This is a genomic window from Salinicola salarius (genome assembly GCF_003206135.1).
Lineage (GTDB): Bacteria > Pseudomonadota > Gammaproteobacteria > Pseudomonadales > Halomonadaceae > Salinicola > Salinicola salarius.
In genome coordinates this window covers 440,061-497,731 of sequence record NZ_PZJT01000006.1, presented here as the reverse complement: position 1 = coordinate 497,731, position 57,671 = coordinate 440,061, and the positions used below count along the sequence as shown (strand labels likewise).

The following is a 57,671-nucleotide window of genomic DNA, read 5'->3' as shown; positions in this document are numbered from 1 at the left end:
GGACGATTTCCATCACCGTATCGCCGGAGCGAATGACGGCGCCCTGGGTGTGGACCTGGAGGCCGACGACGGTTCCCGAGACCGGCGCGACGATAGCGGTACGCTGAACCTGATCGCGCAGCGCGGTGACCCGCTCCTCGGCGTCCGTCACCTGGGACTGGACATCCTTGAGATGTTCGCCAACTTCCTGGTGATACTCCTGTCGACGAATTTCCTTCTGGAACCCGTTCTCGCTGATCTGCGAACGTAGCTGCGCCACTTCCGCGCTATGCTGGGCGTTTTCCCCCTGATACTCGAGCACCTGGCGTTCGAGCTCGCGCAGGCGCTGGTTGTCTCCAAGCCCCTCCTTGAACAGCGTGCGATAGTCGCCGGCTTCTCCGGAAAGCGAGTTGATCTTGGACCGATTGACCTGCTGCAACCGTTCGAGACCGGCGATCTGCTCCTGCATCTGGCGAGCCTTCTCGTCCAGTGCGGACAGTGCATCCTTCAACGACTGCCGGCGGACCTGGAACAGACGCTGCTGCACGTCGACCACGGCCTGCACCCGCGGCGACACGTCATCGAGCAGGATATCGGGAAACGTCAGCGTGTCGCGGTCGCTCTGCTCGGCCAGCAGGCGGACCTCGCTCGCCAAGGCAATACGGTATTCCGACTCGGCAATCGAGAGCTTGGCCAGCGGCTGGGTGTCGTCGAGCACGATCAGCGAATCTCCGGCGCTGACCTGATCGCCATCCTCGACCAGGATGCGTTTGACGATGCCGCCCTCGAAGTGTTGAACCTTCTTGGTCGAGGTCTCGACGGCCACCGATCCCGGCGCCACCACCGCGACCGCGAGATCGGCCGTGACCGACCAGAGCACGAAACCGCCCAGGGCGAATACCAGAATGGCCAGACCCCAGCGTCGGCTGGTGCGATCGCTGGTGGGCAACTGAGGGGCAGGAGCCCCGAGCGCTATCGGCGCGGCAGATGAAATCGTCATGACGTCGGCGGTTCCGGGGGGAGAGGAAGAGATGATCGCGAGTCGTCCGGCTTGCCGCGGGCACGCATCCGGATGGAGTGAACGGGTGTGCCGCTCTCCCGCGAGGATTGCGCCATCTTCGGCGCAGGCTGGCGGGCGGGAGCGCAGGACACCATACGTCCTTCCTGCAGTGTCAGGACACGGTCGACATGCTCGAGGATGGTCGATGAATGGCTGATGATGAACACCGTGGTGCCTTGAGTCTTGAGCTGGCGCAGGCAGTGCAGCAGCGCGCGTTCGCCGCTGGCATCGAGATTGGCGTCCGGCTCGTCGAGCACCACCAGGACCGGGTTGCCGTAAAGCGCCCGGGCCAGGCCGAGTCGCTGGCGCTGCCCGCCGGAAAGGATGCCGCCGGCCCCGCTGATCTGGGTGTCGTAACCCGAGGGTTGCCGCAGAATGATGTCGTGCACGCCCGCCTTCTGGGCGGCCTCGATGACCCGCGCCGGGTCCAGATCACCGAAACGGGCGATATTTTCGCTGATGCTGCCGTCGAACAACTCGACATCCTGAGGCAGATAGCCGATGAAAGGCCCCAGCCGTTCCCGCGGCCACTGGCCGATATCGGTGCCCCCTATCCGGACACAGCCACTTTGCACCGGCCAGACGCCCAGCATGACGCGAGCGAGCGTCGATTTGCCCGCGGCACTGGGGCCGACGATAGCGATGTGCTCGCCGGGATTGCACAGCAGGTCGAGTTCCCACAGGGTCGGCCGGCTTTCGCCGGGAGGGCCCGCGGTCACCGATTCGAGTGCCAGGCGCCCGGTCGGCGGCGGCAGAGGCATGCGCTGAGGCTCGGCAGGTACCGCCGACAGCAGGGCGTTGAGCCGTCCGTGCGCGGTACGTGCGGCGATGAAACCCTTCCAGCCGCCGATCATCTGGTCGATCGGCGCCAGTGCGCGGCCCATCAGGATGGAGCCGGCGATCATCATGCCGCCGGTCAGGCTACCTTCGATGACCAGAAAGGCACCCAGCCCCAGGATCAACGACTGGAACAGGATTCGCAGGGTTTTCGACACGTTGCTGAGGGTACCGGCCCGATCGCTGGCATGGGATTGATGCAGCAAATAGTCGTGATGCTTTCCTCGCCAGCGGGCGAGCAGATTCGGCAGCATCCCCATGGCCTGGAGCACTTCGGCATTGCGCAGGTTGCTCTGGGCCAGTTCCTGGGACTGGATGTGCTCCCGGTTGGCTTCGCTCAGCAGCGACTGGGTGCTCTTTTCGTTGATCCATGCCAGCGCCAGCAGCACGCTGGCGGCGACGGCGGCGAAGATCCCGAACCAGGGATGGAACAGCGTCAATATGGCGATGTAGACCGGAATCCAGGGCGCATCGAAGAAGGCGAACAACCCATTGCCGCTGAGAAACTGACGTAGCGTGGTCAGATCATTGAATGGCTGGGCCGACGGCCTGCCTGGCACCAGCAGCGCACGCTTGAACGTGGCCTGGTAGAGCCGTTCGTTGATCTGCATGTCGAGTCGGTTGCCGACGCGAACCAGAATGCGCGAACGCACCAGATCCAGGGCGCCCATCACGACAAACAGGAACACCACTACCAGCGTCAGCATGAGCAAGGTTTCAGGGCTACGGGTGGTGATTACACGGTCGTATACCTGCAACATGTAAATCGACGGCGCCAGCATGAGCAAGTTGATGAACAGGCTGAACAACAAGATAAACAGGAAAGCCTGACGACTGGCCGATATAGCCTGTTGCAGGTCGGTTTTGTCCTGGGGGTTTGCCACAGCATTTTCTCTTCTGAGGTTGTTGTGGAAAGTGGCGTTGATGCATCGCTGTTCCCATCAGGATGCGTAAATTGTGAACAAGTTTACAAGCGGGGTTTTAAGGGCGGATTCCTGGTCGAGAGAGGAGTATGGTTCTTGGGTTGTTGTTTTAACCTTTTTAAATCAATGATTTGTTGTGTTTTTGTCGCGATTGATTCGATATGTGGCAAAAGTCGTGCGAATAAAAACAAAGGATTTCATGGTGATAAGGTTACGAATTTGTACTGAAATGCCAGACCGATTTTTGGTACTTGAGTTTGATATTTATCATCCTTGAAATTTTATGTAAACGCGCTTTTTATAAGGGGGCGAGAAAGAAGCTAAATCAATGATTATGCGTTGGAAGTGAGGCGTTCGAGTGCTACATTCCATGCGCTTCTCGTTAAACTCGTTTTGATGGTTTTAGAAGTTTCAACTTTGCGCTGGCAGTGAGAAGCGCTAGGTTGCCATCGGTAAGACTCCATCGATAAGACTTTAGTCATGAGTCAGTCCGAGTCTTTGGCCCATAAACGATCAGCGATAGGGAACTTCCGTCAGTCAATGCTCGGGAGCTCGGCATCGTGTCGGTTAGCGCCGAACGGGCGACGGTCATTCTCGCTCGTTTCATAACCACCATATAACGCGTAGGGGCTCTATTCATGTTCACGCTATCCATCATCGATGCTCAGACCGGGGACACCGTCGAGACATTGACGCAGGGCGCTGCCATCACTCGTGACTTTCTTGGTGAGGACTACTGGCTGGAAGTCGCGCCCATCGACAGCAGCGGCTTTTCCGCCAGCGACGTTGCCGCTGTCACCCTGACGGTAACCGACTCCGCGGGCAACCCGAGCGAGCAGGTGGCTTCGGAAAGCCCTTATCGGTTCACCTTGTCCGCGGATCTGGATCGAGGTCTGACCAATCTGATGCTGGATGCGCTGAATGCAAACGGTCAGCTGTTGACGGGTAGCGAGCAGTCGGTCGATATCGAAGTCGTCAACGTCGAAGGCTGGTCGGGCGATGTCTTCACTCTCCAGGGAGAATCACTGACGACCGATGACGGTAGCTCGGCTGCCGATACGGTCGTTCGCGATGCCGATAACCCGGAGACCAGCGCCGCCGCGGGTAGCGATGGCTTGTGGAACGGATCGAGCGGTACCGGGTACGTGGACATGGGGGGGCAGATCGGGGACGCGGCCTATTTCGAGGTGGATGTCGCAGCCGCCGGCACCTATCAGCTCGATGTGCGATATGCCGGCAGCAGCGCGAGTGGCGCCTCCCGCCCGATGGCCGTACTGGTCGATGGCAACGATCAGGGCACCCTGACATTTCCCTCGACCGGTACCGGGACGGCGGGGTGGGAGACCTGGCAGCACGCGACACTGACCCTGACGCTCGACAGCGGCACCAATGTCATCCGGCTGGAGAATATCGTGGGAGGCGGCCCGAACATCGACAGCCTGACGCTGACCGCGATCGCTGTGGATGACGTGCCGGCGCCGCTGGTCATTCAGGCCGAAGACTCAGCGCTGGTTTCCATCGCCGACAGCGGGGCGACGAGCAGCGCTGGCCTGACGCGAGTCGTCGACAGCGAACATCCCGACGCGCAGGGCGTCGTCCGAGCGGGCGCGATCGACGGTGGCTACGTCGATTTCGGCACGGATGCCGGCGATGCGGTCACCTTCCAGGTCTCTCCCGAGGAGACCGGGGTCTATACCGCGACGATTCGCTACGTCAATGGCGGGACCGGCGATCGCCCGCTGCTGCTCTCCGTCAACGGCGCGGAGCCCACCCTGGTTTCGTTTCCGCCGACCGGATCCTGGACCAACTGGAGCGAGATCAGCGTTTCGGTACCGCTCTCCGAAAACGACAACAGCTTGACGTTGACTCTGCCGTCGACGGCGCAGGGCGGCGTACCCAACGGTCCCAATATCGACCAGATCTCCTTCGATTATGTCGAGGCATTGCCGGCGGATCCCACGCTGGTATTCTCGATCGAGGGGGAAGCGCTGGCGATCGACGACGGCTCCTCCGCCGCCGATACCGTGGTTCGCGATGCCAGCAACCCGGAGCCGAGCGGTGGCGGCGCTGATGGTTTGTGGGGCGATTTCAGCGGTACGGGATATCTGGATATGGGATCCCAGACCGGGGATGCGGGAGCTTTCACGGTCAATGTCGCGGAAGCGGGAACCTACCTGCTGACGATTCGCTACGCCGCCAGCGGCACGAACGATCGCCCGATGGCGCTTTCGGTAGACGGTGATACGCAGGGCACGATCGATTTCCCATCAACAGGGGTGAGCAGCGCGGGCTGGGAGAACTGGACGGAAACCACCGTCGAGATCGAGCTCGGTGCCGGCGACAACGTGGTTCGGCTCGCCAACATCGGCAATATCGGCCCCAACATCGACAGCCTGTCGATCCACACGCTGCCTGACGACGGCGGCGATCCCGTCGTCGAGCCCGGTGATCGCTTCGAGGTCAAGATCAACTTCCAGCCGAACGGCGCGACCACGCCGGATGGCTATGTTGCCGATACCGGCCTGGCGTTCGGGCAGCAGTCGCTGCAGGTGGATGGCCAGACTTACCAGTATGGATGGGTGACGGAGGGTTCGATCGCCGACGGCACCGCCAACGGCACGACGCCGATGGCGATCGCCGGCCAGGATGCCAACGCGCTCGGTGACCGCAGCAGTGCGTTGCCCGATGTCGATCCGTTGCAGGCGACCTATGCCGGCTTCGACAAGCCGGGCTATAGCCAAAGCGCCGGCTGGGAAATCGAGCTGGAGGATGGCTATTACGAAGTCACGATCTCCATCGGCGACAGCGGCGGCGCGTATGACAGTGTCAACGTCATCAATGCCGAAGGGGAGGCTTTCAATACGCCGTTTGTCTCGGCGCGACCGGACGACTTCCCGGCGGACGGCAATCCGGCCGATGACAGCGATGGCTACCGTTCGACACTGGTGACGCGAATCGTCCAGGTGACCGACGGCCGACTGACGCTCGACTCGATCGGTGTCGACAGCGCCAACACCGAAATCCAGTACATCGAGATCCAGTCGCTGCCGGACCTGACGCCCAACGATGACCGCGAGGCGCCTGCGGATTACGCCTATTTCACCGATCCGCGGGCCGTGGCCGGCGTCGGCGAGCAGCAGGTGGAGGTCCATCTCCAGTCGGACGACGGTACGCTACCGGTGGGTATCGATCCCACGTCCGATATCTTCATCGGTATCTCCGTGGTCGATGGCCGCGGCGGTGCGTTGCTGGAGAGTCTCAACGACGGGTCGGTCAAGCTCTTCAACACCGTTACCGGTGAAGAGGTCGCGTTCAACATCAATACCACCGGCGGGTTCGATTCGCTGACCATATCGCCGGTGGGTGAGCTGGATGAGTACACCAGTTACACGCTGGTGATCGACGGCTTCCAGGACCGCGGCGACAACGACGATCCCAGCGCGCCCACCCGCGAGTTTCAGAAATTCACCACTACCTTCGTGACCGGCGCCGAACCGGAAGTCCAGGACAGCGAAGTGGCCTTCGACACGACGGTGGAGCTGAACGGTGCCGAAGATGGAGCGTACCTGTTTACTTCCATCACCATGTCGCCGGACTACAGCAAGATCTACGTCTCGACCATGAACGGCGAGATCAAGCGCTTCGATGTCGATCCGGTCACCGGGGCGCTGTCCAACGAGCAGACGCTGGCGCTGGACTACTTCCAGAGCGAGGAGGGCGCTCGGGGCATCATGGGGCTCGCTTTCGATCCGACCGACCCCAACGTGCTATGGGTGACCGACAACTATCCGGTTCCGCTGACCGGACGCGACAACGGCGTACCCGAATTCAGCGGACGCGTCAGCAAGGTCACGATCGACGATAGCGACGCCACGTTCTCCGGGTTGGCGGAAACCTATATCACGGGGCTGCCGCGTTCCAACGGCGACCATGTCACCAACAGCCTGGTGTTCCACGCCAACCCCGAATACGACGCCGAGACCAACCCTGACGTGCCGCCTTATCTGCTGTATGTCTCGCAGGGGGCCAACACCGCGATGGGTGGAGACGACAGTGCCTGGGGTAACCGTCCCGAGCGACTGCTGAACGCCGCGGTACTCGAAATCGATCCGTATCGGGATGCGCCGGCGGGGGGCTTCGACGTCTCGACCGAACCGTTGCCGACCGATGGTTCCAACACTCGCTACGAAGACGATGACGGCGACCTCAAGAACGGCCCCATCGACATGGGTGGCGGCCAGTACCTGGTCTTCGCGGAAGATGGCACCGCGACGATGCAGGATGCCGACGGCAACGTATTGATCGAATACTACGATCCATTTGCGGCCGATGCCGTCCTCAAGGTCTACGCCACCGGCATTCGCAACGCCTATGATCTGGTATGGCACTCCAACGGCAGCCTGTACGCGCCCACCAACGGCTCGGCTGCCGGCGGTGTCACGCCGGACGATCCTTCGACGGCCTACAACGAAGGGCTGATCAACGTGGGCATCGAGGACGACTGGCTATTCAAGGTCGAGGAAGGGGGCTACTACGGCCACCCCAACCCGATGCACGACGAATATATCCTCAACGGCGGGAATCCGACCGCCGGCGAGGATACCAACGAGACCGACGAGTACGCGGTAGGTACCAACCCCGACAGCAATTACGCGATCGACGATGTGTATTCCCTGGGTACCAACCGTTCACCCAACGGCGCCATCGAATATACCAGCAACGTTTTCGGCGCGACGCTGGACGGCAGCTTGCTGTTCGTCGAGTACTCCGGCGGTGACGATATCCGTTGGATCACGCTGGACGAGGAGGGCAACGTCTCGAACGATAACGTGCTGCGTGACGTCGACGGTAATGTCATCTCCTATGTCGATCCCCTGGATATCATCGAGAATCCGCTGACCGGCCAGCTCTATCTGATAACGCTCAATCGCAGCACGGGCGAGAGCCAGGTCGTCCGGCTGGATCCGGTGCCTGGCGATATCATTGACCCCGGAGAAGGAGATGCCGACTTGACTACTATTGCCACTATCCAGGCCGAAGACGAGTCCCAGGCGATCATCGCTTCCGGGGCCGGCGCTCAGATCGTGATCCGAGACGGCGACAACCCCGAGCCCACCGATGTCGGATCGGAGTACGGCGTGCGTCCCGGCGCCTACGGGCTCGACGGCAACACCAACGACAGCGATGGTGTGATTGGCGGCTACGCCGACTTTGGCGCGACCACGGCGGATTTCATCACTTTCAACGTCGACATGAGTGCGGCCGACGCTGGCGATGCCGTACTTCGGATTCGCTACGCCAACGGGGGCACGGCCAACCGGCCGCTGGAAGTCTTCGTCAACGATGTCAGCATCGGCGTCTATGGTTTCGCGCCGCCGGTCGGTGTCAGTGGCAATGCCGCATGGAATACGTGGCAGACACTGGATATTCCGGCCGAGCTGATCGCCGGCGCCAATACGATCCGACTGCAGTCGACCAGCAACACGGGGCCGAATATCGATCAGTTGCAGGTACTGGTCGAGGACACGACGCCGGGTTATGCCGTCTACGAAGCAGAGGCTGCGGTCATCGAGGGCGGCGCCGTCGTCATTCCTTCCTCTCAGACCGATCGTGACGCCTCGGGCGAAGGCTTCGTCGATTTCGTCGGCAGCGGCGACCAGAGCCTTAGCTGGGATGTGGACGTCGATCAGAGCGGTGTCTATGAAATCGCATTCCGCTACTCGTTGACCAGTGGCAAGGCCGACCGCCCCATGGCGCTGACGATCAACGGGGTCAGTTATCCGACGGTCAACTTCCCTGCCCAGAGCCAGACGGTGAGCGACTGGGTCTACCAGACGGTGGAAGTGACGCTGGCGGCGGGCAGTAACACCGTCACGGTCATCGCGCCCAATGGTGTCGGGCCCGATATCGACTCGCTGGAAGTGTCGGACGAGCCCGTCACGGTCGTCTCCGACGGCAACATCAGCGTTGTCAGTACCGATCCGGCCTACTTCAGCGACCGCATCGCTTTCAATTATCTCGAAGACAACGATGCGACCAGCTCTTCCCCGGTGCCGCGCGAGTACAAGGACAGCGGGTCGGTCGTCATCACCAATAACGGCACGGGTGATCTGTCGGTCAGCAGCGTGACGTTGAGCGGCCCGTTCATGCTGGCGGACGCGGATGCCCTCGATGACCTGAGGCTGGCGCCCGGCGAATCCATCGAGGTTGGCGTACTGTTCAACCGGGACGCCTATACACCGCCGACCAGTAACGCAGCCAGTGGCGTCTTCGAAGGCACCATGACGATCGTCTCCAACGATGCCGATCAGCCGGTGACGGAGATCCAGTTGGCCGGCTTCTGGCAGGCGCGGGACGAAGGGGGCTGGGAGCCTAACCTCAACGAGATCTGGCAAGTGTTCGGCTTCGGCAATCACATCGATGGCCTGTCGACGCTGGACGGTGGTGGCAGCTCCGTGCTGCAGGATTTCGATCTCTACCGAGCGGCCAACGACCAGGAAGTGCTGTCGCGCTACTGGCAGATCGCCGACGGCGTCGAGTCGGCCACAGTCACCCAACTGGCGGCCTTGCACGGGTACAGTGGCGCGCTGCTGGCGCTGCATGCCCCGGGCGACAAGGCGGCGCGCGCATCGCTGAGCAATCACGACAGCCTCTATAGCCAGTCGTTCCTGCCGCAAGTCGCCAACGGCGACTATGCAACGGCGTCCTTCACTCGTGGGCGGATACCCGACAGCTGGGCCGGCGACGACATCTTCGGCATCTCGATCGCCAATCTCTCCACCGATCCGTCGCTGAATCCTTCCGGCGGCAGTACGCCCCCGGCCGAGGATGCGGGTATCGAGCGCGGCCATACCGTGCGTGTCTTCCAGGCTTACGACACCGCCGGAAACGCCATCGCCAACACCTACTTCGTGGTCATGGATTACACCGGCATCAACTACGACTACAACGACAACGTTTTCCTGGTCGAAGGTATCGAGCCGGCGGCACGCACCCCGTTCAACGATTCGGCAACGCCGTGGGTCGTGGATAACGATGGCCTGACGCTGGATGCGGCGCTGTTCGACGAGGGCGCGCCCTATCTGACCTACGAGGACTCCAGCGAAACCCAGCTGGGCACCAGCTTCCGCGAGGGCGGAGTGGACATTCGCGGCAATGGTGACGCCATCGGCTGGATCGAGGACGGGGAATGGGTCGAATACACGCTCGAGGTCGATCAGGCCGGCGTCTACGATCTCTCGTTCCTGTCCGCGCTGGGTGCGCAGACGGGTAGTGCCCGTTCGATCACGGCCACGTTCGATAACGGCGCCGGCGTCTACGAAGTCGTGACCATCGGCGTCGACTATACCGGCGGCTGGAATACCTTCGAGGCAACCGACAGCCAGCACGTGGCCCTGGAGGCGGGGACGCAGACCTTGCGGCTGACCTTCAACGGTGGCTCGCAGAATCTGGAGTCCTTCAGTCTGGCACCTGCCGCTCAATCGGCATTCAACGCTTCCAGCACGCCCTGGGCGGTGGACGGTGGGCTGACGCTGAATGCCGGGCTCTACGACGAGGGTGGGGCGGAAGTCGCCTACCATGACAGCAGCGAGGAACAGCTGGGCGTCAACACGAGGAACGAAGGCGTCGATCTACGCGACAACGGCAACTCGATCGGCTCGATCGCCGACGGCGAATGGGTGGAGTACACCATCGATGTCGCCCAGGCGGGCACCTATCAGCTGTCGTTCGCCGCTGCCGCGATGTCCAACGGTCGCACCGTCACGGCCAGCGTTGAGCAGGATGGCGCCACCTACACCAGCGCTGCGCCGCAATCCGTCACCAATACCGGTGGCTGGAACAACTACCAGGTCAACGAGGGTATCGAACTCGATCTGGCGGCGGGCGAGCAGACGCTGCGGCTGACGTTCAACGGCGGGGCAATGAACCTGCAGTCGTTCACGCTGACACCGGAAGCCAGTGCGACGGCGACGCCCATGACATCGCTGTTCTCGATGATCGCCTCGATCGACGAGAACGCCAGCCTGATGCAGGCCTTCGAGGATCTCTTCGTGGACAGTGACGAGGTTGCCGTGGCCGGGGTCGACGATAACCCGGACACCGCCAGCGTCGCCTAGGTTTCCTTCCGCCTAGACATCCCTTCAGCTTGTCCATCGTTAAGCCGGGCGGCGTCGCCCGGCTTTTTTACGTCCTGCCGCAGGCGTGATGTTCACGGCTGTTCAGGTCGGTTCAGCGAGCCCGGTGTGGACGCAGTGCGCCGACGATGACACCCATGCAGACGAGCGAGCAGAGAAACATCGAGGCGATGACCCAGCCCAACGTTTCCGGCAGCAGGGTCGATAGCGCACTCAGCGTGCCGGCAACCCCGAACTGGCAGGCACCGAGCAGAGAGGCCGCAGTGCCGCCATGGCGTTCGAAGTATTCCATGAAGCAGGCCTGGTTGTTGGGCACGACGGCGCCCTGGGCGCCAATGGTCAACATCATGGCCGGCAGGAACAGCCAGACGGAAACCTCCAGCCAGGTCATCAGTGATAGCAGCAGGACACCGGTGAACTGCACGCATAGGCAGGTAATCAGAATCTGTCGCGACGTGAACCGGTGGAGAACGGCGCGGTTGGTCAGGTTGACCAGCAGCATGACCAGGATATTGGCGCCGAACATCAGCGAGAAGGCGCTCTCCGACTGACCGAAATGGGCCTGATAGATGAAGGATGCGTGAGTGATGAACAGCATCATGACCGAGAAGGCAAAGGCCTGCAGGGCAATGAAAGGAAGCGCGGCCCGGGTCGCCAGAACGAAACGGTAACGGGTCAGCAGCGAGTCTTCATGATGGGCCTTGGCGGTGGGCCTGGCGTGGCGCAGCACCACGCGAGCCTGCAACGGAATCACGCCGAGCGCGTAGATGGCGAGGAACCAGAAAATCGCGTGCCAGCCGCCAAGCGCCAGTAGGGCGCTACCGATGCTGGGCGCGACACCGGGAGCTACCACCATGATCAGCCCGATCATGCTGAACAGTTTGGCCGCTTCGCGCCCCCTGACCTGGTCTCGCACCAGCGCCGGCACCAGCACCATGATCCAGCCAGCACCGAAGGCCTGCAGGCCACGCAGCATCAGCAGCAGGTTCAGGTCATCGACCTGGGTAATGCCCAGGGCGGCCGCGATGAAAATAGCCAGCCCCGCATACATGACGCGGGATCGCCCCACGCGATCCGATAGCGGACCACCGACCAGTTGCCCGATGGCGAGACCGAAGATATAGACCGAGAGGCTCCTCGACACGTCACCAATGCCGACCCCCATCGCATCGGCCATGGCCGGGAAAGCGGGGAGGTAGGCATCGATCGACAACGGCCCGAGCGCCATGGTGATGGCTAACACGAGCGGCAAGGCAAAGGAGTAAGGGCGGGACATGGAGCCTGTGACGTACATTGCTGGATAGTTGAGATAGTCAACTATATGGATGTGCCGTGGGGAGGTCAAATTCGGCTTCGTTTCACGCTGGCTGAGAAGGCCGGCAGAGACGCCGGCAAAGACGTCCGGTAAAAGACGTCAAGCGGTACGGTAGGCGTAAGGCATTTCCGCCAGCAAACCGCGACCGCCGGCCAGCGTGAGGGCGAGATCCTGCAGGCAATCCCACACCGGCAGGGCGACGGCACCCTTGATGGCCAGATCGATGCGCTGTGCGAACAGCAGCAGCTTGTGCAGACGACGCTGGGGGAGTCGCTTGAGTGCCTGCTGATAACCGGGACGGCGCTTTTCCGGAATCATCGGCCGCTGCGCCTTGCAGGCGTGTTCCAGACTCTGACCCTGGTCGAGATGCTGGAAGATCGACAGCAGCGTACGCAGCTCGCGGGTCAGTGCCCACAGAATGACCGGCGCTTCGACACCTTCCTGACGCAAGCCGCGCACGATCCGCGCGACTCGATCACGGTCGCCTTTCAGGCAGGCATCCGTGAGCGTGAAGACATCGTAACGCGCACTACTTTCGACCCCGTTGGCGATGGCGCTGACATCGAGGCGGGCGTTGGGCGGCATCAGCAGCGCCAGTTTCTGCAGCTCCTGGTCGGCTGCCAGCAGGTTGCCCTCGGTGCGCTCGCCGAGAAGTCGGGCCGCGTCCATGTCCATGGTGAAGCCATAGCGATTGGCCCGGTCACGCATCCAGAAGCCCAGGCGCTGGTGATCCACTGGCCACACCGGGACGAACACGCCCAGCTTGTCCAGCGTCTTGAACCATTTGCTCGACTGCGCCTTGCGGTCCAGGCGCTGGCTGGACAGCAGCAGCACGTTGTCGCTGTCGCCGGCCTGTTCGGCATAAGCCTCGAGAGCCTTGCCGCCATCCTGGCCGGGCGATTGCCCGCCCAGCCGGACTTCGATCAGCTTGCTCGACGCGAACAGCGACAGGCTGGACGCCGATTCCAGCAGTTGAGTCCACTGAAAGCCGGACTCCACATGCATGACCTCGCGCTCCTCGATGCCACGCTCGCGGGCAACCCGACGCACGGCATCGCAAGCCTCGAGATGAATCAGCGGCTCGTCGCCTGCCACCATCACCACCGGCGGCAGACGTTTCTTGAGCGCGTCTTCCAGCTTGTCGGGAAATACCTTCATGGCGTCTCGAGCGCATCCAGTCGATCGATCAGTTGGGTCGCCGCGTCTCGACGCAACTGCCGGATGGCCTCCGTGCGCACTTCTTCACCGGAATAGATGTCGTCCGTCGACAGCAGTACCGTCGTCGACGCTTCCAGCTGTTGCTGATTCAGCAGATAGGCATCGTCCGACTCGCGCTGGACGGAGAACGGGGCCGTCAGCGTGACTTCGGTTTCGCGGCTGCCGGAATCGGAACGCGTCAGCCGATTCTCGCTGATCCGCTCGTCGCCGAGATTGACGCGGATGTCCGCCGTTTCGCTGATACGGGTGCCGGCATTCTCCAGCGCGCGACGAACCTCCTCGCTGAACGGCGAGACGTTGGCGTTGAGATTCAGCTCCGGGATAGCCAGGGTCGGCTGATTCAGGCCACGGAGCTGGAAGCCGCAGCCGGCCAAGGCAGTCAATGACACGGCCATCAGGCCGGCCAGAACGGTGCGACGCATCATGAGAAGCTCCTTTTTACATGACGGCACCGCTTTCGCAGTGCCGGATGGGTCCGATATCGAACGTTGCCGCTTGGCAAGGTTCCAGGTGGCAACGTTTCAGATGGCAACGGCTCAGTTGGCGACGATATTGACCAGCTTGCCGGGAACGACGATGACCTTGCGCACGCTCTTGCCTTCGATATGGCGCTGCACGTTCTCCTCCGCCAGGGCGAGGGACTCTACCGCGGCCTTGTCGGCCTCTGCGGGTACGTCCAGGCGGGCACGCAGCTTGCCGTTGACCTGCACCACCATCTCGATGCTGGCCTTGACTAGTGCGTCTTTGTCCACCGTCGGCCAGGCCGCGTCGATGACCGGCTCCTGATGGCCCAGTGCCTGCCACAGCGCATGGCAAGCGTGCGGGGTGATCGGCGCCAGCAGCAGGACGCAGGCTTCGATGGCTTCGCGACTGACGGCGAGACCCTGCGGCGAGGTATCGTCGAAACGGCCCAGCGCGTTGGTCAGCTCCATCACCGCGGCAATAGCGGTATTGAACGTGGTACGACGTCCGATGTCGTCGCCGGCCTTGGCAATGGTCTCGTGTGTCTTGCGGCGCAGATCCTTTTGCGTATCGTCGAGCGCGTTCACATCGAGCGACGCCGGCGTTCCCGCCGCGACATGATCGGCAACCAGCTTCCAGAGCCGCTTGAGGAAGCGATGCGAGCCCTCGACGCCGGAATCCGACCATTCCAGGGATTGTTCCGGCGGCGCGGCGAACATCATGAACAGGCGCACGGTATCGGCGCCGAAGCGATCGATCATCGCCTGCGGGTCGACGCCGTTGTTCTTCGACTTGGACATCTTCTCGATGCCGCCCATCTCGACCGGCTGCCCGTCGCTGATCAGTTTGGCACTGGTCGGGCGCCCCTTGTCGTCGCGCTCGACTTCCACGTCGGCCGGGTTGAACCACTCCTTGCCGCCGTTTTCCGTTTCGCGATAGAAGGTCTCGGCGATGACCATGCCCTGGGTGAGCAGGCGCTGGAACGGCTCGTCGCCGTTCACCAGGCCTTCGTCACGCATCAGCTTGTGGAAGAAGCGGGCGTAGAGCAGGTGCAGAATGGCGTGCTCGATACCGCCGATGTAGAGATCCACCGGCAGCCAGTAGTTGGCGCGATCGTCGAGCATCGCCTCCGGGTTGTCGGCGCAGCAGAAACGGGCGTAGTACCAGGAGGACTCCATGAAGGTGTCGAAGGTATCGGTTTCACGGGTCCAGCCGTCGCCCAGGTCGTAGAACGCCGGCATCTTCTTGAGCGGTGAACCCGAGGCGTCGACCTCGACTTCCTGCGGCAGGGCGACCGGCAGTTCATCGTCGGTGAGCGGAACGGTCTGGCCTTCCGGGCCATACTTGATCGGGATCGGCGCGCCCCAGTAGCGCTGGCGAGCGACACCCCAGTCGCGCAGACGATAGTTGATCTTGATCTTGCCGCGACCCTGGGATTCGAGCCTGGCGGCGATCGCATCGAACGCGGCTTCGAACTCGAGGCCATCGAATTCGCCGGAGTGAATCAGCTTGCCGTGCTCGACGTAGGCGCCGCCGGAGAGATCCGGCGCGTTGCCTTCGGCATCGGCGATCACGGGCTGGATCGGCAGTTCGTACTTGGTGGCGAACTCCCAGTCGCGCTGATCGTGGGCAGGTACGGCCATCACGGCGCCGGTGCCGTACTCCATCAGCACGAAGTTGGCGACGAAGATCGGCACTTCCTGACCGGTCAGCGGATGAATGGCGCGATAGCCAGTGTCGCGGCCGCGTTTCTCCATGGTCGCCAGCTCGGCTTCGGAATTGCCGCCTTGCTGGCATTCGATCAGGAATTCGGCCATGGCCGGATCCTGTTCGGCGGCCTGCTTGGCCAGCGGATGACCGGCTGCCACCGCGACGTAGGTGACCCCGAACAGGGTATCCGGGCGCGTGGTGTAGACGTCGAGGCGCTCGGCATGATCCTTGACGTCGAAGCTCAGCTCGACGCCGCGGGACTTGCCGATCCAGTTGCGCTGCATGGTCTTGACCTGCTCGGGCCACTCGACCTTGTCGAGATCGGCCAGCAGCTCATCGGCGTAGTCGGTGATCTTGAGGAACCACAGCGGGATCTCCTTGCGCTCGACCCGCGCGCCGGAACGCCAGCCGCGGCCATCGATGACCTGTTCGTTGGCGAGCACGGTCTGGTCGACAGGATCCCAGTTGACCGTCGACATCTTCTTGTAGACGACGCCTTTCTCGACCAGCTTGGCGAAGAACCACTGCTCCCAGCGGTAGTAATCGACATCGCAGGTGGCGAATTCACGATTCCAGTCGTAGGCGAACCCTAGCGCCTTGAGCTGGCCGCGCATGTAGTCGATGTTCTCGTAGGTCCACTTGCCGGGCGCCACCCGATTCTTGATGGCGGCGTTCTCGGCCGGCATCCCGAAGGCGTCCCAGCCCATCGGCTGCAGCACGTTCTTGCCCTGCATGCGCTGGAAACGTGTGACCACGTCACCGATGGTGTAGTTGCGCACATGGCCCATATGCAGCTTGCCGCTGGGATAGGGGAACATCGACAGGCAGTAGAACTTCTCGCGCGTCGCATCCTCGACGGCCTTGAAGCTCTGGTGCTGGTTCCAGTATTGCTGGGCGGCGTTTTCAATCGCTTGCGGGTTGTACTGTGCGTCCATCGGTTTGGTCAGGCACCTTGCGTTCAGCGTATGGGAGCGCCAGAGTCCCCGCAAAAAGCTATACTCATCACAGACGAAAAGCGCGGGGTCGGCTTGATTTTTCAGGCCCACAAGCATACCCCAGACCCATCGTCGCAAGTAAGAGCCTGGCGCTGGCGGGGTGGATTTTGGGCGAATAGGGCGCCTGACAGACAAGGCACGGTGCGCAGGGTTCGTCGGGAAGGGCCGGGCAATGAAAGCCAGGCAAATCGACCAGCAGCAACTCGATCGGCAACGACTCGATCAGTAACGACAAGGGGAATAGCCATGGATGAGCAACAGTCACGACCCGAGGCGCGTTCCCGTCTCAGCGAAGCGTACGAGCGCATTCTGACCCGATTGAAGGACGGCGGCGGGGAGCTCTCCTGGGAGAGTTTTCAGAAGGAACTCGACGAGGCGGTGGCATTCGAAGCCGAATTCGAGGAGTTCACCAAGGACGAGGTGGCGCTGCTGCGAGCCTGGGTCGAGCGGGACATGCGCGATTTTCGTCAGTTTCTGGCCAAGGGCGGCGAAGGCGTCGCGACCTGGCTGGGGATCGATCTCGACGTACTCTCGCGACGAGTCAGCGAAGCGCTGTTCTCGATCGCCGATCGCACCACCATCGACCGCGAACGCTTCGACGACGATCTCGAAGCGGCCCGGGCCGACTATACCGCCGGGGAAGTGGCCCTGCCCGGGCGCATGAGCTGTGTTCACTGCGGGGCTGGCGTGATGCTCGATCAGGTGGCCCGTCTGGACGCCTGTCACGCTTGCGGGCATCGCTACTTCCAGCGCGATTCCGGCGTGCCGCCCTCCGATTCCCAAGCGTAAACGGGCATCGCCGCCTGAGGAACATTTGGCAGCGAGGTCAGTCGTAACGGCATTCCGTGCCAAAACCGACGAGGGCCCAAGCGTGCCGAAGCCAACTCCCACCTGGCGGCAAGGATTGCTGGTCATCGGCCTGCTGGCGGGATATTGCCATCCGCTACAGGCCGACGAGCTTTCCCGGGATGCCGATTCAATGAACCAGGCCGATTGTCCCGACTGGCTGCCGACCGCCACCCGATGTTTCACCGGCCAGGATACTCACGGCGCCTACTACTGGATCGCGATTCCCGACGACTGGAATCACAAACTGGTTCTGCACAGTCATGGCGGGCCGCGCCCCAATGCCCCGCAACCCGACGATCCTCTCGATATCGACCTGCGTCAGTATGACGTCATGGTTCGCGAGGGTTACGCCTGGGCAGGCTCCAGTTATCGGCGTGGCGGATATGGTGTGCGCATGGCGGCCGAAGACACCGACTATCTGCGACGGCTGTTCGTCGAGCGTTTCGGCCAGCCCGAACGCATCTACCTGCACGGGCAGTCCTGGGGCGGTAACGTGGCCGCCAAGGCGATGGAGCTCTACGGAACGGACGACAATGGCCACCATCGCTACGATGGGGCGCTGCTCACCAGCGGCGTGCTCGGGGGCGGTACCCAGGCCTATCAGTTTCGCGCCGATCTCCGCGCCGTCTACCAGTACTACTGCGCCAATCACCCCTATCCTGACGAAACGCAATACCCGCTCTGGGAAGGGCTGCCCAAAGGCGCCGAGATGACGCCGGAGGAACTCAATGCCCGGGTCGACGCCTGTACCGGCGCCGGCCTGCCGGCGGAGCAGCGCACGCTCATCCAGCAGCAGACGCTGAACAATATCGTCGATGTCGTGCGGATTCCGCCCGGCACGTTGAAGGCGCACATGCGCTGGTCGACGTTTCTGTTTCAGGACATGGTCGAGCAGCGTCTCGGTGGCGCGAGCCCGTTCTCCAACCGCAACGTACGCTACCGGGGCTCGAGCAACGACGAGGCGCTCAACAAGGGGATCTCCCGCTTCGACGAGGATGCCCGGGCGGTCGAGAAGCTTGGCGCGGATGCGGGGCTGAGCGGGAATACCGACATCCCCACCGTGACCATGCACGCCATCGACGACCCGATCATCTTCGTCGAGAACGAATGGCTATACCGGCGCGCACGCCAGGATAGCGGCACGGCCGACTCGCTGGTCCAGATCTATACCGACGAAGCTCGACACAGCAAGCTTTCCACGCCGCAATATGCCGCTGCGCTGGAATCCCTCGACCGCTGGGTCGAGCGCGGTCACAAGCCTACACCGGAGGCGGTTGCCCAGTACTGCGAAACGCGGGAAGCCGCTGTCTACGATGGCGGTTGCCATTTCGACACGGATTACGAAGTCGCCGACTGGCGGGCCAGAGTCTATGCCCGCCAGCCATGAGCGGCTTGTCGATGGATCAGCCAGCCGTGAGCGGCTTGCCGATGTATTAGAGAGCCGGCTGGGCGGCGGATTTCGGCGCGCGCTGCCATTCGGATTCGTCGGCGTTCAAGGCACGATGGGCGGATTCCGGCAGGCGCAGACCACCCCACATCGCCAGCAGCGTGATTGCGATCAGGTAGATCGCCGGCGACAGGTTGTTGCCGGTACGCTCGATCAACCACGTCGCGACCAGCGGTGCCGTGCCGCCGAAGATCGTGTAGGAGACGTTGTAGCAGAGCGCCGAGGCGGTGTAGCGCACGCGTGTCGGGAACTGCTCCGACAGCAGGACCGCCGTGACTACGCCGCAGATCACCGCGCCCACCGCCATCAGCATCGCGCCGATCAGCGATGCCCACCATTCTCCGCTGCCGGCCAGCGTATAGGCGGGAAATACAGCAGCGATCAGACAGATCCCCGCCGTCAGTATCGTTCGGCGCCGTCCGACACGGTCGGCATAACGGCCGACGAACGGGCACAACGCCGCCGCGAAGATCAGCGCGCCGAGGCTGGCCAGAAGGGCGGTGGTCCGCGAGGCGCTCCCGACAACCTGCATGTAGGTCGTGAAGTAGGTGGTGAACATATAGAACGATAGCGCCGTGACCGAGATGAACGCGCTCAGGCTGACGATGGTCGTGCCATGCGTGCGCACGGTTTCCTTCAATGGTGCCTGCGGAACGGCGTGTTGCGCTTTCAGGGCCTGGAAGGCGGGAGATTCGTCCAGACGCAAACGCATGTAGAGCCCGACCAGTCCCAGTGGTGCGGCGATCAGAAACGGTACGCGCCAGCCCCAGGCATTCAGAGCTTCCTCTGACAGCAGGGCACTGATGACGAAGGTCAATGCCGCGGCCGTAGCGAAGGCCAGAAAGGTCGAAACCGGGACGAAACTGCCATAGCGCGCCTTGCGATGGGTGGGCGCGTGTTCCATCACGAAGGCGCAGGCACCGGCATACTCACCGCCGGCGGAGAAGCCTTGAACGCAGCGAGCCAGCGCCAGTGCCAGCGGGGCGAACAGGCCGACGCTTGCATAGGTCGGCAGGATGCCGATCAGCGTCGTGGCTCCGGCCATCAGCAGGACGGTCACCGCCAGAATGCGCTTGCGTCCGATCCTGTCGCCGAGCATGCCGAAGAAGATGCCGCCCAGCGGGCGCAGGGCGAACGAGACCGCGAATACGGCGAATGTCTGCAGTAGCGCCAGGGAATCGTCCCCCGGCGGGAAGAAATGCTGCGATATGACCACGGCCAGAAAGCCGTAGACGGCAAAATCGAACCACTCGACGAAATTGCCGATCGCCGAAGCCGCGATTACCTTGCGTAGCGTGGAGAGATCGACGTCGGTCGAAGCGGATGAGATGTCATGATCATTGTTATTGGATGAATGCACTGTCCGAGCCTCACACGGCTGAAGAAGGAACTTCAGCCTAGGCTGACTGACCGGAACGCGATTCACTCTCCACGACAAGAGCATGTGTCCATACGACCTTCATGCCTGTCCGATGCTAGAGCCCGCCGGTTACCTCGATCACCGAGCCCGTGATATAGCTCGTCTCCGTCGAAAGCAGCCATGCGATGGCGTTGGCGATTTCGTCGGGTTGACCGGCGCGGCCGAGCGGTATCTTCTCGGCGATGCGCTTGGCCCGATCCGGCTCACCCGAGCGGGCATGAAGCGTGGTATCGGTCGTACCGGGCGAAACCGCATTGACGAGAATGTTCGCTCCCGCCAGCTCTTTGGCCAGACCCCGTGTGAGTGCTTCCAGACCCGCCTTGGTTGCCGCGTAGACGACATACTCGTTGGGCGATCCTGTCCGGGCGGCGACCGACGATACGTTGACGATGGATTTGCGGCTGGCGTGATTCTGCCAGCGTCGCGCTGCCTCACGGCATAGCCTGGCTGGCGCCGCGAGATTGACCGCGATGACCCGGTCCAGTTCGTTGTCTCCGAGTTCGGCCAGAGGTCCCAGGCCGCCCGTGATACCCGCGTTGTTGACCAGTGCCACGGGATCGCCGAGCGCTTCGGCCGCATCGAAAATACATGTTGATGCGTCGGGGTTCGCAACGTCGCACTGCAAGCCGCGGACCACCGGGCCGTCATCAGAGAAAGTTTGCTCCAGGGTTTCCGCTTCCTGTGGGGATTGGGCGTGGGTGAAGAGCACGCCAAAGCCCTCGCGATGCAGGCGATCGACCAGGCTGGCGCCGATGCCGCGAGAACCGCCGGTAACAATGACGATGGGGGTCGTCTTGTCGTTGTCTTGTCGCTCCGTTTGCGGCATTCCACTTCCCTCTCTGAAATACTCTGGCGCCCGGGCATATCTGCTTGCGGCGCGATTGGGGCTCGAACTCCGTGTCTAGATACCCAACTGCTGCCGCACGCGAGCCAGAGAGTCCTCCTGCAACCGGCCGTAGAGTTCGAACTCGTCGTGAACCGGCCGGCCGAGGGCGAGCTCGAAGGCGCCCTGATTGGATTCATTGGCATACGCCTGGTGTCGGGCATCGCCGAGATTCGACTGGAAGATGCCGGCGGCGCTGACCGGCAGAAAATCCTCGTAGGTGATCGGCGTGGCGTCGATCCAGTCTGCTGCCAGGGCCTCGTCCAGCGAGGCCGGGGCTGGCTCGCCGTCGGCCAGGCGTTGGCGGCCGCTCTCGCTGATCGCGTAATGGAAGTAGGCCAGCGCGTCACGCTGCAGCGCGTCCAGGTCATCCGGGAATGCCGTGAAGTACTCGCTCAATTGGCGCTGGTGGGCGAGATTGTCGGCGGCGGGCGGCGCCTGGCGGGAGTTGGCCAGCAATTCATCGTACAGCGCGCGCCCCTTGGGCGTCAGCGCCATGCCGCGCTGCTCGATCTCGCCAAAGCGAGCGGTATGGGTGCCGCCATCGCTGCCGGCGAAGCGCACCGGCTCTTCCAGTGCCTTGAAGCTGGTCTGGCGTAGCAGAATGGGCCACTCGCGCTTGGGTGGGCCTTCGATGACGGCCTTGGGCGTGATTCCGTAGTCGGGCATGGCAGCCTGGGCGGCATCGATATCCAGCGTGCGCGGGGTGAGATGATTGATATGCGGGCCGCGAAAGCAGACCACGTCGGCGATCAGGCGATGGGCGTCGTGCAGCGCCTGGTAAGTCTCGTGATCGACGGTCGCGTCGCGGTGCCAGCGGAAGGTTTCGAGGATCTCGGTCACGAAGCGCTCGGCCTGGTCGCGGTCGAAGCCGCCCTGGCGCTCGCCGAGTTCGATCAGCTCGCGGGCCGCCGGCGTGAAGATGTCGCGTTCGGCAAGGATCGAGGCGGCCTGGCGGCGCAGGTCGTCGTTCTCGATCAGCTCCAGGCGCAACAGCGACGTGAAGACGCGGAAAGGATTGCGCCGGAGCGAATCCTCGTCGATGGGGCGGAAGGCGGTGGAGTGAACCGGCACGCCCGCTTCCGACAGGTCGTAATAGCTCACCGGGAACATGCCCATCAACGCGAAGACCCGCCTCAGCGTCGACAGCTCCTCGGCGGTGCCGACGCGAATCGCCCCGTGGCGTTCGACATCCAGGCGCGACGTTTCGTTCTGAGCATCGAGCCGGGCGGCCAGTGCCGGGTCCGCTGTCAGCGTCTCGCGGTTGATGTTGGCGACCAGTTCCAGTAGATCGCCGTATTGCGGCACTTCCTGGCGGTACATGTCGGACATGGCTTGCGAGAAGGCGCTGCGGATATCGTCGGGAGAGACCAGGGACATTGTCATGGCGAACTCGATGACTGGAAATGAAGACTTCCATCCAACGCTATCGTCACTCGCGAGGCAAGTGTCTTCCTGCGAGCGGGAACCAATCGATAAACCGGCGTCGCATATTGAAAAAGCGGAGGTGGGAAGAGAGAAGAGAGAAGAGGGTGGATCGAGATGTGTTGGAGGATGGGATCGTTCCGGAAACGGCGCCGTCACCCTCGCTGGATTCGAAGGCGAATCCTGACAGAGTGGCGGTGCCGTCGATGTATCTTTCTGCGTTCTATCTTCCTACGTCGGCTGGCGGGCTTTCCACACCAGTGCCGGGGCCAGCAACAGCAACGACAATATCCAGGTCGGCCAACTACCGGTGCGCGTGAACGGTGTCAGCCCGGTCATCGGGACGACATCGCCGACCACGCTGGCAGTTTCGAACTGCGGCGCCTGCTCCCGCAACTGGCCCTGGTCGTCGATGATCGCGGTCACCCCGTTGCTGGTGGCCCGGATGACGTAGCGGCCGTTCTCCAGCGCGCGCAGTTGGGCCATCTGCAAATGTTGAAGGGGGCCGATCGAGCGACCGAACCAGGTATCGTTGGAGACCGTCAGCAGCACGTTGGCATCGCGCGCGCGCTCCGCGACCAGGTCGGGATAGACGATCTCGTAGCAGATGGCGCTGCCGATGGCGACGCGATGAGTGAGGATCGGCGGCTGGGAATCGGCGCCGGCAGCGAAGTCGGACATCGGCAGATTGAAGAAGTCGATGATGCCGCGCAGCAGGAAATCCAGCGGCAGGAATTCGCCGAACGGCACCAGATGGCTCTTGCGGTACTCGCCGCGGACATCTCCCACCCCCGTGATGGCGTTGTAGTAACGCCCGGCCTCGTCGCGCTGAACGATGCCGGTCAGCAGCGACGTCTCCGGGGGAAGTGTCGACTGCAGTCGAGCCATGAACGGGCGCGCCTGCTGCTCGAACATGGGCAGTGCCGTTTCCGGCCACACGATGATGTCGACATCGTCGGGTTGCTGGCGCGTCATGCGGGTGTAGGTGTTGACGGCGTTGCGCTGGCCCTCGGCGCTCCACTTGGAAAGCTGGGGCAGGTTGCCCTGCAGCAGCGCGACCCGCAGCGGATCGGCGGCCTGCGATGTCCAGTGGGTGGGCAGGGCCAGCGGCACCAGCCACAGCAGGGCGACGGGCGCGACCGCCCACCAGCGCCGACGGCAGAACTCGACCAGTAACGTGCCGCTGAGCGCGACGATCAGCGACAGCAGATAGACACCGCCGATGGGTGCCCAGGGCGCCAGCGGCGAATCGACATGGGCACTGCCCAGCAACAGCCACGGGAAACCGGTGAACGCCCAGCTACGAAAAGCCTCGCCCAGCACCCAGACCCCGGCAAAGCTGAGGAAGGCGAGCCGGGGTGAGGTGAACCGCCGGTAGAGACCGAAGATGAACGCGTGGAACAGCGCCAGCGTGGCGACGAACAAGGCGGTCAGAAACAGCGCCAGCGGCACGCCGGTATAGCCGTAGTCGTGGATCGAGACGTAGACCCAGGAGGTGCCGGTCCCGAACAGCCCGACGCCGAACAGCCAGCCGCGCAGGGCGGCCTGACCCACGCTCAGGCGGTGGTGATCGAGATACATCAGGGCCACGGCGACCGGACCCAGCCACCAGAGGTGGAAGGGGGCGAAGGTGAGCGTGGAGAACCCGCCGGCGACCAGCGCAGCGAGATAGCCCGGCCAGGGTCGACGGGCGGAAATCAACGGCTTGGCTTGCGGCATGTCGGGGGCACTCCTTGCGAAAAGTGCCCCTTATATCAAAGTTGCCGATCGAATGCGTCAAGTGCCTGCAAGCCGAAGGGCGGAATCGATCAGCTTTCGATACGGCGCGGGGAGTCGCTTTCGACCTCGGCCGGCACCGGCCTGGCCTGCAGCAGGCGGATGCGTCGATTATCGGCATTGAGGACGGTGAATCGCCACTCGCCGAGATCGGTATGTTCGTTGCGACCGGGCAGGTGGCCAAAGCGCTGCATGATCAAGCCGCCGACGGTATCGAACTCGTCGTCGGAGAAGGCCGTGTCGAAATGCTCGTTGAAGTCCTCGATCGGCGTCAGCGCGCGGACGGCATAGGTGCCGTCGCCCATGTCGCGAATGTCCTCTTCCTCGTCGGTGTCATGCTCGTCCTCGATATCGCCGACGATCTGCTCGAGGATGTCCTCGATGGTGACGATGCCGGCTGTGCCGCCGTACTCGTCGACCACGATCGCCATGTGATTGTGGGTGTCGCGGAACTCCTTGAGCAGGCTGTTGAGGCGTTTGGACTCGGGAACGAACATCGCCGGGCGCAGCACATCGCGCAGCTCGAACGCCTCGCGCTCCTGGGGATTGCCCTTCAGCAGCGGCAGCAGATCCTTGACCAGCAGAATGCCGATGACGTCATCGAGGTTGTCGTCGATGACCGGGTAACGGGAGTGTGCGGTTTCCAGGATGATCGGCAGGCAATCTTCCGGGCGCTGCGTCACGTTGATCGCGGTGACCTGAGAGCGCGGAATCATTACCTCGCGCACCTGCTGGTCGCTGATCTGGAAGGCACCTTCGATGATGGTCAGCGCATCCTGATCGAGGTTCAGCCTAGGGCCGGCCTCGCGCAGAAAGGTGAGCAGCTCTTCGCGGGAGCTGGGTTCATCGAAATCGCTAGAGAAGGTACTGATGAGTTTATCCAGCCAGGATCGACTGTTCTGGCTACTCGATCGGTCTTCGCTCATGACTGTGGTCTCTTGTCCTCGGATGACGCACGGAAGGGGAAAACGATGGCGCGCCGGCATGACGCCCGCGCGCGTGGCCGCACCGTACTAGACGGGGGCTCGATAACAGCATGTGTTGAATCGATGGTCGATGTCCGAAGGGGGCCGTCCGCAATCCGGGAGCGGCTAGGCGGAGGCTCGTCAGGCTGTTCGGCCGTCAAGCTCGGGGTCTCGCTTGATCCTTCCCGGCCCTCGTTCCAGGCAGGGCAGGAAGGTCTCGTCGGTGTCGGCATGGCGATGAATGTTAGCGTCGTGGGTCGGCGTCTAGACATCGGGTTCCGGATCGGTGACACGATAGGGGTCCGTGATGCCAAACTGGGTGAGCAGCGTTCTTTCCAGCGCTTCCATCTGCTCGGCTTCCTGATCATCTATATGGTCATGGCCGAGCAAATGCAAGCAACCGTGTATTACCAGATGGGCGTAGTGCGCCTGGGTCGACTTGTGCTGTTCCTGCGCTTCGCGCACCACGATGTCGTGGCAGATCACCAGATCGCCGAGCAGGGGAAGCTCGATTCCGGGCGGCGTCTCGAAGGGAAAGGAGAGCACGTTGGTCGGCTTGTCCTTGCCGCGATAGTCGCGATTGAGCTGCTGGCTCTCGTCCCGCTCGACGAAGCGGATCGTTAACTCGTGGCGGCCATCGCCTTCCTGGTCGAGCACGGCACCGACCCAGGCTTCCAGCTCCGCCTGTGTCGGAAGGGCGGCTTCGGCCTCGGTGCCGACGGCAATCTGACGGTCGATCTCGGGACTCATGATTCGCCTTGATCCCGCTGGGATTCCGCGTCGAGGCGTGCCTGACGACGGTCTTCCCGGCGCTGGCGCTGGGCCGCTTCCTCGGTTGCCTCGTGGATGTCGTAGGCTTCGATGATGCGCTGCACCAGCGGATGGCGAACGACGTCCTTGGGTGCAAACTGGGTAATCCCGATGCCGGCCGTGTCGCGCAGCACTTCGAGCACATGAATCAGGCCGGAGCTCGAGCCACGGGGCAGGTCGACCTGGGTCGCATCGCCGGTGATCACCGCCGTCGAGCCGAAGCCGATACGGGTCAGGAACATCTTCATCTGCTCGCGCGTGGTGTTCTGGCTCTCGTCGAGAATGATGAAGGCATTGTTGAGCGTCCGCCCGCGCATGTAGGCCAGCGGGGCGATCTCGATGATCTGGCGTTCGATCAGCTTGTTGACGTGCTCGAAGCCCAGCATCTCGTAGAGCGCGTCGTAGAGTGGGCGCAGGTAAGGATCGATCTTCTGCGCCAGATCGCCCGGCAGGAAGCCGAGCTTCTCGCCGGCCTCGACGGCCGGACGTACCAGCAGGATGCGTCTGACTTCCTGACGATTGAGCGCCTCGACCGCCGCCGCGACCGCCAGATAGGTCTTGCCGGTGCCCGCCGGGCCGATACCGAAATTGATGTCGTGGCGGCGGATGCTGGCGACATAACCCTGCTGGTTGAAGCCGCGGGGCTTGATCAGCGTTCGCGGCGTCCGGATGAGCAGGCCGCCGGCTTCGATGTCGCCGGTTTCCTCTTCCAGCGCCTCGACGCCGGACTCCTGAAGATAGAGATGCACTGTATCCGGCGTCAGCTCGTCGGCTTCGGTCTCGCGGTAGAGGTGTTCGAGCACGTTGGCCGCTGCCTTGACGCTGGCATCCGGGCCCGCAAGCTGGAAGACGTTGCCGCGATTGCGCAGCGTCACGCCGAGGCGGGCCTCGACCAGCTTCAGGTGTTCGTCGCGCTGGCCGCAGAGATTGGCCAGGCGCATGGGATCGTTGGGTTCGAGTGTCAGGGACACGACGCGGCTGTCAGACTGTTGGTCTTGGGTCAACGCAAAGAGATCCGTTGGTTTGAAAAAGTTGGCTTGGAAAAAGGTGCAACTTGAAAACTTATCGCCAGCTTACTGCGCCGCTTCCTGTCGAGGCAATGACCGGGATTAACCTGCACCTGGTTCCGACAGGCTCTCCCGCGTATCGAACGCGAATCAGTCTGGCGGAGCAAGGCGAGGCACGGAGCGCCTCGCCTTGCGTCAGGCTAGATGAGGGCGATTGGCGCTAACTCAATAGCGGTCGGCGGATACCAGCTCGCCACGCAGTGAATTGGGCAGGGCTTCGGTGATGGTGACGTCGACGAAATAGCCGATCAGCGACGTCGGATCTTCGGCCCGGAAATTGACGACACGGTTGTTTTCGGTACGCCCGGAAAGCTGCCCCGGATCCTTGGGCGAGAAGCCGGTGACCAGAATCCGCTCCCGGTTCCCCACCATGCGGCGACTGATCTGCTGCGTCTGCTGGTTGAGCCGATCCTGCAGGATCGCCAGGCGCTGCTTTTTCGTCTCCACGGGAGTGTCGTCCGGCAGGCTGGACGCCGGCGTGCCGGGACGCTTGGAATAGATGAAGCTGAACGAGGCATCGAAGCCGATGCGATGGATCAGGTCCATGGTGTCTTCGAAGTCCTCGTCGGTCTCGCCGGGGAAGCCGATGATGAAGTCCGAGGAGAAGCTGATGTCCGGACGCAGCGCCCGGATGCGCTCGAGCTTGTCGATGTACATGTCCCGGCCGTGGCCGCGCTTCATGGCAGCAAGAATGCGATCCGAGCCCGACTGCACCGGCAGGTGCAGGTGGCTGACCAGCTCCGGAATCTCGCCGTAGGCCTCGATCAGGCTGTCGGTGAACTCGACCGGGTGCGAAGTGGTGAAGCGAATGCGATCGATGCCGTCCACCGCCGCCACGCAGGCGATCAGTTCCGCCAGATCGATTTCGTCGCCGCTCTCGTCCAGGCCGCGATACGCGTTGACGTTCTGGCCCAGCAGGTTGATTTCGCGCACGCCCTGTTCGGCCAGGTGAACGACTTCTTCCATTACCGACTCGAAGGGGCGCGATACCTCTTCGCCGCGAGTGTAGGGCACGACACAGAAGGTGCAGTACTTGGAGCAGCCTTCCATCACCGAGACGAACGCGGTCGCGCCGTCGGATTTCGGCTTGGGCAGATGATCGAATTTCTCGATCTCGGGAAAGGTCACGTCCACGGTCTGGATCGGTGTCGCGCTCTTGCTGCGGGCATCCAGCATGGTGGGAAGCCGATGCAGCGTCTGCGGGCCGAACACCATGTCGACATGAGGCGCGCGCTTGCGAATGTTCTCGCCTTCCTGGCTGGCGACGCAGCCGCCGACACCGATGACCAGATCCGGGTTCGCGGCTTTCAGCTTCTTCCAGCGACCGAGCTGGTGGAAGACCTTTTCCTGCGCCTTTTCGCGAATCGAACAGGTGTTGAGCAGAATGACGTCGGCTTCACTTTCGTCATCGGTCATTTCCAGACGATGAGATTCGCCGAGCAGATCCGCGATACGGGCGGAGTCGTACTCGTTCATCTGACAGCCGTGAGTCTTGATGAAGAGCTTCTTCGTCATAGGTTGCGTTGCTGCGGCCATGCGCGCGTCACCGATGCCCCGTGGAAAAACTGAAGAGGAGAGACAGGAAAGACGGCGCCCAGCCAGTGTGCGCGCCGTTCAGGCCTTCTCGAGAACGCGGCATTATACGGGGGATGAGGCCATACAGCCAACCCGTGCCGCTCGCACGGCGCCATGGCTGTGGTACCCTTGCGCCTATTTGAGACGCCATGATGCCGCGTTCGCGGACAGGACGAACCGGCTGCGTGGCAATGATATCGAGAGAGCCGTTCATTTATGCCCAGCAAGCCGATCTATCGGGTCGTGTTCCACAACCAAGGTGAAGTTTGGGAACTCTACGCCAGAGAGATCTTTCAAAGCGACCTGTGGGGGTTCATCGAAGTCGAGGCCTTTGTGTTCGAGGATCAGACCAAGGTGGTCGTCGACCCCGGTGCGGAGAAGCTTCGGCGCACGTTCGATGGGGTCAATCGCAGTTATATTCCCTACAGCGCCATCGTGCGGATCGACGAAGTCGAGCGCGGCGGCGTAGCCAAGGCCGTGAAGGCCGAGGGCAATGTCACCGAGTTCCCGCGGCCGATGGCCTGGCCACCGCGGGACGATGGCTGAAACGAGCCGGTTAGAGTGGCCGATACCGACCGGCCGATGGGTGGAACGAGGTTAGAAAATGACGGATTGGTCAGATTTTCACCAATTTGTCGTCAATGCCGAAGCAGCCGGTGAATGGCATGATCGCTGCGCAGGTTGTCCAAATGGTTATCCACAGAAAGTGTGGATGATTGAATCACCGCCCTCGCAGGAAGCGATGCGCGGTCTCATCGTCGCCCAGTTCATCGTCACATGAGCATGAAATGCCCAACCGTTACCGACTAGCCATTTAAGATCACGACGATATGTTGAAAATTCGAAATGCAGTCATGGGTTGCGCCTTGGGCGCGGCCCTGTTTTCCGCCTCCGCCGTGGCTCAGGATGGCCACTGGGTCAGTGATTCATTGACTACGTTCGTGCGCAGTGGCCCCACCGACGGCTACCGCATCGTGGGAACGCTCACCAGTGGTGATCCCGTTACCGTGCTGCAGACCCAGGGCGACTATACGCAGGTGCGCGGCCCCGACGGCGACGAGGTATGGGTGCAGTCCCAGTTCATCCAGGACCAACCCAGCGCCCAGCAGCAACTGCCGGCGCTCCAGAAGAAGGTGGACGAACTGACCACGCGGCTCGATGGCATCGATGACGAGTGGAATCAGCGGGTGGCCGACATGCGCAACGAACTGGAAGGCCGTCAGACGCAGGTCGACGAGCTGCAGGCCACCAATAATCAGCTCAATCAGGCCTATTCTCAGGCGGAGAGCAAGATGCGCGAGATGCAGGCGCGTCTGGATACCCAGGAAGAAGATCTGCTGATGCGCTACTTCATGTATGGCGGCGGGGTGGCTGGCGCGGGGCTGATCGTCGGCCTGATCGTGCCGCATCTGCCGCGCCGCCGGCGCAAGCGCGACCGCTGGTTCTGAGCCTGCCTGAGGAGTCGTGATGACCGCCGCGGATTGGTTGCAGCGCTGGCAGGAAGGACGCATCGGGTTTCATCGCGAGATGCCGCACCCGGCGCTGGAAAGGCACTGGCCGCGACTCGGGCTGGACGCCGGCGCCAAGATCCTGGTGCCGTTGTGCGGCAAGAGTCGGGACATGCGCTGGCTGGTCCAGCGCGGTAATCCGGTACTGGGAGTCGAGCTGTCGCCCCTGGCGATCGAGCAGTTCGTGGCGGAAGGCGATCAGCCCGCGCTTCGCTACCGCCGATCCGGGTTCGAGTGCACGCGGCAGGGGAGCGTCGAGCTGTGGTGTGGCGACTTCTTCCACTTTCAGGTGGATGAAGCGGCCGAGCTGACGGGCTTCTACGATCGTGCCGCCCTCATTGCGCTGCCACCGGCGACGCGCCAGCGCTACGCTCACCATCTGGCGCAACTGCTGTTGCCGGGCAAGCGCGGCCTGCTGGTCACCCTGACCCATGACGACCCGGAGCGCGGCCCGCCGTTCAGCGTTCCGCACGAGGAAGTCAGGGCGCTGATGGCCCCCAATTTCGAGCTGACGCTGTGCGAGGTATCGGAGGCCAGAGATGGCCTGACCGAAAGCGTGTGGCAGTTGGTGAGGCGGGGCCCGCCGCTCTAGTGGCTACCGAGGTGTCGTCCGGTCGTGGGCCCGTGCGGCGTCGCCCCAAGCTACCTAAAGCCGCTATCCTGAAGCCCGGAACGAGAGAACCGCCTGCCACNNGTGGCAGGCGGTTCTTCGCGTTCGGTGGACACTTCCGGGAGAGATCAGCGGGCCAGCAGATTGGCCAGTTGCTGATCGCGGAAGGTGCGATCCAGGGCGTTACCCAACAGTTCGCTTACCATGCGGTTGTTGGTATCCCAGTCCGGCTTCACGGCGTAGCTCTGGGAGCGCTTGGCGGTGTAGCGACCGGTATAGGTGTTGCCGCCATTGACCACTTCCGCCTGGATGATCGCCTGGAGCTGGGAGGCGTCCAGCAGCGGCTGCTCAGCGGTACCGCGGGCGTAGGCCAGATCGGTCAGTGTCAGGGTCAGCGAAGGGCCGCCGGCGTTGCTGCTGGTCGGGTTGAACCCCATGCTGCGCAGGGCGTTTTCCGCCTGGACACGGATCTTGGGAATGACATCGTTGGCCTCGACGGTAATCGTCGACGTTGCCGACGGGCTGCCCGAGCGCGTGCCGATGACGCTGCTGTCGCGTCCGTCGACCACTTCCAGCGAGACCGACTGGCCGTTGCCGGTATGCGGAAAACCGCCGCTGACCTTGGGACTCACGGACAGAATCTGGGGGCTCTGGGCACAGGCCGCCAGCAGGCCGAGCAATAGCAGTACGGCCAGGCCTTTGAACGCAAACCATTGACGCATAACAGTGAACCTCTCGAGTCGTGGAAACGGCGCGACCATTATAGACGTCGGTCGCGAGTTTCCGGAATGCGACGAAGACCCCTAAGGCCTTGACCCGGCTGCCGCCTCATGAGGCCGACAGCGGTGCCAGTGTCTGTGGTCGTGAGGTATCGAAGCGATGCAGACGGCTGGGCTGGGCGAAGAGCCGTTTGCCACGGGTGATCGCCAGGCGTTCGAAATCCGCATGGCTGATCGTGGCCAGCCACGGCTCGCCCAGCCAGTCCGCTTCCAGCTCGAGGCGAACTTCGGCGCCTACCGGCACGACGGCCGTGACGCTGACCGGCAAGTGCGCGCGGGTGCTGGGCTGCTCGTCCAGGCGGACCTCATGGGGTCGCAGCAGCAGTTCCTGGCGACCATTCTCGATGCCGGGCACCGCCACCCGCGCGTTGCCGCAGGTGAGGACTTCCTTCTCGATATCGCCCTCGATCCGGTTGACGTCACCGAGGAACTCGAACACGAAGCGATTGGCGGGTTGGCGATAGAGGGTATCCGGCGTCGCGATCTGTTCGATCCGGCCGTTGCTCATCACCACCACCCGATCCGACAGTTCCAGCGCCTCTTCCTGGTCGTGGGTCACGAACAGGCTGGTGAAGTGAAGCTCCTCGTGGAGATGGCGCAGCCAGCGGCGCAGCTCCTGGCGTACCTTGGCATCCAGCGCGCCGAACGGCTCGTCGAGCAGCAGCACGTCGGGCTTCAACGCCAGCGCCCGCGCCAGCGATACGCGCTGCTGTTGCCCGCCGGAGAGCTGGGCCGGGAAACGCTCGGCGAAATCCTGCAGCCGGACCATTTCCAGCAGTTGCATGACCCGCGAGCGGATCTCGCCGCTGGAGGGCCGCGTGGCCCTCGGCATGGCAGTCAGCCCGAAAGCGACGTTGTCGAACACGCTCATGTGGCGAAACAGGGCATAATGCTGGAACACGAAGCCGATGCGCCGGTCGCGCACGTGCACCCGGGTCACGTCACGATCGCCGAAATGGATCGAGCCGCTGTCGGCCTGTTCCAGCCCGGCCACGATACGCAACAGCGTGGTCTTGCCGGAGCCGGAGGGGCCGAGCAGGCCGATCAGTTCGCCATCGTGGATATCGAGATCGATGGGTTCGAGGGCGCGGGTCCGGCCATGGCCCTTGGAACCGTGTCCCTTGTAACCATAGGTCTTTTCGATCTGCGAGATGCGGATACTCATGTCGCGGTCTCCCGGCGCGCAGCGCGCCATTCGAGTGCGGCCTTGGCGGCCAGCGTCAGCAGCGCCAGCAGTGCCAGCAGCGATGCACTGGTGAAGGCACCCACGGTGTTGTAGTCCTGATAGAGCTGTTCGACCTGCAGCGGCAGGGTATTGGTTTCGCCGCGAATCGCCCCGGCGACCACCGAGACCGCGCCGAACTCGCCGACCGCGCGGGCGTTGGTCAGGATCACGCCGTAGAGCAGGGCATGGCGAATGTTCGGCAGCGTCACGCGACGGAAAATCGTCCAGCCGGAAGCGCCCAGCGTCACGGCTGCTTCTTCCTCGCGGGAGCCTTGCGCCTGCATCAGCGGAATCAGCTCGCGGGCAACGAACGGGCAGGTGACGAACAGCGTGACCAGCACGATGCCCGGCCAGGCGAACATGATCTGGATATCGTGAGCATCGAGCCAGCCGCCGAGCCAGCCGTTTCGCCCGTAGAGCAGCAGGTAGACCAGGCCGGCGACCACCGGCGAGACGGCAAACGGAATATCGATCAGCGTCTGCAGCAGGCGCCGGCCGGGGAAATCGAAGCGCGTCACCAGCCAGGCCAGAAACACCCCGAAGACCAGATTGACCGGCACGGTGATCACGGCGACCAGCAGCGTCAGGCCGATGGCGGCAAGCGTGTAGTCGTCGCTCAGGTTCTGCCAGTAGACATCGATGCCGCTCATCAACGCCTGGGCGAAGATCGCCACCAGCGGCAGCAGCAGGAACAGCGCCGTCAGCACCAGGGCGGCCCCGATCAGCAGACGGCGGACACGCGGTGCGTCACCGATCCGTATCATCAGCCGCGCCCTCCGTGCAGTCGTTTGATGAAGCGGCCTTGCCACAGATTGATCGCCAGCAGCAGCGCAAGCGAGGTGGCGAGAACGATCGAAGCGACCGCCGAGGCACCGGCGTAGTCGTACTCCTGCAGCTTGACGAAGATCATCAGCGAGGTGATCTCGGTTTCGTAGGGCTTGCCGCCGGCAATGAAGATCACGGCGCCGAACTCGCCGAGCGAACGCACGAAGGCGAGCCCGGTACCGGTGACCAGCGCCGGCCACAGGTAGGGCAGGATCACCCGGCGGAACGCGAGGCTATCGCTGGCGCCGAGCGTCATCGCGGCTTCGTCCACTTCGGCGGGGAGATCTTCCAGTACCGGCTGCACGGTGCGAACCACGAACGGGATGCTGGTAAAGGCCATCGCCAGGGCGATCCCGATCCAGGTGTAGGAGATAGAAATGCCCAGCGGCTCCAGCAGTCGTCCGATCCAGCCGTTACTGGAGTAGAGCGTCGCCAGCGTGATCCCCGCCACCGCCGTCGGCAGGGCGAACGGCAGGTCCATCAGCGCATCGACCAGGCGCTTGCCGGGGAACTCGTAGCGCACCAGCACCCACGCCATCAGCAGCCCGAACGCGGCGTTGAAGATAGCTGCCACCGCGGCGCCGAAGAGCGTCACGCCATAGCTTGCCAGCAGGCGCGGATCCGTGATCAAAAACCAGTACTGCGACCAGCTCAACTGCGAGAGCTGCCCCACCAGACTGGTCAGGGGCAGCAGCAGAATCAGCGAGACGAAGGTCAGCGAGATGCCGAGCGAGAGGCCGAAGCCGGGCAGCACTCGGCGTTCGCGGCGCCAGGTCAGAGCATGTGCGATCATCGGCGCTGAAGCTGATCCAGTTCACCGCCGCTCGAGAAATGCGTTTCCATCGCCTCGGGCCAGCCGCCAAAGACGTCTTCGACGCGCAGCAGTTCGGTTTTCGGGAACTGGCCGCTGAACTCCTCGGCCACCTTCTCGTCGTTGACGCGGTAGTTGAACCCGGCCAGCAGGCGCTGCGCTTCCTCGGTGTAGAGGTAGTCCAGGTAGCCCTTGGCCAGGTCCTCGTTGCCGTTGCGCTCGGCGTATTCGTCGACCACGGCCACCGGGAACTCTGCCAGGATGCTGACCGGCGGTACTACCACTTCGTAGTCGTCCTTGCCGTATTCGTTACGGATGTTGTTGACCTCGGACTCGAAGGTGATCAGCACGTCGCCGATACCGCGCTCGACGAATGTCGTGGTGGCGCCGCGGCCGCCGGTGTCGAACACCTCGACGTTGCCGAGGAACGTGCTCATGTAATCTTCGATCTTGTCCTGATCGCCATCGAAAGCCTGGTCGGCATAGGCCCAGGCGGCGAGATAGGTGTAGCGGCCGTTACCCGAAGTCTTGGGATTGGGGAAGACGAGAGAGACATCGTCCCGCGCCAGGTCATCCCAGTTCTCGATCTGCTTGGGGTTGCCCTTGCGCACCAGGAAGGCGGTCGTGGAGTAGTAGGGCGACGCCTGGTTCGGGTAGCGATCCTGCCAATCCTCGGCGACCAGGCCGGCGTCTGCCAGCACGTTGACGTCGGTCACCTGGTTGAAGGTCACCACGTCGGCACGCAGCCCCTGCATGATCGAACGAGCCTGCGTCGAGGAGCCGCCATGGGACTGCTTCACGCTGACGGTTTCGTCGTGCTGGGCCTGCCACCAGTCGATGAACTTCGGGTTCACCGCGGCGAACAGTTCGCGAGCGATGTCATAGGAGGAGTTGAGCAGCTCACGCGGTTCTTCCTGAGCCTGCGCGGGCGACAGAGCGCCGAAAGTCAACGCCAACCCGACGGCGGATGCGGTGAACAGCGAGCGAGGCTTGGAAAACCAGGTCATGAGTCAGTCCCCTAGGATTTATTGGTAATGGCGGCAAGGCTAAATAAATCAGAATGGAATGACAATTCGTTTCTATAGAACGTTTAATTATTAATTTGCTCGGTAACTCTATAAGCCCAGATGTTCTTGAGCTCAGGTTGCTCAGGCGCGGCAGACGCTGTGCCTACGGTTCGACGCGAGCAGGCCTGCCGAGTCGGCGGAGAGCAAGCAGCCCCAGCAGCGGACCGGGAAGTAGCCACCAGGCGATCGTTGCCTCGAGGGCGGGTAGCCATGGCACCAGCAGACCGATCGAGACCGCGGAGATCGCGAACCCGATCGCGTTCTGCAGCGTCAGGGCACTGCCAATCAGCGCGGCGGGGCAAGCGCTGGCGGAGAGCGCGGAAAACTGCGGTGAATCGATCACCGCGAGCAGGCTCCACGCTGCCAGATACGCCACCAGCGCAGCGAAACCGAGGTGCGGAGCGAGCCAAGGATAGAGCAGGCAGCCTATCGCCGAGCCGGCCAGCCCCAGGATCGCGACCCGGCGACTGCCCAGATGCTGACTCAGCCAGCCGCCGAGCCAGCAGCCGGGAGCGCCGACCGCGATCAGGGCGAACGACAGCATCGATAGCGCCTGGGGAGAGAGCGAGGGGTTATCCCCGATCAGCAGCAACGGGATCAGTGTCCAGAGCGTATAGAGCTCCCACATATGGCCGAAGTAGGCGCCGGCAGCACGGCGAAAATCGGCGATGCGAAAGGCCGCCAGCCCGGCCAGACGTGATGGCGTCGGAGTGGAAGCCCGAGCAAGGGAAGGGGCGTCGCCCAGCCGCCATATGGAGACGCCGGCCAGCAGGGCGAGCAGTGATGCGATCCATAGCGTCAGCCGCCAGTCGCCGCTTTCTCTCGCCGAGCCGCCGCCGCTCTGATCTATGAGTCCGCCCCCACTCCAGCCGAGGCCGGCCAGCAGGTGGGGCATCGCGGTGCCCAGCACCAGCATGCCGACCAGCCACGCCAACCCTAGCCCCGCTCGGCCAGGAGCCCAGCCCACCATCAGTTTCATGCCGATGGGGTAGATGCCGGCCAGCGACAGCCCGGTGACCAGGCGCAATCCGACCGCTGGCCACAGGCCACCGGCATAAGGCAGCAGGGCGTTGGAAAGCGCGCCGACCAGACATGCCAGGGCGAACAGTCGGCTGGCTCGAGTGCGATCGGCAAGGCCGCTGAGGCCCAGGCCGAGCGTCCCCAGCAGGAACCCGAACTGCACCGCACCGGTGAGCCAGCCCAGATCGCCGGTGGCGAGCCCCCACGTCCGCTGGAGATCGCCGATGACGGCGTTGGGCGTGAACCACAGCGCGGTGCCGAACCACTCGGCGATGGCAATGATGACAATCGGCATCGGTCTCCCCGCACGAATCAGCCTGGGTCACCGTCGGTGGGCGACGGCATGTCGGTCGCCTTCGGATCGCAGATACCGGCTCATAGACCCATCGCCGAGGAGGTCGAACGCCGCGGGTCGGCGCCGCCGGTGAAGGTGCCATCGTCCTCGATCAGGATCGACTGCGCCGCGCCCATCGCCTCCTGCTGGCTGACGGTGTGTCCCATCGCCTCGAGCAGGGCGATCGTGTCCGGGCTGATGCCATCCTCGATGCGGATCTCGTCCGGCAGCCACTGATCGTGAATGCGCGGCGCGCTGACGGCACTCTGGATGTTCATGCCGTGATCGATAACGTTCATCACCACCTGCAGCGTGGTGGTGATGATGCGCGAGCCGCCGGGGCTCCCGGTCACGAGGAAGTTCCTGCCATCCTTCTTGACGATGGTCGGGGTCATCGAGGAGAGCATGCGCTTCTCGGGTTCGATCCTGTTGGCTTCACCGCCGATCAGGCCGTAGGCATTGGGCGTGCCCGGCTTGGCCGAGAAGTCATCCATCTCGTTGTTGAGCAAAAAGCCGGCGCCGTCGACGACGATGCCCGAGCCGTAGCTGAAGTTGATGGTATAGGTATTGGAGACCGCCAGGCCGCTGTCGTCGGCAATCGAGAAGTGGGTGGTCTCGTTGGACTCGTACGGCAGCGGGTTGCCGGCGGCGATCTCGCTGCTGGGCGTGGCGCGGTCGAGATCGATCTGCGCTCGTAGTTCCTCGGCATAGGCCTTCGAGGTGATGCCGGCGAGCGGCACGTCGACGAAGTCGGTGTCGCCGAGATATTTGGCCCGGTCGGCATAGGCGCGTTTCATCGCCTCGCTCATGACGTGGATCGTGCGTGCGGAATTGAAGCCCATGGCGTGAATGTCGTAACCCTCGAGCATGTTGAGCATCTGCACGATATGCGCGCCGCCGGAAGAGGGCGGGCTCATGGCGTAGACGTCGTAGCCGCGGTAGGTGCCATGTACCGGCTCGCGAATCGTCGGCTGGTAGCCAGCCAGATCCTCTGCCGTCATCAGGCCACCATGGTTCTGCATCTCGGCCGTGATCAGTCGCGCCGTCTTGCCTTCGTAAAACTCCCGCGGGCCGTTCTTGGAGATGCGCTCGAGCGTCGCGGCCAGGTCGGGTTGGCGGAATCGCTCGCCGGCGCGATACAGGGAGCCGTCCGGCTTGTAGAACACCTTGCGCGTCGAATCCCACTGCTTGAGCCGTTGCTGGGACTGTTCGAGACCTTCGGCGAATCGCGGCGGAATGATGAAGCCTTCATCCGCCAGCTTGATCGCGGGCGCCAGCGCCTCGGCGAGACTCATGGTGCCGTACTTATCCAGCGCCAATGCCAGGCCGGCCACGGTGCCGGGCACGCCGGAGGCGTTGTGGGTGTAGCGGGAAAGCTCGGAGACGGCCTCACCCTGTTCGTTCTGGAACATGGTCTCGTAGGCTGCCGCCGGGGCCTTTTCGCGGTAGTCGATGGCGATGACCTCATTGCTCTTCTCGTCCGAAATCAGCATGAAGCCGCCACCGCCGATGTTGCCCGATCGGGGTTGGGTCACTGCCAGCGCGAAGCCGGCGGTCACGGCGGCATCGACGGCATTGCCGCCATCGGCCAAGACATCGTGGGCGATCTGAGAGGCCAGGTAATGGCTGGTGGCGACCATGCCGTGCTCGCCGAGCTGGGGGTGGAATCGCTCCCCTTCGAGGATCGCCGACTGGGCATGCGTCGGTGTCGGGACGAGAGTCGATAACACAGTTGTCAGGCAGACGAGAGACAAGGCCACTGCTCGGCGAGCAGGCAGCATGAAAGGGTGGAAGCCAGGCATGACGTGTCCCCAATGAGTGTTGTTGTGATACGGCCGAATCATGCCATGTGACCAAGGTCGATTCAGCCAAGACCTAGAGCAGTATAGAAACAGTCGATGCTCAATGCCTCGCCGGCCATGCCGGCGAGGCGGTTTTGCGTCCGGATCGGCCAAAGGTGGCGATGCGTGCGCTAGAATGAGCGCCAACGGCCAGCCTGCATAAGGATTCTTTCATGCATGACTTCAAGATCGCACCCTCCATTCTCTCCGCCAACTTCGCCTGTCTGGGACAGGAGGTCGAGGACGTGCTGGCGTCGGGGGCCGACATCATCCATTTCGATGTCATGGACAACCATTACGTGCCCAACCTGACGATGGGGCCGATGGTGTGCGAGGCGCTGCGCAAGCACGGCATCACCGCGCCGATCGACTGCCACCTGATGGTCAAGCCGGTGGATCGCCTGATCGGCGATTTCATCGACGCCGGCGCCAGCTACGTGACGTTCCATCCGGAAGCCTCGGAACATGTCGACCGCTCGCTGCAGCTCATTCGCAGCCACGGCTGCAAGGCCGGGCTTGTCTTCAATCCGGCGACGCCGCTCTCCTACCTGGACTACGTCATGGACAAGGTCGACATGATCCTGATCATGAGCGTCAACCCCGGCTTCGGCGGCCAGTCCTTCATCCCCGCCGCGCTGGACAAACTCCGCGAGGCGCGCCGGCGCATCGACGCCAGCGGGTTACCGATTCGGCTGGAGGTCGACGGCGGCGTCGGCCCGGACAACATTGCCGAGATTGCCGAAGCGGGGGCGGATACCTTCGTCGCCGGCTCGGCGATCTTCAAGGCGCGCAGCCTCGACGACCCCCATCGCTACGACAGCGTGATCGACAAGATGCGCTCGGCGCTCGCCGGGAACTGAGCCGGCATGTCGTCGAACGAGGCGGTAGCGACCGATAGCGAGCCGCGCCAGTGGTACCTCTATCTCATCGAGATGGCGAACGGGGCGCTCTACACCGGCATTACCACCGATGTCGCTCGGCGATTCGAGCAGCACGCCCGCGGCCGGGGCGCGCGGGCGCTGCGCGGCAAGGGACCGTTGACCTTGCGCCACGCGCAGGCGGTCGGCACTCGCAGCGACGCGCTCAAGCTCGAAGCGGCGATCAAGCGGCTGAGCGCCGATGCCAAGCGGCGCTGGATCGAGCGGCAGCGGCCGTCATCGTTTTGTCATCAGATTGTCATCTCTCGGGGATCCGCAGGGTCGTAGAATCTCGGGCATCATTCGATATCGACCGGGAACACTTCGATCATGAAAGTGGTGGCACTGCACAATCTCAAAGGCGGCGTCGGCAAGAGCTCGGCGGCCGTCAACCTGGCCCGCGAAGCCAATCGCGATGGTTTGCCGGTGCTGCTGTGGGACCTCGATGCACAGGGCGCCTCGACCTGGATACTGGGGGGCGAGAACGGCTTGAGCCGCAAGGTCGGCAAGCTGCTGTCGGGCAAGTCGCCGCTGGGAGAGCAGGTTCAGCGCACGCCTTGGGAACGATTCGATCTGCTGCCGGCGGACATGGGCCTGCGCGAACTCGATCGTATCCTCGAAGACAAGGCAGAGGGCGGCAAGCATCTCAAGCGCCTGATCGCGCCGTTCAGCGAAGAGTACGCGCTGATGATCCTGGACTGCCCGCCGGGGCTTTCCATGCTGGCCGAACAGCTGATCCGCGCCGCCGATCGCATCCTGGTGCCGACCATTCCCAGTCCGCTGTCGATACAGGCATTTTCACGCATGCTGGCGCATCTCGATCTCAAGAAGCGCCAGCGCGAGCGCGTCTGCCCCTTTTTCAATCTGGTCGATCGGCGGCGCCGCCTGCACCGGGAGTGGATCGAATCGCCCCCGGACGCGATGGGGCGCACGCTGCACAGCTGGATCCCCTATTCCAGCGACGTCGAGCGAATGAGTCTCGAAAACCAACCGCTGGCGGACCTGGCGCCCCGTAGCCGGGCGACCCACGCGTATCGCCGTCTGTGGCAGGAACTCAAGGCCGAGCTGGACGAGTAGTGTCTCGACCCGTCACGGGGCTTCGAACGCTGTCGCGTCATCTGTATACTTACCCAGTATTTTTGAGTCCTACGCTGGGGAGCCCATGGCGCTGCCGACGCTCGAAGACCCGCTCTATTACCTTGCCAACTTCCGCCAAGTGCTCGACTGGCTGAGGTCCCGCTACGCGGACCTGCTGAGTCCCGACGAAGGCGCTTTCATCGCCGACTTCGAGCGCGTGCCGGAGCCTTCCCAGGCGTTGCTGGTGCGGATGGTCATGCGCAAGGGCATCGATTTCCGTGCCAGTCGCCTGGTCTACGCCGAGATCGGCGATAGCGTCGACGCTGCTGGGCCGCTGATCGAGTGCGGCTGGATCGAGGAAGATGTACCGCTGTCGCTGGAAGCGCTGTTTTCGCTGGCGACCCGGGCGGAGATCGGCGTCGACATGGGCGACGGGCTGTTGGCACTCGGCGTCGGCAGGAGCGCGGGCAAGGGTGTCTGGCTGGCGGCGTTGCAGGCGGCGTCGCCCGAACCCCGCCCGCTGGCCGAGTGGTTGCCGACGCTCGGGGATCGTCACTATCGGCTGACCGTCGACGCGATGTGCGAGCGCTTCCGGCTGATGTTCTTCGGCAACCTGCGTCAGCACTGGTCCGAATTCGTGCTCTCGGAACTCGGTGTCTATCGCTTCGAGCGCGTCGAACTGGACGCTTCTTCCCGCGCCTTCTCGCGCCGCGAGGAGCTGGAGGCCTACCATCATCTGCACCGCTGCCGGGAGCGCTTCGAGGCCGACGAGTCGCTGGAATCGCTGTTGCCCGACGTGCCTCGCGTGGCGTTCGACAACGACTGGCTGGAGCGTCGCAGAGGCCGGTTGATCTACAAGCTCGCCTACCGTCTCGAACGCCAGGGCGAACTTGGCCGGGCGCTGGATCTCTATCGGGATTGCTCGGCACCGGAAGCGCGGCTGCGACGAATTCGCGTGCTCGAGGCGCAGCAGGCAACGGCGGATGCGCTGGCGCTGGCCGAACGGGCGGAAGCCGCGCCCACCAATGCCGCGGAGAGCCAGGCGCTGGAGCGGGTGATACCGCGGCTGCGGCGCAAACTGGGACTGGCTTCAGGCAGGCGGACGAAGGCACCGGAACCACCGCGTGTCGATCTGGTGCTGCCGCGTTCGGCCAGCGTCGAACTGGCGGTGGCCCGGCACCTCTCCCGCGCCGAGGCGCCGGTCTGCTATATCGAGAACGTGCTCGTCAATGGGCTGTTCGGCCTGCTGTGCTGGGATGCGATCTTCGCGCCGCTGCCCGGCGCGTTCTTCCATCCGTTCCATAGCGGGCCGGTGGATCTGTTCGAGGCGGATTTTCGGACCCGTCGACGCGACCTCATCGAGGCATGCCTGGCTGCGCTCGAGCGGGGTGACCATGGCGAGATCATCCGTCGTCGCTACCGCGACAAGTGGGGCATCCAGTCACCGTTCGTGTTCTGGGAAGCGCTGGACGAGCGGGCGCTGGAACTGGCGCTGCACTGCATTCCGGCGCGCCATCTCCGGCTCTGGTTCGAGCGTCTGCTCGACGATGTTCGCGCCAATCGGGCCGGGATGCCGGATCTGATCCAGTTCTGGCCGGAAGGCGATGATGCTTCGCGAGGGGCGCGTGGCGCCGCCGAGCCGGCTTATCGAATGATCGAAGTGAAAGGGCCCGGAGACCGCCTGCAGGACAACCAGAAACGCTGGCTGCAGTTCTGTGCCCGTCACGACATGCCGGTCAGCGTCTGCTACGTCACCTGGGCGGCCTGTGACGGCGAGACGGTAGATGCGGGCGACGCTGACACCACGGCAGGAGCGCTTTCTTGAGCTATCGGATCGCTGTCCGTGCGCTGTGTGAATTCGCGGCCAAACGCGGCGATCTCGATCTGCGCTTCACGCCATCGCCTTCGGCACAGGAAGGTATCGCCGGCCATCAACTCGTCGGAGAGCGGCGGGGCGAGCGCTACGAACGCGAGCTCGCCTTGAATGGCACCTATCGCCACCTCGAGGTGCGCGGCCGCGCCGATGGCTACGATCCCGACGCCAATCGGCTGGAAGAGATAAAGACCCATCGCGGCGATCTTTCCCGCCAGCCGGCCAACCAGCGGGCGCTGCACTGGGCGCAGGCCAAGATGTATGGCCACCTGCTGTGCGCCGAACGCGGGCTGGATCAGTTGACGGTGACGCTCGTCTATTTCGATATCGTCAGCCAGCGCGAAACGCCATTGAGCGAGCGCTGTTCGGCCGAGGCGCTGCGCGCCGAGTTCGACGCTCATTGCCAGGCGTTTCTGGCCTGGGCGCAGCAGGAGCTGGCCCATCGGCGGCGGCGCGATCGCGCATTGCAGGCGCTGCGGTTTCCTTATGCCGGGTTTCGCGAGGGTCAGCGGCCGCTGGCGGAATCCGTCTACAAGGCGATTCATACCCGGCGCTGGCTGATGCTGCAGGCGCCTACCGGCATTGGCAAGACGCTAGGCACGCTGTTTCCGATGCTCAAGGCGATGCCGGGCGAGCCGCTGGACAAGATCTTCTTCCTGACGGCGCGTAATACCGGCCAGCGGCTCGCCCTCGACGCGCTGCGCACCCTGGGCGCCGTGCAGCGGCAACGCCAAAATCCGGAACCGGATCATCTCGAGCCGGACGATATCGGGTCGGGCGATATCGGGTCGGGCGATATCGGGTCGGGCGATGCCGAGCCGAACGATTCCAGGTCGGGCGATAGCCGATTGGGTGAAGTCCAGGCCGTCCCGCTGCGCGTGCTGACGCTCACGTCCCGCGACAAGAGTTGCGAGCATCCCGACAAGGCGTGTCACGGCGAATCCTGCCCGCTGGCGGCGGGTTTCTACGATCGCCTGCCCGCCGCGCGCAAGGCGGCGGTCGAACGCGGCTGGCTCGATCGCGCCGCCCTGCGGGAGACCGCGCTTGCCCACGAAATCTGCCCTTACTATCTGGGCCAGGAAATGGCGCGCTGGGCCGATGTCGTCATCGGCGACGTCAACTACTGGTTCGATTTCCACGCCATGCTTTACGCGCTGAGCCAGCAGCAGCAATGGCGGGTCGGTCTGCTCGTCGACGAGGCCCACAATCTGGTCGAACGCGGGCGCGGCATGTACAGCGCGACGCTCGATCACGCGGCGTTCCGGCGCCTGAAGCCGACCCTGCCTGCTCCGCTCAAGCGGCCATTCTCGCGGGTGGCGTCCGCGTGGCGTGCGCTGGCTAACGACAGCGAATCGGACTATCGGGTTCTGGAGACGCTGCCGGGCAAGCTGATCGGTGCGTTGCAGCAGGCCGTTTCACAGGTGGTCGAGTATCAGAGCGAACAGCCGATCGCGCTCGATAGCGAGCTGCAGCGCTTTGCTTTCGATGCCCAGCACTTCTGTCGGGTAGCCGATGTCTTCGGCGATCACTCGATCTGCGATGTGTCGCGGCAGGCGCCGCGGGGGCGGCAGCGCCTGGCTGGGGCCCGGGTGACGCTGCGCAACGTGGTGCCCGCGCCGTTCCTGACGCCGCGCTTTGCCGCCGCCCAGGGCGGTACGCTGTTTTCCGCCACGCTGGCGCCGGAAGCCTACTACCGTGATCTGCTGGGCGTGCCCGACGATGCGCCCTGGATGTCGCTGGCCTCGCCGTTTCGGGATTCGCAGCTCGAGGTTCGCATTGCCGCGCGGCTGTCGACGCGGTATGCCGATCGCGAGGCATCGCTGACACCGTTGGCGGATCGCATCGCCGTTCAGTTCCGAGCATGCCGCGGTAACTACCTGGCGTTCTTTTCCAGCTTCGCCTACCTAGAGCAGGTCGCCGACCGGCTGGCCGAGCGTCACCCCGAGATTCCGATCTGGCGTCAGGCATCGCGCATGGACGATGACGCCCGCGAGACGTTCCTGCGCCGGTTCGAGGCGAACGGGGAGGGGGTGGGGTTTGCCGTGCTGGGCGGCATTTTCGGCGAGGGTATCGATCTACCCGGCGACCGTTTGATCGGCGCGTTCGTCGCAACACTGGGATTGCCGCAGGTCAACCCGGTCAACGAGCAGATGCGAGCGCGGCTGCAGGCGCTTTACGGCCACGGCTACGATTACGCCTACTTCTTTCCCGGCATGCAGAAGGTAGTGCAGGCAGCGGGCCGGGTGATCCGATCCGGCACCGATGAAGGCGTCATCCACCTGCTGGACGATCGATTCGCGCGGCGCGAATCGCAGGCATTGCTGCCGGATTGGTGGCCCAAGCCGATCAAAGACTAGGTCTGAAAAGTGGAGAGGAGCCGAAGGGCTGCCTCCCTATTTGGCAAAGTGCCACATTCCGGCTTTTTCAGCTTACGACTGTTCCAGCACCGACGACCGTTCCGCTCCTGGTTGCGAGGGGGCTTAACGCTCGCCCCCTCGCGCTCCCCCTCTTGATTGACGCCGCTGGTCCGCGAAACCCTGAAAGACGATGGCCTGCGCTTCGGGTCGGCGCGCAAGGACATCCCTGTCCGGGCGCGCCTCTTGTGACATCCATGTCACAAGACCCGGCTTGCCCCTCGTCTTTCAGCGCGGCCCCGGAGGCGTCGAGGTGGCCGATTCAAGTGGACATGGCGTAGGCTTTTTCAGTAGCGCCCTCCTGCGATCTACGAGGCCGAATGGCTTAGTGCCTCGAACACTCTTGCCACGGCCTCGGCACCGGGGTCGACGATACCCTTGAGTGCGCTTTCCGGCACATAGGCTGAGCGGCCGGCGTTGGCTCGGGTCAGGCTGGCGGTGGCCTGGGCGCCGTCGCGAGCGGCCTGCGCAGCCTGGGCCAACGACTCGCCGCGCTGCAACGATTCGATGGCCGGGATCAGTGCATCGAGCATGGTGCGGTCGCCGGGCCTGGCACCGCCGTAGGCCTGCATTTTCTCCACGCCGGCGGCCAGCGCCTCGTCGAGTTTGCCGCGGCGATCCAGCGAGCCGGCGGCTGCGGTGAACAGGATCGATAGCAGCACGCCGCTGGAGCCGCCCATGTCCCTTGAGAGCAACTGGCCGACGCCCGCGAACAGTAGCGGTAGGGCGGCGGTGTTCAGGCGTTTGGCTTCGAGCGCTCTGGCGATCGAATCAGCGCCGCTTTGCATGCTGGCGCCGGCGTCGCCATCGCCGCTCCTGGCATCCAGAGCATCGAGTTCTTCACGTGCCTGGCGCAGGGTATCGATGATCCGCTCGAGCGTCGCGACGGTGTCGGCGTCCTGCGGCGCGTCGTCGGCCAGCGCTTCGTGATCCTGGCGGGTGTCCGGCGAGAAGTGCGGAGGCCTCTGCGTGGCGCGCAGTCCGGGCCAGCCTGGTGCCGTCGTCGGTGCCGACAACGCCGTGACGGTGTCGTCATCCGCCGGCAGCAGAGTGAGCGAAAAGCCGTGCATGTCCAGTGAGGTCATCAGCGGCGCCGGGCCAATCAGGTGCACGACCTGCTCGACGCCCAACTGGCGCAGCAGGCTGGCGGCCAGCACACCCATTTCCTGGGTGGAGCAGCTGCCCAGATCGTTGAGCATCGCGATCCAGGGGCCGGTGAGCTTGCGGTCGGACAGCGCGTTGCGCAGGGGATCCAGAACCAGGCTCATCGCCTCGTCGGCACTCTTCGGGTCGACCTGCCTCGTGCCGGTCTCGTTATGAATGCCCAGGCCCAGTTCCGGCGAGCGGTCGGCGGCGGGCTGGCCCGGCTGTGCCGCTGCGCTCAGCGCCATGCCCAGTGATCCCATGCGCCGACACAGCGCCTCGGCACGTTCGCGGATGGCATCGAGGGGTGTCTCCTGGCTCGCCAGGTAGCCGGCCAGCTTGTGGACCAGCACGGTGCCGGCGATGCCGCGCGGCTGCGGCGCGTTCTCGATGGCGATATCGTCGGCGACGATCACCATGGCGACATTCAGGCCCTCGCTGCGGGCACGCTCGGCGGCAAGGCCGAAATTGAGGCGGTCGCCGGTGTAGTTCTTGACCACCAGCAGGCAGCCGGCGTCGCCGCAGACTTCACGGATTGCCGCCAGCACCGCTTCGACGCTGGGCGACGCGAACAGGCTGCCGGAGATGGCGCCGGTCAACATGCCTTCGCCGATATAACCGGCGTGGGCCGGTTCATGGCCGGCGCCGCCGCCGGAGAGCACCGCGACCTGGCGGCGTCCCTGTTCCGTTCTGTCCCAATCCCGGCGGATCAGGATGCGCAGGCCGCTGTCCGGTTCGGCGATGCGCAGCGGGGCGGTCGCCGCCGTCGTCCGCAGAACCTCGTCGACGACATCGCCGGGGGCATTGTAGAAACGTTCCATGTGATCTCTCCGCTGACGTTTCGAATTCGCTGGCTATCGTATTTGATGGCGCTTCACGCTTGCTGGAACTTCGCGGTCACAGCGTTCAGTGCAACTGTTGCTCAGTGCAGCTTCATCTTCGGCCGCAGATAGCGGTTGAGGCCGTCGACGACGACGGTCATGCCGGTCTTGAAAATGCCGTGAATGGCCATCTGATGCATACGGTAGAGAGAAGCGTAGAACAGCTTGGCCAGCCTGCCCTCGATGAACAGGCTTCGCGCCGACGCGCCGCGCATGAGGCTGCCGACCGCCTCGAAGTGCGCCAGCGAGATCAGCGAGCCTCGATCGTGATAGACGAAAGGCTTCAGCGGTTTGCCATCCATGGCTGCACGCAGGTTGTGGTAGCAGTGCGTCGCCTGCTGATGCGCGGCCTGGGCGCGGGGAGGAACACGCTTGTCGTCGGGCTGGGGACAGGAGGCGCAGTCGCCGAAGGCGAAGATGCGCTCATCGTCCAGGCTCTGCAGTGTCTGGTTGACCTTGACCTGATGGTTGCGCTCGGTGGCCAGTCCCAGTTCCGACAGGAATTCGGGCGCCCGGATGCCCGCCGCCCAGACGCTTAGATCCGTCTCCAGCGGTTCGCCGTCCGCGGTGATGAAGCCGTTGGCGTTGGCTTCTGTCACGCGCGTATCGACATGGATCTTGACGCCGAGCCGTTCGAGCTCGCCGTGCACGGCGCGGCTGATGCGCTCGGGCAGGGCGGGCAGAATGCGCGGCGCGGCCTCGATCAGGTGCACCTCGAGCTTGCCGCTGTCCATGGCCGTGAAGCCGTAGCTGTGCAGCATGCGTGACGCGCCGAAGAGTTCGGCGGCCAGTTCGACGCCGGTCGCGCCCGCCCCGACCAGGCCGACGGTCAGCTTGGGATGCGTTCGGCGCTCCGGGTCGCTGTAGCGCAGGAAGGTATTGAGCATGTTGCGCCGGAAGCTCTCCGCCTGCTGCGGGCTGTCGATGAAGTGGCAGTGTCTGGCGACGCCGGGGGTGCCGAAGTCGTTGGAGACGCTGCCGACGGAAAGCACCAGGTAGTCATACTCGATCTGGCGCGCGGGCAGCACGACCGCATCGTCCTGGTCGTGGATCGGCTCGAGGGTAATGGTCCGGTTGTCGCGGTCGATGGCGCTCAGGGTGCCGCGCTGAAATCGGTAGCCGTGGCTCTTCGAGTGCCCCTGATAGGAGACCTCATCGAGCCCGGAGTCGAGGGTGCCGGTGGCGATCTCGTGCAGCAGCGGTTTCCAGATGTGGGTCGGGTTGCGGTCCACGAGGACGATGTCGGCACGCTGACGCTTGCCGAGCTTGCGACCCAGTCGGGTTGCCAGCTCGAGTCCGCCCGCGCCGCCACCGACCACGACGATACGTGGTGTGGTCATGGGAAACTCCAATGTGAGAATCAGAAGGGAAATGGTGAAAAGGAAGCGGGGAAAATCGGGGGCGTCGAAGCGAGTCACGGTACGGCAAGGCGGGGTCCTGAACGATCGCCAGGCCAGTGGCCGACATGAACGACATGAAACAGACGCAGCAATAGCCGAGCGGTGACGATATCGGGCTGTGGAACTGCGCATTCACGGAAGTCGGTACCCGTCGATTCGACGAAAGATGGAGTCAAGGATACGCCGATCACTGGCGCTTGGCATCCGCGGGTTGCGTAAACTTACCGGCTTTTGGGTAAGCTAAAGACCGTCATCCCGACGCTCCGGCGCTACAGACAAGGACGCATACATGCACGCTTTGCTCCAGGACATTCGTCTGGTGGCCTTCGATCTCGATGGCACATTGATCGACTCCGTCCCCGACCTCGCGGCAGCGGTGGACGCCATACTCATCGAGCTGGGCATGGTGGCGGTGGGCGAAGCGAAGGTTCGCGACTGGGTCGGGAACGGTTCCCGCAAGCTGGTCGAGCGGGCGCTGGAGAGCGTCCTCGAGCGAATGCCCGAAGCGGCGCTGCTGGAAGCGGCTCACGAATCTTTCCTGCGTCATTACCATGCCGCACCCTGCGAGCGGACCCGCGTGTATCCCGGCGTCCGGGAGGCGCTCGATGAGCTGGAAAGCCGCTCGATCATCTTGACGCTGATCACCAACAAGCCGGCGGCGTTCATCGATCCGATTCTCGAAGCGCTGGAACTGCGCCACTATTTCCGCGCGACGCTGGGCGGCGATTCGCTGTCGGAGAAGAAGCCTCATCCGGCGCCGCTGCTGCATTTGGCGGCGCGTTACGACATCGATCCCTCGCGGTGCCTGATGGTGGGGGATTCGCGGCATGACGTGGAAGCCGGAAAGCGCGCCGGCTTCCGCACGCTGGCCGTTCCCTACGGATACAATCACGGCGAGCCGGTGGCCTCGAGCGAACCGGATGGCGTGGTTGAATCGCTGGGGGAACTCGTTTAGGGTTTCCGGGACGGCGCCAGGGCGGTTATGGCGCCGGTTTCAGGCAGCTTCCCCGTTTCCCGTTACCCCTTTCGACCGAGCTTTGACATGCGACCGGATACCCAACGCCTTTTCAGCCTCTGCGTCTCGATGCGCCCGGTCAAGCGATGGCGATGGTGATTATCAGTCGTTACCGACGCAGCCGCTCTCACGATTGCTGATTTTCACTGCTGGAGCCCGGTCCCATGATGACCCCCGATCGCTTTGCCGAGCTGGCGCAAGCCGGCTACAACCGTATTCCGGTCACCCGCGAGGTGCTTGCCGATCTGGATACGCCGCTTTCCACCTACCTCAAGCTCGCTGACGCGCCCTGGACCTTTCTGCTCGAGTCGGTACAAGGCGGAGAGAAGTGGGGCCGCTATTCGATCATTGGCCTGCCAAGCCGGGAACGCATCGAAGTGCGCGGCTTCACCGTGCGCCATATTGTCGATGGGGAGCAGCAGGGCGCCAGCGAAGTCGAAGACCCGCTGGCGTGGATCGAGCGGTTCCAGTCTCGATTCAAGGTGCCGGATCTCGACGACCAGCCGCGCTTCGATGGCGGTCTCGTAGGCTACTTCGGCTACGACACCATCCGCTATATCGAGCCCAAGCTGCGTACCGCGCTGGCCGCCGAGAAACCCGATCCCATCGGCGTGCCGGACATCCTGCTGATGGTGTGCGACGATCTGGTCGTCTTCGACAACCTCTCCGGCCGCCTGCAGCTGTGGACCCACGCCGATCCGGAAACGCCGCACGCCTACGATAACGCCGTCGAGCGGCTCGAGACGCTGGAACTGAAGCTGCGCAGCGCGACTTTCAATACGCTGAGTCCGGGAACCGGGCGGGCGGATGTCGCCGAAGACGACTTTCATGCCAGCTTCAGTGAGCAGGGCTACAAGGACGCGGTCGCCAAGATCAAGGAGTACGTGCTATCGGGGGATGTCATGCAGTGCGTGCCTTCCCAGCGCATGTCGATCCCGTATCAGGCGCCGCCGCTGGATCTCTATCGTGCGCTGCGAAGTCTCAACCCGTCTCCCTACATGTTCTTCCTCAATCTCGAGGACCATCACGTGATCGGCTCCTCTCCGGAGATTCTGACCCGGCTGGAGGGCGGCGAGGTGACCGTGCGGCCGATCGCTGGCACGCGACCGCGTGGCGCGACGCCGGAGCAGGACAAGGCGCTGGAGGACGAGCTGCTGGCCGATCCCAAGGAGATCGCCGAGCATCTGATGCTCATCGACCTGGGGCGCAACGACATCGGTCGCATCAGCCAGGTCGGTACCGTCGAGCTCACCGACAAGATGGCGATCGAGCGCTATTCCCACGTCATGCATATCGTCTCCAATGTGACCGGCAAGCTGCGCGAGGGCATGTCGGCGATGGATGTGCTGCGCGCTACTTTCCCGGCGGGGACGCTCTCCGGGGCACCCAAGATCCGGGCGCTGGAGATCATCGACGAACTCGAACCGGTCAAGCGCGGCGTCTATTCCGGTGCGGTCGGGTATCTCTCCTGGCACGGCAACATGGACATGGCGATCGCGATTCGCACGGCGGTGCTGAAGGATGGCGAGCTCCACGTGCAGGCCGGCGGCGGCATCGTCGCCGACTCGGACCCCGACGACGAATGGCACGAGACGCTCAATAAGCGCCGGGCACTGTTCCGCGCCGTCGCCATGGCCGAAAAAGGGCTCGATAACCTGGAGTAGGCATCGGTTCGGCCGGGCTGTCATCACCCGGTCACGATGATCGGTTTAGATCGGGGGCATGCGACACGCTGCCCCCGATCGATTTCATGCCGACCCTATCCCACTGCCAAGGCGCGCTCGCCTGCGACGGCGGTGGGTCGTGTTCCTCACCCTGGCGTTGCTCGTTGCGGGTCTGGTTGGCTGGGGCGGCGTTCCGCGGGAAGCGCTCGAGACGCTGCATCCACTGGCGCTGTTGATCGCCATGGCGGGCTTGCCGGCGTTGGGAATCCCGATGACGCCTTTCTACATTCTTGCCGGGTTGCGCTTCGGCGTGCCGGGCGGGCTGTTGTTCTCGGCGGTGGCAACGCTGCTCAACCTGCTGCTCTGCTACGCGATCGCCAGCGGCCAACTGCGGCCGGTTCTCCGCGCCTCCATCGAACGACGTTTTCCGGCGCTGGCAGGGCTGGACGATGCGCGCCAGGATGCCTGGCGCGTCACGTTTCTGATCAAGCTCGTTCCCGGCGTGCCGATGTTTCTCAAGCATTACGCACTGGGGATTGCCGGCGTCCCGCTGTCGATCTACCTGGGCGTCGCCTTGTTGACCACCGGCCCTTACGGCGTGGCCTTCGTGGTGCTGGGGCAGTCCGCGCTGACCGGGAACGTAGGCCAGGCAATGGTCGCGGCCGGGCTACTGGCGCTCATCGTCACGGCAGTGAACATCGGGCTAGGCCGCCGGGCGCGGCGTCGGTCACATGGGAAGCCGTGTCTCGAAAGGCGGTTCGAGTAGGACGGAACGAAAAAGGCCGCGAACCTGTCTCGGATCGCGGCCCATTGCGCTTCGCCCGGCAATCGTCAGTCGACCTGGCCCAGCAGCAGGAATTCGATCAGTGCCTTCTGAGCGTGCAGCCGGTTGCCGGCTTCCTGCCAGACCACGGCGCGGGGATCGTCGAGCAGCGTCGTGCTGATCTCCTCGCCACGATGCGCCGGCAGGCAATGCAGGAAGATCGCCTCGTCCGAGGCCTGATCCAGCAGCGCTTCGGTGACCTGGAAGCCGGCGAAATCCCGTTCCCGCTTGGCCTGCTCTTCCTCCTGCCCCATCGAAGCCCAGACGTCCGTGGTCACCAGATCGGCGCCGCGGACCGCCTCGGCCGGGTCGCGTACGATGACGGCGTGCTCGCCAGCGGCGTCGAGAATGTCCTGACGCGGCTCGTAACCCGCGGGGCAGCAGATGCGCAGCTGGAAATCGAACTGGCGCGCGGCGTTGATCCACGAATGGCACATGTTGTTGCCGTCACCCACCCACACGGCGGTCTTGCCCTTGACCGGCCCGCGGCACTCGGTCCAGGTCATCACGTCGGCCAGCAGCTGGCAGGGGTGGTAGTCGTCGGTCAGGGCGTTGATCACCGGTACCGAGCTGGCAGCGGCGAACTCCTCGAGGCCGGCGTGGGAGAAGGTCCGGATCATTACTGCATCGACCATTTCCGACAGCACCCGGGCCGTGTCGCCGATCGGCTCGCCGCGCCCGAGCTGGGTATCTCGCGATGACAGAAACAGCGCATGGCCGCCGAACTGCGCCATCGCGGTCTCGAACGATACACGTGTTCGCGTCGAAGATTTCTCGAAGATCATCGCCAGCGTGCGATTGCTGAACGGCGTATAGGTCGGGCCGTTCGTCTTCAGACGGTTCTTGATCGTGATACCGCGCTGGATCAGGTAGTCGAGCTCGTCGGCGGAGAGATCCAGCAGGGTCAGAAAATGGCGTGCGCTCATGAGCGAGTTCCTGTCGTGGCTTGACGTTGAGACGTGGGCTTCAAGGCATGCGGCAATATCCAGGCGCGCCGCACGGCGAAATCGAGATCGTCGGCCGCAATCGCAAGCTATCCACGCGGTCGACTCGGAAAACAACGAAAAAAGCGCCGCGTCCCAAACGCCTGCGAAGGCGTCTGGCGAGACGGCGCCGTGATCGGCCCGTTATGCGTTTGCTACCGTCGTGGCCGATCCGTGCGAAAGCCAATCATCCTAACCAGCCCCCGCGGGCGGCGCAACGGCATGAGAGCAGCTTCACAAGGCAACGGGGGTGTTTTCAGCCGGTGTCATCAGTAGAATGGAGGCACGGTCATTCACACTCGCGTACACGCGAAGAGTCGACATCGGTCTTCTCTTCCCGCTATAGGACGTCTCATGAGCGATACCATCGAAGCGATCAAGCAGCAGATCAGTGACAACGCCATTCTGCTCTACATGAAAGGATCGCCCCAGTTGCCGCAGTGCGGTTTCTCGGCGCAAGCGGTTCAGGCGCTGATGGCCTGCGGCGAGAAGTTTGCATTCGTCAATATTCTGGATAACCCGGACATTCGCGCCGAGCTGCCGAAGTACGCCAGCTGGCCGACCTTCCCCCAGCTATGGATCGAAGGCGAGCTGGTCGGCGGCTGCGATATCATCGTCGAGATGTATCAGAATGGTGAGCTGGAGCCCATGGTCAAGGCGGCTGCAGCCAAGGCGGCCGAGACTTCCAGCGACAGCTGAGCCGGATTGCAGCATCGTCAATGAAACGCCTCGTCATAGACGGGGCGTTTTTCGTTCCGGCGTTCAGAGGTCGTCGAATCCCTGCTCCTTCATGGCGAGGTTCCAGCCGCCGAGATCCTTGAAGCGGTTGATGATGGCGCAGAAGAGTTCGGCCGTGCGTTCGGTGTCGTAGCTCGCCGAGTGCGCCGAGGAGTTGTCGAAGTCGATCCCGGCGGCCTGGCAAGCCCGCGCCAGCACGGTCTGCCCATACGCCAGTGCCGAGAGCGTGGCGGTGTCGAAACTGGAAAACGGGTGGAAGGGGTTGCGCTTGATGTTGCAGCGATTGATGGCGGCGTTGAGAAAGCCCTGGTCGAAGGAGGCATTGTGACCGACCAGGATCGCGCGCGTGCAGTCGTGGGACTTGATGGTCTTGCGAATCGGCTTGAAGATGCCGTCCAGGGCTTCGCGCTCGCTCACCGCAATCTGCTTGCGGAAGGCGCTGGATGGGTCGATGCCGGTAAAGTCCAGGGCCGACTGTTCGATATTGGCGCCTTCGAAGGGCTCGACATGGAAGGCAATCGTATCGAGCGGCAGCAGGTTGCCCTGTTCGTCCATCGTCAACGGCACGGCGGCGATTTCCAGTAAGGCATCCGTGGCCGAATTGAATCCGCCGGTCTCGATATCGATCACCACCGGGAGATACCCGCGAAAACGCTGCGCCATCAGCTCCCTCGTGCTGGCGTCCGACATGCAATGACTCCCGTTCCCTTGATGTAAGGATGATGAACTCGTGATGATTGGCGCCGGCTCGACAGGAGCGGATGCGCGCGGCGACCCGCGTCGTGATCGGATACCGCTCCGGGGCTGGCAACCGCGTAGAGTCTAGCAGTTTCGGCCATTGGCGTCCCGCCGCTTGGTGTTCGCGGCAGGCCCGGGGCGTTATAATCCATTTCATGTTTGGTCATAGACTGTGCCCGGTCGAAGACCGCCGTATGCCAACGAAACCTTGTCCATCAAGGCAATTTTGCTAAGGAGCTGTCGCATGTCCGATGTCAAGAAGGTCGTCCTCGCCTATTCCGGCGGCCTTGACACTTCCGTGATCGTGAAGTGGCTGCAGGAAACCTATGCTTGCGAAGTGGTTACCTTCACTGCCGATATCGGCCAGGGCGAAGAGGTCGAACCGGCGCGAGCCAAGGCGCAGGCACTCGGGGTCAAGGAGATCTACATCGAGGACCTGCGAGAAGAGTTCGTGCGTGACTACGTCTACCCGATGTTTCGCGCCAACACGATCTACGAGGGCGAGTATCTGCTGGGTACGTCCATCGCCCGGCCGTTGATCGCCAAGCGCCTGATCGAAATCGCCAACGAAACCGGCGCCGACGCCATTTCCCACGGTGCCACCGGCAAGGGCAACGATCAGGTTCGCTTCGAACTGGGCGCCTACGCGCTGAAGCCGGGCGTCAAGGTCATCGCCCCGTGGCGGGAGTGGGATCTCAACTCCCGCGAGAAGCTGATGGCCTACTGCGAGGAGAACGACATTCCGGTCGACTTCTCCAAGAGCAAGAAGAAGTCGCCGTACTCGATGGATGCCAACCTGCTGCACATCTCCTACGAGGGCGGCATTCTCGAGGATCCGTGGGCCGAAGCCGAAGAGGACATGTGGCGCTGGAGCGTGTCTCCGGAGGCCGCGCCGGACGAGCCGACCTACATCGAGCTCACCTACGAGAAGGGCGATATCGTCGCGATCGATGGCGAATCCCTCAAGCCTCACGAAGTCTTGGCCAAGCTCAACAAGCTGGGCGGCGACAACGGCATCGGCCGCCTCGACATCGTCGAGAACCGCTACGTGGGCATGAAGTCCCGCGGCTGCTACGAGACGCCGGGAGGCACCATCATGCTGCGCGCTCATCGGGCAATCGAGTCGATCACGCTGGATCGCGAAGCGGCACACCTGAAAGACGAGCTGATGCCGAAGTACGCCAAGACCATCTACAACGGCTACTGGTGGAGCCCGGAGCGTCGCATGCTGCAGGCCGCGATCGACGAGACGCAGACGTTCGTCAACGGTGTCGTGCGCATGAAGCTCTACAAGGGCAGCGCCGTAGTCGTGGGTCGTCAATCCGAGCAGTCGCTGTTCGACGAGTCGATCGCCACGTTCGAAGATGACGCCGGCGCCTACGACCAGAAAGATGCCGAAGGCTTCATCAAGCTCAACGCACTGCGCCTGCGCATTGCGGCGGGCAAGGGTCGCTCCGCCAACTGAGCATCAGCGGCCGCTGTTCTTTATGAGTTATCTCTATAGCTGTTCTTTATGAGTTATCTCTATAAGAGTCATACTCTACAAGAGCCATCCTCTGTAAGAGCGCGGCCGCAGGAGGAACGCATGCTGAAGAAGTTGTTTTCCGGATTGCTGGGCGGCGGTGATGCCAAGCCCGCTGCGCCGAAGAAAGAGCGGGAACCGGTCGAGTACAAGGGGTTCCTGATCGTCCCCGATCCTCAGGATGCCGGGGGGCAGCATCGGGTCAGCGGCTGGATACGTAAGCCTGTCGATGGCGGGGAAACACGGGAGCGTCGTTTCGAGCGTTCCGATGTGGTGCCCGGCGAGGACGCCTGTGTCGAACTGACGATCGCCAAGAGTCAGCGCTACATCGACGATGTCGGCGACGAAATGTTCGACCAGCAGCATTGAGAGCGATCGAAACGTTCTCGACGACGGCGCCATCACGGCGCCGCTTTTGCGCATGGCGATGTCAACGATAACTTCCTATGGTTAGTGGACCCCGGATCGAAAAGCGGGGGAGGATTGGAAGCGCTTGAATCGTCGGCAAGGAAGTCCGTTCATGATCACCGTGCATCATCTCGAAAACTCCCGCTCGCAGCGAATTCTCTGGTTGCTCGAAGAGCTGGGAATCGAGTATGAAATTCGAACGTATCGCCGGGATCCCGAAACTCTGTTGGCGCCCGCTGCGCTGAAGGAGGTCCATCCGTTGGGCAAGTCGCCGGTGATCACCGACGATGCCCATACGGTGGCGGAGTCCGGCGCGATCATCGAATATCTCGTCGCTCGCTACGATGGCGAAGCCCTGGTGCCGGATGCGGGGACACCAGAGCATCTGCGCTATATCCATTGGCTTCACTATGCCGAAGGCTCGGCGATGCCGCTGCTGGTGATGAAGCTGGTGTTCTCGAGACTCGGGAAGCCGCCGGTGCCCGCCATCCTTCGTCCGGTCGGCAAGTTGCTGGCCGATGGGGTTCATCGAAAATTTCTCGATCCGCAGCTTCGTCTGCATCTCGATTACTGGGAAAGTGAACTGCGACAGACTGCCTGGTTCGCGGGGAACGACTTCAGCGCGGCGGACATTCAGATGAGCTTTCCGCTACTGGCCGCGGAAAGCCGTGCCGATTTGTCGCATTATCCCAACATCCGGAAAGTGCTACAGAATATGCGCGATCGCCCGGCCTATCGGCGCGCGATCGAGAAGGGAGGGGAGTTCCGGTTGTGAGGTGTCTCGGTAGCGGATTATCGAGGCGGGTCACGCGTGGCTTGGTATCGCTCGCGCGAGAATTGGCAAGACGGCTCGCCAATCTCGCGACGCAATGGGTTGAGGAGTTTCTATGCATGTCTGTCGCTGGAAAATGGCTGTGGTGGCGGGTTTGGGTAGTGTCGGTCTGGCATCGTCTCTGGCCTGGGCGCAGACCCAGCCGGGGGATTCCCCGTTCGATGAGCAGCCGGAGACTCGCCTGGCCTGCGAGCGTCTGAAGGCGCAGATCGATCAGACGATCCGGGATAATGGTGCACGGCATTTTCTGCTCGAGATCGTCGATAATGCCCAGGTGGAAAACGATATCGTCAAGGAAGGCGAACGCTTTGCCGGTGCCGAAGTCGTGGGAAGCTGTGACGGCGGCACACGTAAAGTCGTCTACAGCCGCGA

At 63.4% G+C, this 57,671-nt stretch carries 45 protein-coding genes (2 of these 45 cut by a window edge); 20 read left to right on the top strand and 25 right to left on the bottom strand.

Annotated features, from left to right (window positions below; genetic code table 11):
* Window positions 1–979, bottom strand: partial view of an HlyD family type I secretion periplasmic adaptor subunit gene (locus DOM32_RS08720; RefSeq protein ID WP_110633305.1) — the 5' portion only. The gene continues 359 nt to the left of window position 1, outside the view; only the first 979 of its 1,338 coding nucleotides appear in the window; its start codon is at window positions 977–979; the stop codon falls past the left edge of the window.
* Window positions 976–2,760, bottom strand: a complete 1,785-nt coding sequence (locus DOM32_RS08715) for a type I secretion system permease/ATPase (RefSeq protein WP_110633301.1) — start codon at window positions 2,758–2,760, stop codon at window positions 976–978. The genes DOM32_RS08720 and DOM32_RS08715 overlap by 4 nt, the downstream gene beginning before the upstream one ends.
* 677 nt (window positions 2,761–3,437) lie before the next feature.
* On the opposite strand from DOM32_RS08715, the gene DOM32_RS08710 reads away from it, so the two are divergent.
* Window positions 3,438–10,916, top strand: coding sequence for a carbohydrate-binding protein (locus tag DOM32_RS08710; protein ID WP_110633298.1), 7,479 nt, complete (start codon window positions 3,438–3,440; stop codon window positions 10,914–10,916).
* Window positions 10,917–11,028: 112 nt separating this feature from the next.
* Here the strand turns inward: DOM32_RS08710 and DOM32_RS08705 are convergent, their stop codons facing one another.
* The 4 genes from DOM32_RS08705 to leuS form a co-directional block, all read right to left on the bottom strand.
* Window positions 11,029–12,210 (bottom strand): multidrug effflux MFS transporter, encoded by a 1,182-nt coding sequence (locus DOM32_RS08705; RefSeq protein ID WP_110633295.1) that lies wholly within the window; start codon window positions 12,208–12,210, stop codon window positions 11,029–11,031.
* Window positions 12,211–12,348: 138 nt separating this feature from the next.
* Entirely contained in the window at window positions 12,349–13,407 is a 1,059-nt protein-coding gene (holA, locus tag DOM32_RS08700) for a DNA polymerase III subunit delta (protein WP_071230364.1), read from the bottom strand.
* Window positions 13,404–13,892 (bottom strand): LPS-assembly lipoprotein LptE, encoded by a 489-nt coding sequence (locus DOM32_RS08695; protein WP_110633292.1) that lies wholly within the window; start codon window positions 13,890–13,892, stop codon window positions 13,404–13,406. The genes holA and DOM32_RS08695 overlap by 4 nt, the downstream gene beginning before the upstream one ends.
* A gap of 111 nt (window positions 13,893–14,003) precedes the next feature.
* Entirely contained in the window at window positions 14,004–16,574 is a 2,571-nt protein-coding gene (gene leuS, locus DOM32_RS08690; protein ID WP_110633289.1) for a leucine--tRNA ligase, read from the bottom strand.
* A 306-nt stretch (window positions 16,575–16,880) separates the two neighbouring features.
* Here leuS and DOM32_RS08685 point away from each other — a divergent pair, with 306 nt between their 5' ends.
* Window positions 16,881–17,423 (top strand): zinc ribbon-containing protein, encoded by a 543-nt coding sequence (locus tag DOM32_RS08685; RefSeq protein ID WP_110633287.1) that lies wholly within the window; start codon window positions 16,881–16,883, stop codon window positions 17,421–17,423.
* Window positions 17,424–17,505: 82 nt separating this feature from the next.
* Window positions 17,506–18,870: an alpha/beta hydrolase family protein gene (locus DOM32_RS08680; RefSeq protein ID WP_157957045.1), complete on the top strand. Its 1,365-nt coding sequence runs from the start codon at window positions 17,506–17,508 to the stop codon at window positions 18,868–18,870.
* A gap of 46 nt (window positions 18,871–18,916) precedes the next feature.
* Here DOM32_RS08680 and DOM32_RS08675 read toward each other — a convergent pair whose 3' ends face one another.
* The 8 genes from DOM32_RS08675 to miaB all read right to left on the bottom strand — a co-directional run bounded on the left by DOM32_RS08675 (window position 18,917) and on the right by miaB (window position 28,791).
* Window positions 18,917–20,290 (bottom strand): MFS transporter, encoded by a 1,374-nt coding sequence (locus DOM32_RS08675; RefSeq protein WP_208625342.1) that lies wholly within the window; start codon window positions 20,288–20,290, stop codon window positions 18,917–18,919.
* Between the two features lie 115 nt (window positions 20,291–20,405).
* Complete coding sequence (locus DOM32_RS08670; RefSeq protein ID WP_071230369.1) at window positions 20,406–21,176, bottom strand: SDR family NAD(P)-dependent oxidoreductase; 771 nt, start codon at window positions 21,174–21,176, stop codon at window positions 20,406–20,408.
* A gap of 75 nt (window positions 21,177–21,251) precedes the next feature.
* Complete coding sequence (gene hglS / locus DOM32_RS08665) at window positions 21,252–22,619, bottom strand: 2-oxoadipate dioxygenase/decarboxylase HglS (protein WP_110633281.1); 1,368 nt, start codon at window positions 22,617–22,619, stop codon at window positions 21,252–21,254.
* A gap of 270 nt (window positions 22,620–22,889) precedes the next feature.
* A complete protein-coding gene (gene lnt, locus DOM32_RS08660) occupies window positions 22,890–24,377 on the bottom strand; it encodes an apolipoprotein N-acyltransferase (protein ID WP_071230371.1) in 1,488 nt (495 codons plus the stop codon).
* An 89-nt stretch (window positions 24,378–24,466) separates the two neighbouring features.
* Window positions 24,467–25,360: an HlyC/CorC family transporter gene (locus tag DOM32_RS08655; RefSeq protein WP_071230372.1), complete on the bottom strand. Its 894-nt coding sequence runs from the start codon at window positions 25,358–25,360 to the stop codon at window positions 24,467–24,469.
* A 303-nt stretch (window positions 25,361–25,663) separates the two neighbouring features.
* Window positions 25,664–26,149, bottom strand: coding sequence for an rRNA maturation RNase YbeY (gene ybeY / locus DOM32_RS08650; protein ID WP_071230373.1), 486 nt, complete (start codon window positions 26,147–26,149; stop codon window positions 25,664–25,666).
* The gene (locus DOM32_RS08645) at window positions 26,146–27,150 is read right to left on the bottom strand and encodes a PhoH family protein (protein ID WP_083387181.1); all 1,005 of its coding nucleotides are present in this window, start codon (window positions 27,148–27,150) and stop codon (window positions 26,146–26,148) included. Before DOM32_RS08645 ends, ybeY begins: the two co-directional genes overlap by 4 nt.
* A gap of 291 nt (window positions 27,151–27,441) precedes the next feature.
* Window positions 27,442–28,791 (bottom strand): tRNA (N6-isopentenyl adenosine(37)-C2)-methylthiotransferase MiaB, encoded by a 1,350-nt coding sequence (gene miaB / locus DOM32_RS08640; RefSeq protein ID WP_110633278.1) that lies wholly within the window; start codon window positions 28,789–28,791, stop codon window positions 27,442–27,444.
* 276 nt (window positions 28,792–29,067) lie between these two features.
* Here miaB and DOM32_RS08635 point away from each other — a divergent pair, with 276 nt between their 5' ends.
* The 4 genes from DOM32_RS08635 to DOM32_RS08625 are packed head-to-tail and all read left to right on the top strand — an operon-like array spanning window position 29,068 to window position 30,951.
* Window positions 29,068–29,397, top strand: a complete 330-nt coding sequence (locus DOM32_RS08635) for a DUF1820 family protein (RefSeq protein WP_071230376.1) — start codon at window positions 29,068–29,070, stop codon at window positions 29,395–29,397.
* A 58-nt stretch (window positions 29,398–29,455) separates the two neighbouring features.
* Window positions 29,456–29,632 carry a hypothetical protein gene (locus tag DOM32_RS17745; RefSeq protein WP_157957044.1) on the top strand — a complete coding sequence of 59 codons (177 nt, stop codon included), beginning with the start codon at window positions 29,456–29,458 and terminating at the stop codon, window positions 29,630–29,632.
* Window positions 29,633–29,681: 49 nt separating this feature from the next.
* The gene (locus DOM32_RS08630) at window positions 29,682–30,299 is read left to right on the top strand and encodes a TIGR04211 family SH3 domain-containing protein (RefSeq protein WP_110633274.1); all 618 of its coding nucleotides are present in this window, start codon (window positions 29,682–29,684) and stop codon (window positions 30,297–30,299) included.
* 19 nt (window positions 30,300–30,318) lie between these two features.
* Window positions 30,319–30,951, top strand: coding sequence for a thiopurine S-methyltransferase (locus DOM32_RS08625; protein ID WP_110633271.1), 633 nt, complete (start codon window positions 30,319–30,321; stop codon window positions 30,949–30,951).
* Window positions 30,952–31,097: 146 nt separating this feature from the next.
* Here DOM32_RS08625 and DOM32_RS08620 read toward each other — a convergent pair whose 3' ends face one another.
* From DOM32_RS08620 to ggt, 7 genes are all read right to left on the bottom strand, one after another.
* Window positions 31,098–31,691 (bottom strand): YajG family lipoprotein, encoded by a 594-nt coding sequence (locus tag DOM32_RS08620; protein WP_071230379.1) that lies wholly within the window; start codon window positions 31,689–31,691, stop codon window positions 31,098–31,100.
* Between the two features lie 106 nt (window positions 31,692–31,797).
* On the bottom strand, window positions 31,798–32,913 hold the full coding sequence (locus DOM32_RS08615) for a sulfate/molybdate ABC transporter ATP-binding protein (protein WP_110633268.1): 1,116 nt from the start codon (window positions 32,911–32,913) through the stop codon (window positions 31,798–31,800).
* The gene (gene cysW, locus DOM32_RS08610; RefSeq protein ID WP_035411899.1) at window positions 32,910–33,737 is read right to left on the bottom strand and encodes a sulfate ABC transporter permease subunit CysW; all 828 of its coding nucleotides are present in this window, start codon (window positions 33,735–33,737) and stop codon (window positions 32,910–32,912) included. The genes DOM32_RS08615 and cysW overlap by 4 nt, the downstream gene beginning before the upstream one ends.
* Window positions 33,737–34,591: a sulfate/thiosulfate ABC transporter permease CysT gene (gene cysT, locus DOM32_RS08605; RefSeq protein ID WP_071230382.1), complete on the bottom strand. Its 855-nt coding sequence runs from the start codon at window positions 34,589–34,591 to the stop codon at window positions 33,737–33,739. Before cysT ends, cysW begins: the two co-directional genes overlap by 1 nt.
* Window positions 34,588–35,616, bottom strand: a complete 1,029-nt coding sequence (gene cysP, locus DOM32_RS08600; RefSeq protein ID WP_110633265.1) for a thiosulfate ABC transporter substrate-binding protein CysP — start codon at window positions 35,614–35,616, stop codon at window positions 34,588–34,590. The genes cysT and cysP overlap by 4 nt, the downstream gene beginning before the upstream one ends.
* A 163-nt stretch (window positions 35,617–35,779) precedes the next feature.
* Window positions 35,780–36,991, bottom strand: coding sequence for an MFS transporter (locus DOM32_RS08595; RefSeq protein WP_110633262.1), 1,212 nt, complete (start codon window positions 36,989–36,991; stop codon window positions 35,780–35,782).
* 80 nt (window positions 36,992–37,071) lie between these two features.
* A complete protein-coding gene (gene ggt / locus DOM32_RS08590) occupies window positions 37,072–38,811 on the bottom strand; it encodes a gamma-glutamyltransferase (protein WP_110633438.1) in 1,740 nt (579 codons plus the stop codon).
* A 233-nt stretch (window positions 38,812–39,044) separates the two neighbouring features.
* Between ggt and rpe the strand changes: the two genes are divergently transcribed.
* From rpe to DOM32_RS08565, 5 genes are all read left to right on the top strand, one after another.
* Complete coding sequence (gene rpe / locus DOM32_RS08585; protein WP_071230385.1) at window positions 39,045–39,731, top strand: ribulose-phosphate 3-epimerase; 687 nt, start codon at window positions 39,045–39,047, stop codon at window positions 39,729–39,731.
* 6 nt (window positions 39,732–39,737) lie between these two features.
* Window positions 39,738–40,076, top strand: coding sequence for a GIY-YIG nuclease family protein (locus tag DOM32_RS08580; RefSeq protein ID WP_110633258.1), 339 nt, complete (start codon window positions 39,738–39,740; stop codon window positions 40,074–40,076).
* A 42-nt stretch (window positions 40,077–40,118) separates the two neighbouring features.
* A complete protein-coding gene (locus DOM32_RS08575; protein ID WP_110633255.1) occupies window positions 40,119–40,865 on the top strand; it encodes a ParA family protein in 747 nt (248 codons plus the stop codon).
* Between the two features lie 85 nt (window positions 40,866–40,950).
* Window positions 40,951–42,690 carry a VRR-NUC domain-containing protein gene (locus tag DOM32_RS08570; RefSeq protein WP_110633253.1) on the top strand — a complete coding sequence of 580 codons (1,740 nt, stop codon included), beginning with the start codon at window positions 40,951–40,953 and terminating at the stop codon, window positions 42,688–42,690.
* Window positions 42,687–45,095, top strand: a complete 2,409-nt coding sequence (locus tag DOM32_RS08565; RefSeq protein WP_244179857.1) for an ATP-dependent DNA helicase — start codon at window positions 42,687–42,689, stop codon at window positions 45,093–45,095. Before DOM32_RS08570 ends, DOM32_RS08565 begins: the two co-directional genes overlap by 4 nt.
* Window positions 45,096–45,460: 365 nt before the next feature.
* On the opposite strand, the gene DOM32_RS08560 is transcribed toward DOM32_RS08565, so the two are convergent.
* On the bottom strand, window positions 45,461–47,116 hold the full coding sequence (locus DOM32_RS08560) for a dihydroxyacetone kinase subunit DhaK (RefSeq protein WP_110633250.1): 1,656 nt from the start codon (window positions 47,114–47,116) through the stop codon (window positions 45,461–45,463).
* Window positions 47,117–47,217: 101 nt separating this feature from the next.
* A complete protein-coding gene (locus DOM32_RS08555; RefSeq protein ID WP_071230391.1) occupies window positions 47,218–48,516 on the bottom strand; it encodes an NAD(P)/FAD-dependent oxidoreductase in 1,299 nt (432 codons plus the stop codon).
* A gap of 349 nt (window positions 48,517–48,865) precedes the next feature.
* On the opposite strand from DOM32_RS08555, the gene DOM32_RS08550 reads away from it, so the two are divergent.
* The 3 genes from DOM32_RS08550 (at window position 48,866) to DOM32_RS08540 (ending at window position 52,021) form a co-directional block, all read left to right on the top strand.
* Complete coding sequence (locus tag DOM32_RS08550) at window positions 48,866–49,531, top strand: phosphoglycolate phosphatase (protein WP_110633247.1); 666 nt, start codon at window positions 48,866–48,868, stop codon at window positions 49,529–49,531.
* Between the two features lie 227 nt (window positions 49,532–49,758).
* The gene (gene trpE / locus DOM32_RS08545; RefSeq protein WP_110633432.1) at window positions 49,759–51,255 is read left to right on the top strand and encodes an anthranilate synthase component I; all 1,497 of its coding nucleotides are present in this window, start codon (window positions 49,759–49,761) and stop codon (window positions 51,253–51,255) included.
* Between the two features lie 139 nt (window positions 51,256–51,394).
* Window positions 51,395–52,021, top strand: a complete 627-nt coding sequence (locus tag DOM32_RS08540; RefSeq protein ID WP_157957043.1) for a TVP38/TMEM64 family protein — start codon at window positions 51,395–51,397, stop codon at window positions 52,019–52,021.
* A 65-nt stretch (window positions 52,022–52,086) separates the two neighbouring features.
* Here DOM32_RS08540 and argF read toward each other — a convergent pair whose 3' ends face one another.
* Complete coding sequence (argF, locus tag DOM32_RS08535) at window positions 52,087–53,004, bottom strand: ornithine carbamoyltransferase (RefSeq protein ID WP_087718728.1); 918 nt, start codon at window positions 53,002–53,004, stop codon at window positions 52,087–52,089.
* 411 nt (window positions 53,005–53,415) lie between these two features.
* Here argF and grxD point away from each other — a divergent pair, with 411 nt between their 5' ends.
* Window positions 53,416–53,760 (top strand): Grx4 family monothiol glutaredoxin, encoded by a 345-nt coding sequence (grxD, locus tag DOM32_RS08530; protein WP_087718729.1) that lies wholly within the window; start codon window positions 53,416–53,418, stop codon window positions 53,758–53,760.
* A gap of 63 nt (window positions 53,761–53,823) precedes the next feature.
* Here grxD and rnt read toward each other — a convergent pair whose 3' ends face one another.
* Complete coding sequence (rnt, locus tag DOM32_RS08525; protein WP_110633239.1) at window positions 53,824–54,489, bottom strand: ribonuclease T; 666 nt, start codon at window positions 54,487–54,489, stop codon at window positions 53,824–53,826.
* Between the two features lie 292 nt (window positions 54,490–54,781).
* Here rnt and DOM32_RS08520 point away from each other — a divergent pair, with 292 nt between their 5' ends.
* The 4 genes from DOM32_RS08520 to DOM32_RS08505 all read left to right on the top strand — a co-directional run.
* Window positions 54,782–56,002: an argininosuccinate synthase gene (locus DOM32_RS08520; protein ID WP_087718731.1), complete on the top strand. Its 1,221-nt coding sequence runs from the start codon at window positions 54,782–54,784 to the stop codon at window positions 56,000–56,002.
* A gap of 120 nt (window positions 56,003–56,122) precedes the next feature.
* Window positions 56,123–56,428, top strand: coding sequence for an HlyU family transcriptional regulator (locus DOM32_RS08515; protein ID WP_110633236.1), 306 nt, complete (start codon window positions 56,123–56,125; stop codon window positions 56,426–56,428).
* 151 nt (window positions 56,429–56,579) lie between these two features.
* Window positions 56,580–57,242: a glutathione S-transferase family protein gene (locus DOM32_RS08510; RefSeq protein ID WP_110633234.1), complete on the top strand. Its 663-nt coding sequence runs from the start codon at window positions 56,580–56,582 to the stop codon at window positions 57,240–57,242.
* 112 nt (window positions 57,243–57,354) lie between these two features.
* A protein-coding gene (locus tag DOM32_RS08505) for a DUF1161 domain-containing protein (RefSeq protein ID WP_208625341.1) crosses the window boundary here: on the top strand, window positions 57,355–57,671 show its 5' portion. Its footprint extends 208 nt past the window's final position; 317 of the gene's 525 nt are visible here — the first part of the coding sequence; the start codon lies at window positions 57,355–57,357; its stop codon lies off the right edge, out of view.

Coding starts and splice junctions, on each gene's coding strand:
- DOM32_RS08550 (WP_110633247.1), top strand. CDS start 48,866: ATGCACGCTTTGCTCCAGGACATTCGTCTGGTGGCCTTCGATCTCGAT.
- cysT (WP_071230382.1), bottom strand. CDS start 34,591: ATGATCGCACATGCTCTGACCTGGCGCCGCGAACGCCGAGTGCTGCCC.
- DOM32_RS08655 (WP_071230372.1), bottom strand. CDS start 25,360: ATGAGCGAAGACCGATCGAGTAGCCAGAACAGTCGATCCTGGCTGGAT.
- DOM32_RS08645 (WP_083387181.1), bottom strand. CDS start 27,150: ATGCGCCTGGCCAATCTCTGCGGCCAGCGCGACGAACACCTGAAGCTG.
- cysW (WP_035411899.1), bottom strand. CDS start 33,737: ATGATACGGATCGGTGACGCACCGCGTGTCCGCCGTCTGCTGATCGGG.
- DOM32_RS08595 (WP_110633262.1), bottom strand. CDS start 36,991: ATGCCGATTGTCATCATTGCCATCGCCGAGTGGTTCGGCACCGCGCTG.
- rnt (WP_110633239.1), bottom strand. CDS start 54,489: ATGTCGGACGCCAGCACGAGGGAGCTGATGGCGCAGCGTTTTCGCGGG.
- rpe (WP_071230385.1), top strand. CDS start 39,045: ATGCATGACTTCAAGATCGCACCCTCCATTCTCTCCGCCAACTTCGCC.
- DOM32_RS08630 (WP_110633274.1), top strand. CDS start 29,682: ATGTTGAAAATTCGAAATGCAGTCATGGGTTGCGCCTTGGGCGCGGCC.
- DOM32_RS08635 (WP_071230376.1), top strand. CDS start 29,068: ATGCCCAGCAAGCCGATCTATCGGGTCGTGTTCCACAACCAAGGTGAA.
- DOM32_RS08695 (WP_110633292.1), bottom strand. CDS start 13,892: ATGATGCGTCGCACCGTTCTGGCCGGCCTGATGGCCGTGTCATTGACT.
- ggt (WP_110633438.1), bottom strand. CDS start 38,811: ATGCTGCCTGCTCGCCGAGCAGTGGCCTTGTCTCTCGTCTGCCTGACA.
- holA (WP_071230364.1), bottom strand. CDS start 13,407: ATGAAGGTATTTCCCGACAAGCTGGAAGACGCGCTCAAGAAACGTCTG.
- DOM32_RS08555 (WP_071230391.1), bottom strand. CDS start 48,516: ATGACCACACCACGTATCGTCGTGGTCGGTGGCGGCGCGGGCGGACTC.
- DOM32_RS08580 (WP_110633258.1), top strand. CDS start 39,738: ATGTCGTCGAACGAGGCGGTAGCGACCGATAGCGAGCCGCGCCAGTGG.
- argF (WP_087718728.1), bottom strand. CDS start 53,004: ATGAGCGCACGCCATTTTCTGACCCTGCTGGATCTCTCCGCCGACGAG.
- DOM32_RS08520 (WP_087718731.1), top strand. CDS start 54,782: ATGTCCGATGTCAAGAAGGTCGTCCTCGCCTATTCCGGCGGCCTTGAC.
- DOM32_RS08710 (WP_110633298.1), top strand. CDS start 3,438: ATGTTCACGCTATCCATCATCGATGCTCAGACCGGGGACACCGTCGAG.
- DOM32_RS08510 (WP_110633234.1), top strand. CDS start 56,580: ATGATCACCGTGCATCATCTCGAAAACTCCCGCTCGCAGCGAATTCTC.
- DOM32_RS08575 (WP_110633255.1), top strand. CDS start 40,119: ATGAAAGTGGTGGCACTGCACAATCTCAAAGGCGGCGTCGGCAAGAGC.
- DOM32_RS08515 (WP_110633236.1), top strand. CDS start 56,123: ATGCTGAAGAAGTTGTTTTCCGGATTGCTGGGCGGCGGTGATGCCAAG.
- leuS (WP_110633289.1), bottom strand. CDS start 16,574: ATGGACGCACAGTACAACCCGCAAGCGATTGAAAACGCCGCCCAGCAA.
- ybeY (WP_071230373.1), bottom strand. CDS start 26,149: ATGAGTCCCGAGATCGACCGTCAGATTGCCGTCGGCACCGAGGCCGAA.
- trpE (WP_110633432.1), top strand. CDS start 49,759: ATGACCCCCGATCGCTTTGCCGAGCTGGCGCAAGCCGGCTACAACCGT.
- miaB (WP_110633278.1), bottom strand. CDS start 28,791: ATGACGAAGAAGCTCTTCATCAAGACTCACGGCTGTCAGATGAACGAG.
- DOM32_RS08685 (WP_110633287.1), top strand. CDS start 16,881: ATGGATGAGCAACAGTCACGACCCGAGGCGCGTTCCCGTCTCAGCGAA.
- hglS (WP_110633281.1), bottom strand. CDS start 22,619: ATGACAATGTCCCTGGTCTCTCCCGACGATATCCGCAGCGCCTTCTCG.
- DOM32_RS08625 (WP_110633271.1), top strand. CDS start 30,319: ATGACCGCCGCGGATTGGTTGCAGCGCTGGCAGGAAGGACGCATCGGG.
- DOM32_RS08620 (WP_071230379.1), bottom strand. CDS start 31,691: ATGCGTCAATGGTTTGCGTTCAAAGGCCTGGCCGTACTGCTATTGCTC.
- DOM32_RS08670 (WP_071230369.1), bottom strand. CDS start 21,176: ATGCCGCAAACGGAGCGACAAGACAACGACAAGACGACCCCCATCGTC.
- DOM32_RS08705 (WP_110633295.1), bottom strand. CDS start 12,210: ATGTCCCGCCCTTACTCCTTTGCCTTGCCGCTCGTGTTAGCCATCACC.
- DOM32_RS17745 (WP_157957044.1), top strand. CDS start 29,456: ATGACGGATTGGTCAGATTTTCACCAATTTGTCGTCAATGCCGAAGCA.
- lnt (WP_071230371.1), bottom strand. CDS start 24,377: ATGCCGCAAGCCAAGCCGTTGATTTCCGCCCGTCGACCCTGGCCGGGC.
- cysP (WP_110633265.1), bottom strand. CDS start 35,616: ATGACCTGGTTTTCCAAGCCTCGCTCGCTGTTCACCGCATCCGCCGTC.
- DOM32_RS08560 (WP_110633250.1), bottom strand. CDS start 47,116: ATGGAACGTTTCTACAATGCCCCCGGCGATGTCGTCGACGAGGTTCTG.
- DOM32_RS08570 (WP_110633253.1), top strand. CDS start 40,951: ATGGCGCTGCCGACGCTCGAAGACCCGCTCTATTACCTTGCCAACTTC.
- grxD (WP_087718729.1), top strand. CDS start 53,416: ATGAGCGATACCATCGAAGCGATCAAGCAGCAGATCAGTGACAACGCC.
- DOM32_RS08615 (WP_110633268.1), bottom strand. CDS start 32,913: ATGAGTATCCGCATCTCGCAGATCGAAAAGACCTATGGTTACAAGGGA.